Raw genomic sequence first — 57671 nt, forward strand, 5'->3', positions numbered from 1 at the left:
CGTTCTGCGTTCTGCGTTCCACGTTCTGCCTTCAGCGTTCCACGTTCCGCGCTATACTTTCCGCGTTCCACCCCAACTCTAAACACCCAACGTCTTTTTAACAAACGGAATGGTCAGTTTGCGTTGTTCGGCCAGTGAGGCGTGGTCGAGTTTGTGCAGACAGCAAAACAATTGATTCATATCGCGCGGTACGCGTTGCACGATATAGCTGGCCACCTCTTCCGATAACTCTAGCCCCCGTTCTTTGGCGCGTTTACTCAGCGCTAGCATTTTTTCTTCGTCGTTTAGGGTGTCGACCGCGTACACTACTCCCCACTGAAAGCGCGATTGCAAGTCGGCCAGCTGCACGCCCAAGGTGCGCGGGTTTTGCGTGGCGGCCACTAACAACAATTTACCCGAATCGCGCAGAGCGTTATACAGGTTAAACAAAGCCAACTCCCAATTGGCTAGCCCGGCAATATCGTCCAGGCCATCCAGGCACACTAAGTCCATATGCTCTAGCCCTTCGAGCAGTGCTTCCGGGGCAAAGCCCATCACATCGCTTAACGGCAAGTACTGAACATTTAACTGGCGCGACTCGGCGTAGTGACAACTCGCCTGTAATAAGTGTGTCAGGCCGGCCCCAGAGCTACCCCACAAGTAGACAAACTGCTCACCGCCGCCGTCGACTTGTTTTTTTAAACAGTCGACGATTTGCCGATTTACCGAGTGCTCAGGCGCAAAAAAGTTGGCAAAGGTGGAGTCGTCTTTAAGGCTAACTCCCAGGGATAATTGTTGCGGAGCACTACTCATTGCTCCCCCCCTTGGGTAAGCGATTGTTGTAAACGATAACGCAAAGGTCTTAACAATGAACCGCGCACTTGGTAGCGATTGCCGCTAAGACTGGTGCCGCTGACAGGCAATAACATTTTTTTCAGCGCCAAGGTGTTTTCCAATTGAGTTACATCACCATCGGTAAATAATTTAAGCGTAAGCCCCTGAGAGGAGACTTGATGCATTTCTACCCGCCGCACCACCGCGAGTGAATTTAAATAAGATTCAATTCGTTTAAAATCGGCAAAACTGTTGGCGTTGGCAATAAACATGGCAATACTTGCTGAGCCACTTTCGCTGGGGCGAATAGCGTAAATATTGGCAAAACGATCGGCGATGGTATCCACTGCTTGCTGCAATAAATCGCCAGGGGCATCGGCTTGCCCATCAAACATGACATCACCTTCGCCGTGCAGCAATTGCCAATTACCCCGGTAGCGGCCATCGGACAATTCACTGTAACGTAGGGCGATAATGGCATCAGCGCTATAGCGCTCAGAGGCTTGGCGAATTTGGCTGCTATCGAGCTGCCAAAGCGTTTGTTCTGACATAGCCAGGTGATCTTCCAAGTCAAACACCGGTGAGGTCACCGGTAGCCCACGCAACTGTGCTTGCTCACGCACCTGCTGCCAAGCGTCGGGATCGGTAACCAGCTGCAGTCCATCGCCCTCATTGGCAACAGCCCAGATCAACACATTAGGACGGTTGGCCGGCCAGTAAGGCAGCCCGGCTTCGCGCAATAGCTGTTCGATCAGTGCGGCGGAGAACTTAAGGTTTAACGCCGAAGCGGGGATGCTCTCACCACTGATCGACTCTAGGGTTTCATCACTGGCGGCGTAGCTGTACTCATAAACGTACTCTTGCGCGTTGGTTAATGCCGCTTTAATAGCCGGTGATTGCAAACTTTCTAAGGAGCCCGAAACTCGTACCACCACCCGCTCTAAGGCGTGCTTGGCGGCCGCCGCACGCTGCGCGGCTGATTGCGATTTAACCAGCTCTTGCGCGCGATACAATTCAACGGTTTGATCGGCGCCAGCGGGCGCAACGATAAGAAAGGTCAGTAAGGCCAGTGTCAAAAATCGGGGGTACAGTGTCACAGTGTGTCGACATCCAAAATGATGAAAGTGGCGCATTGTAACAGGCAAATATTGCCTTTGCGCCCTTTCCTGTTCCGACTCGGCCGCGTTTGGCCGAATTGAGAACCACCGCGCCGAAGTTGTCTTGCGTAAAACAATCAATCTGCCCAGCTTAATTATTAAAACCTATTCGATAATAATTATCATTTGCGTTAATGTTGTTTTCTCTTACCACCAAGGCGCGACTGACCCATGGATGCTCTAGCTGTGCAATTGCGACATTACGAACCCAAATTACAGAAGTATCTAACCCAGCGCTTTGGCTCGGTGCCACTAGCTCGCAAAGTCACCACCGAGACGCTCAACTCCATGCAAAACAGCGAGGTGTTGCCTTGCATTGGCAATCCTTATGAATACATTACCGGTTACGCCGTTTCTTTGGCCATTCGCTATGCAAAACACAATAACCCAAACTAAGCTTCCCGCCGACTTCACCTCCGCCCTGTACAGCCATGCCATGGCCGACCACCTGTGGCCCGAGTTGCGACTTTACGATAAGGCGGCGCGCGAGCTGTGGGAGCGCCTGCCGACAAGCACTCACCGAGTGCGCGCCCAGAAAACGCAAATTACCCGCAGCCTTTGGTACGACCAGCGCTGCCTAGAGTTTATCCGGCGCCACCCGAGCGCAACCTTTATTGCCCTTGAGGCCGGGTTGAACACACGGTTTCATCGCTTGAGCCAACAAGCCGAGTGGCCACGCTTTCAGTGGTGGGAGTTAGACCGGCCAGAACGGGCGGCCTGCAAGCAGCGATTACTGCCCAGAGTGGACAATTACCGCATCGAACCACTCTGCCCCAGAGATATAGCCGGGCAACTGCAAGCCATTTTATACACCCAAGCCCGGCCAGTGATGATTATCTGTGAAGCGGCCAATAGCCATTTTACCCAACCTCAGTGGTACAACTTGCTTAGTGCCCTGAAGCCTGCAACAACCTGCCAACCGATTGAACTGATTTTTGACTGCCCAAACCGAATATTTTTTCCATTCGGGCGCCGGCGGGCACTCACAGGCTCAATGACGCTACCTGCCCATGCTCGCGTACTGCGCCAGGACACTCTGCAACAGCCCTTGGCATCTTTAATGACCGGGCGGCAGCAGGGCTGGCATTTATCACTTGCCTCGGGGAGAGGCCGCAGACACGACACTAGTTCGCTCACTTGAATTGGACCACCCAACCTGCGCTCGCGCGCCTTGCCCAAGACGCTTGTGTGACGGCTGAGAGTGATAGAAATAACCGCCTAGACCACTCGGGTACCCACTCTTATAAGTGCCGTTGAATCTCGGCGTATTAACGGAAGTAATTGCCGCACTTTTCCGGTAGAATACGCGCCTTTGAGATCAACCCGCCCGAACCTGCGACCGGGCCCAGTACGGAATCTGTCAACGCATGAGCGAAAACACCCCTACCTCCCTCAGTTACAAAGATGCCGGTGTCGATATCGACGCGGGTAATGACTTAGTTGAACGTATCAAAGGTGTGGCCAAGCGCACCCGCCGGCCAGAAGTTATGGCGGGCCTCGGCGGCTTTGGCGCTCTGTGTGAACTGCCCGAAGGCTATCGCCAGCCGGTACTGGTCTCTGGCACCGACGGTGTCGGCACCAAACTTCGCTTAGCGATGGATCTGGGTAAACACGACACTATTGGTATCGACCTGGTTGGCATGTGCGTCAACGACCTGATCGTGGCCGGGGCCGAGCCGCTGTTTTTCCTCGACTACTACGCCACGGGCAAGCTCAATGTGGATGTGGCCGCCGATGTGGTCACCGGTATTGGCGAGGGCTGCGCACAGTCTGGCTGCGCGCTAGTCGGTGGGGAAACCGCCGAAATGCCCGGCATGTACGAAGGCGAAGATTACGACCTGGCCGGTTTTTGTGTCGGCGTGGTGGAAAAAAGCGAAATTATCGACGGCAGCAAAGTGGCCACAGGCGATGTGCTGATTGGCCTGACCTCTAACGGCCCGCACTCCAACGGCTACTCACTGATCCGTAAAATCATCGAAGTATCCAACGCCGACCTACAACAAGATTGCGGCGGTGTTACCCTGGCCGAAGCGCTTATGGCCCCTACCCGCATTTACGTTAAGCCCTTGCTGGAATTAATCAAAACTCTGCCGGTGCACGCCCTGTCACACATTACCGGCGGCGGGCTACTGGAAAATATACCCCGCGTATTACCCGATAACGCCAAAGCAGTGATTGACACTACGGCGTGGCAACTGCCACCGGTGTTTCAGTGGCTGCAAAAGGCTGGTAACGTCGAGCCTACCGAAATGTACCGCACCTTTAACTGTGGTGTAGGCATGATTCTAGCCGTGCCAGCTGAGCGCGCCGATGAAGCCATTACCCTGTTGACCAACGCCGGTGAAACCGCCTTAAAGGTCGGTGTGATCAGTGAGGCCAGCGACGGTGAAGAACAAGTCGAGCTGCAAGGTCTTAGCCTATGAGTTCGGCGTCACCCTTGCGTGTCGTGGTGCTCATTTCCGGCAGCGGCAGCAACTTGCAAGCGTTGATAGACGGACAAAAAGCAGGCGAGCTGCCCATCGAGATTGCCGCAGTTATCAGTAACCGCCCGGGCGTCAAAGGTTTGGAGCGCGCGACTAATGCCGGTATTGAGGCCATCACCCTGGATCACAAAGGCTTTGCCAGCCGCGAAGCCTTTGACAGCGCCCTGGCGCAACGCATCGACGGTTTTGAGCCACAGCTGGTGGTACTGGCAGGCTTTATGCGCATTCTCACCCCTGATTTTGCTCAGCATTATCTGGGGCGCATGTTAAACATTCACCCGTCCCTACTGCCTAAATACCAAGGTTTGAACACTCACCAGCGCGCCCTGGATGCGGGCGACAGTGAACACGGGGTAACGGTTCACTTTGTGACCGCCGAGCTCGACGGTGGACCGGCTGCCATTCAAGCCGTCGTTCCCGTATTAAAAGAAGATGATGCCAGTACTCTGGCGAGCCGTGTGCAAGCCCAAGAACACGTTATTTACCCCATGGCGGTTAAGTGGTTTGCTGAGGGCACACTTCGCATGCACAACAATGCCGCTGTACTTAAGGGTGAACCTTTGCCCGCAAGCGGGTACCAAGTAAGGACCAATAACGTTTAAATAGGGATGCTATGCGACTGATACCCACACTTTTTGTTCTGGGCCTGAGCCTATTGCCCGTCGCGGTGACCGCTAACGCCCCAGAACAAGAGCAGCCTGACACCGAAACTGCAAACCAAGCGACACCGCCCAAACAGTTTAAAAATATCTATCGGGCCCGTGCTTACGGCATTGGTATCACCGTTACCCACGAGCTGACCCCGACTGATTCTGGCCATAAGTTGCGCTTTTTTGCCGATTCATTCGTAGCCAGTATCGAAGAAATCAGCCATTTTGATTGGCCCACGCCCGAACGATTGCGCCCCACGAGTTACACCTATGAGCGCTCGGGGCTGGGCCGCGACCGCAGCGCCAAACTGGATTTTGACTGGGAGACAGGCAAAGTCACCAATAATGTTCAAGACAAACCTTGGAAAATGACTATAGAACCAGGGGTACTGGATAAACTCAGCTTTCAAATTCAGCTGCAACATGACCTGATTGCAGGAAAAACCGAGAATCTGGCCTACGATATTGCCGATGGCGGCCGCCTTAAGCACTACCAATTCGAGGTTGTGGCCGAGGAAACCCTTGAAACTCCGCTCGGCAAAGTAGACACTGTAAAAATCAAACGATCTCGCGAAGACGACGATCGCATCACTTACGCTTGGATGGCTCCCAAGTACGACTATCTTCTGGTAAGAATGCAGCAGGAAGAAGGGAGCAAGGTCTACACCATTTACATTCACGAATCCGAAGTTGACGGTGAAACAATTTCGGCCTTTGAGTGATACGCTCACTCTAATTCAACAGACATTCACCCAGCAAAGGCACACATTATGAATATTTCCGACAACTGCGTTGCCAGTTTTCACTACACGCTCACCGACAAAGAAGGCAAGGTACTTGATTCTTCTGACGGCCGCGAGCCTCTGGCTTACCTGCATGGTGCAAGCAACATCATTCCAGGTTTGGAAAAAGAACTGGTTGGCAAGCAAGTTGGCGACAAGTTAAAAGTAGACGTTCCAGCGGCTGAAGCCTACGGCGAGCGCAACGACGAAATGATGCAAGAGCTCCCCGCTAGCATGTTCACCGGCGTTGAGAAAATCGAAGTCGGCATGGAGTTCCACGCCCAAACTGAACAAGGCACTCAGGTTGTTAGCATCGCCGCCGTCGACGGCGACAATGTTACCGTTGATGCCAACCACCCACTGGCGGGCGTAGACCTGACCTTTGATGTGGAAATCACCGATGTGCGCGAAGCGACCTCTGAAGAGCAAGAGCACGGCCACGCCCACGGTGCCGGTGGTCACGAGCACTAATTGCGCTAAACAGTGGTCGCAGCGCGGCCACTGTCCCTTATTTTTGTTCCATATCTCACCGTTCACTACACACCTACATTGCCACCGCCACTCAACACTTCAACCGGTAAAAGCAAACACGAGCTTAAAGTCTCGTTCGTATACTCCGGGAACTCTACCTCAGCGTATGCCCCCACCTAATAGGTCGCCAGATCATTGACCGAAGACTTACAACAAAAAATTGCCGTATGTGCACGGCAACTGGCACTACAGCACCTAAATCAAACCCATCTATATTAGCCAATCAAAAAGGGTGCCCTGCACCCTTTTTGATTAATCGGCTGAACCTATCACTAGAGCGCAAACGCTGTCGTTTGTGTGTGCTGTCTCAGCATCCCACTCTCAGCGGCACCGCTACAATTTTGGTCGACGGTCACACGCACACGATACAGATTATTATTTTCTTTGATTTCAGATATCTGCTTTGTATGGTCTAAGCTGGCAACCAACACATGTTGGCCAGGCTTCAACAGGACATGACCGCTAACATTACGCGAGCTACCTTTGGAAACTGTAAAATTAGAGGCAGTATGCAAGGCTCCGCCTCCACTCAAGCGCTGAACTGAAGGTGCGCTATCGGCACTTCCTATATTTATTACATCGTATTTAAAACGAAACTTGCAACCACGCATACTGCTCTCAACTGCATCGTTCGCAGCGACCTTAATGTGTCCGCCCCAAGGTGCCGATACCGTACCCAAGGTAAATCCCACCCGTGAAGCGAGATCGGGCAATTGCGTGCTCGGGTTATAAGTCGCTTGAACCATCTTCGGCTCTGCGCAGGTAGCCTGAAACTGCTGAATATCAGACAGTTGTTGACCAGGCCTCTTGACCTCAATACTCACTGAGCGCAACGGTACTTGTTGCAGTGGTTGATTCACCTGTGACTGGCCGGGTTGCTGTATCTTTTTGTTTAAACTAGTGTTTGATTGTGCCGACTCTTGCTTAATACTTAAGCTGTGATTGAGATGTGCCTGCGTTTGATTTTTGGCTAGTGTATATTCCTTCCAATGGTGTTCAGGTTGTCCATTTTTAATAAAACGGTACTGAAATTTACCCCCCATGGGGTTTGCAGTCACAACCGCCTTTACTGGCAGTTCGGCCGGACACACCCCTTGGTAATTAGTTTTATTCATGGATATATCTACGCCCTTAAGAGCAAACTTGGGCATGGTTGCTGGATTGATCACAGCCGTTTTTGGTGTAAAGGACCCACAGCTCACACGGACAGGGTGACTATCATTGACGCTTTTCGGATGATTGGCTAACGGCGAAGGACCTCGGCAGGTAAAATTGAACTGGCTTACGGTTTTATGCATGAGTACCGAGAAACCCTGTTTCATAATCGTCAGTTTGTTGCCACCTTGCTGTATACGCTTATTCAACTCCTGATTGCAAGCTTCTGCCGCTTGTTGCTTTAAGACTGTATCGGGATTAAAGGTGAGACTCACTGTTTTCCAGGAGTTCGACCACGTCTTTTGATTTATGTTGGCGCTGGAGATCACCTCCTTACTATAGTGAATCTTATTGGAGGTCTTATTCTGTACCTGAAGTCGTCCCCACTTCACCCAGTGCAAATTCTCACACCGACCTTTGGCCTGCATCACAAAGTTCAGCGGTGAATTATCCACCTGATCGTAACTCTGGCCGTTACTGGATACGACTTTCATCACCGGCTCCGGTGAGACAGCCCGCTGATCCATCATACTGATCCCCCAGCCTTCAAAGCGGGCAGCCTGTGTACTCACGGTTAGCGTGACGAGCATCACTCCGAGCGCAATTGTACAAGTTGATTTCATGCTATTCCCCTAGTAAATAAGTATCGAACGTAAGTCGTACTCACCAAAGGAATAGTTCAAACAACTTGAATGTTTCAGAGCCTACAAAGACTAAAGCCAACCGTATTGCCACTGACTCATAACACAATCACAATGGCATCCACCCTAGCGACCTAGTGTGCCTCTACCTTTTCTTTACCGCAACGCTTGCACTGATAGCGAGTTACAAGCTTGCCCTGCTTCACATCAAACTGTTGGCCGGTCACCACTTCCCACTTATGAAAACCGCTGCGGCAGAGCGTTTTCCCTTTGTGCTTTTGTTTGGGGCTAGGCCGTTTAAACGGGACAACGTTAGACATAGATAAAACCGTATAAGCAAGACAACATAAAATAAAGAATACTGCCGCCAATTTCATGAGGCAAGCAACTTAACGCAATACAGCCTGATCGCACAATTTACAGTCGAGCTGAGTGCCCAACATGGCCGCTCGCCCCATTTCGGTGGTCACCCAGTGCCGCACTACCCAGGGCGGTTTATGGCGCACATGCTGGTTGTGACCACAGGCCAGTTCTGCGACCCAGTGGTTTTCTTCGTCTTGGTGATAACCAACAATAGACTGGTGCATAGTGCTCCCGTGGTAAACTACCCGCTTTTATGCGCAGGCCTACCAAGTATGATAATCCGTTTTCGACCATCGCCCATTGTGGTGCTGTGTATCGTCACTCTTATTTGGGCGTTTAGTTTTTCGCTAATTGGTGTCTATTTAAGCGGCCAGGTGGACAGTTACCTAGCGGTGTTTATTCGCGTGTTCTTGGCTTTTTTAGTGCTGCTACCATTTTTTAAGCCGCACCAACTTCCCGGCAAGCAACTTTTGGCATTGACCTTTATAGGTGCGGTACAGGTCGGCGTGACCTATCAGTTTCTCTATCACGCTTTTTCCTACCTGAGCGTAGCCGAAGTGCTCTTGTTTACCATTTTCACCCCGCTTTGGATTACCTTAATCGATGAGGTTCTACTGGGCAAACGCCATTTGCCAATGCGCTGGTGGTTGGGCTCGGCTCTGGCAGTAATGGGTGCGCTTATTATTCGTTATCAAAATATCAGCGCCGATGCCATTACCGGATTTTGCCTGATTCAAGCGGCCAATTTATGTTTTGCATTGGGCCAGGTGGCCTACCGAAGGCTGCCCATTGCCGACGCCAAACTGCAAGTACAAACCTTCGCCTGTTTCTTTTTGGGCGCGACCTTGGTGTCGGGCTTGGGCAGTGTATTGTTTGCCGACTGGCAAAAAGTGCCCAATAACCTTACCGAATGGCTGGTATTGATTTGGCTCGGTTTAGGCGCCTCGGGCTTTGGCTATTTGGCCTGGGCCATGGCCAGCAAACGTGTTAATACTGGTCAGCTGGCAAGTATGAACAACTTGCTAATACCCGCCGGTATTTTGGTCAATATATTGTTTTGGCAACAGAGTGCCGACTGGCCGCGCTTACTAATAGGCGGCGCTGTGATTGCATTGGCCGTTTGGGTCTGCCGGCCGCAAACGGCCTAATAACATTCAGTCAATGCGTTAGCCGGGTTGCCGCACCGTTTGCAGGTGCCGACACATAAGTTCAGCGCCGTCGAGTATGCGCAGAGTGTGGCGCTGAATAATATCGGGCGGCACAAAAAATAAGTGTTTATTTTGTACCGACTGCAACGTCGGGTAAAACCGCCACTCGTCCAACCACTCGGGCCTTTCCTCGCCCATGCCACTGGCTACAATCGCTTGCGGATCGCGTGCAATCACCGACTCGATATTAATTTTGGGGGCAATAGAAACCGCATCGGCAAAAGCGTTGCGACCACCACACAAACGAATAACATCGCTGACTAGGTGTTCGCCATTAAGGGTTTGTAGTGGGTCGTTCCACACTTGGTACAACACGCTAACCGGCTCGGTGGCGCGGTAGTTTTGTTCAAGTTGCGCCAAACGTTCTTGCCATTGATCCACCGTCTTGTTGGCCTGCTCGCGAGTACCCAATAGCTCACCTAAAACGCGTACCTCGCGGGCAATATCTTGCAAGCTGCGCAGCTCATCGACATACACGGTAACGCCCAAACGCTCTAACTGCGCCGCCACGGCCTCACCATTACCCGACGCCCAGCTAATCACCAAATCCGGTTTTAACGCCAAAATCTGTTCGTAATTGACCACTTTGTAACTGCCCACCTGGAGCAACTCGCTTGCCTCGGCGGGATAATCACTGTGACTGACCGCCGCCACTAGCTTGTCACCGCCGCCGGCGGCGTAAACGTTTTCCACAATATGCGGCGCCAGAGCCACCACGCGCTGCGCCGGGCGCTCGAGTGTCACCCATTGCCCGCGCGCATCTTGCACACTGATGCTGTTCTCTGTATTTTCCGGCGACGCCTCAGGGGTTTGGCCGAGGGCTTTAACAGGTAATAGCATGAGCACAAACCAAAGTGCACAGGTTTTTTTTGCGCTAATGTTTAGCATATTATTTATCACTCTCCACTTTGTAATTCTGGCGGTTGCCAGCTCATTGTATTTTTGCAATTTGGTGTTTCGCTTAAATAAAACACTCTAAAGCCAACTGCAAGCGCGCACCGTCATCCGCGGGTAGGCCGAGCCGCAACCAGGCCGGCAGCGCATCGTCCGACTCATACCCCCAGCGAGTAAAGATCCCCGCCTTTGCCAGATGCTCGTACAATGCCCGCAAAATCACTTTTGCCTGAGCATCCGTTGTGCATAAGGTGACAAACAGGCCGCCATTGTGCAACGTAATCGCACCGGGTAACGTCTGGCGCAGCAGTGTGTACAGTCTCTCACTGTTGTGTTTAATTCGCAGACGCTGAGCGTCTTGCCATTGGCTATCTTGCAGGGCTTGAGCGCCGGCCCAAAGCGCGGGCCCACTCACGGCCCAGGGGTCCAGTGCGCGCTGAATTTTCTCCGGCTGGGCACCGATTAAAAAACCGAGCCTGGCTCCGGCCAAGCCAAAAAATTTTCCCAGGGAGCGCAGTACCCAGACGTTAGTCTGCGAGGTAACAAACGGCACCATCGTGTGGAGGGTATCGCAGTCGGTAAAAGCTTCGTCCACCACCAGTGCACCGCTGAGCCACTCGGCCCAATTTTGCAATCGTTGCGCCGGAACTGATTCACCGCTGGGGTTGTTAGGGTTAATCACCACCACATGATTTACCTGACCGGTCAGTATCCAGTGTTCACACTCATCCAGGGTAGAGTACAGACGCACCTTGTGCCCCACCCGACACCACTGTATGTGGTGTTCTGAATAGCCGAGTGCAGGCACTGCCACCACGGCGGGTTGAAATAATTCAGGCAATTGAGCAATGGCCACCTGACTGCCGGGTAGCGGCGTTATAAATTGTGCCGCGATACCATAGTAACGCGCTGCTGCGGCCAAGAGGTCGCGATTATCCGTAGGCAAATGGTGCCAATACTGGGGCGGCAGTGCCGGCAAGGGATAGGGCCAGGGGCTGATACCGGTAGAAAGGTCCTGCCAACCGTCGCGAGGCTGGCCGAAGCGGTTGGTGGCGTATGCCAAATCACCACCGTGGCGCGGTGTCTGAATGGCTTGCTTCGGCTCTAGGCTTGCATCTGTAGAGTCTTCGGCCTGAGTTCTCATGAGCAACACCCGCGCCATAATAAGCTCGCCAACAATAACGCAAGCGCGCTGATAATAACCGCCCGGCGAGTTAATACGATCGCCCTTGGCAGATCGTTAAGTGTGGCCGCGTTGCCCGGCGTTGCCGGTTTATTTTGCCACACGCCGTGATACGAAGCGCCGCCACCGAGCACAATACCTAAACTGCCCGCACCTGCGGCCAGCACCGGCCCGGCGTTAGGGCTCGACCAGTAGCAGGCACATTGACGCCACACAGCAAAGCCGCGCAAAGAAAGCGCGCCTACTATTAATGCTAAAGCACTTATGCGCGCGGGAATAAAATTCAAACCATCGTCAAAACGAGCAGCGGCCCAACCGAAGTGAACAAATCGGGAATTGCGATAACCCCACATGGCATCGAGCGTATTGCTCAAACGATATAAAACAATGCCCGGCACACCGGCCACGGCAAACCAAAATAAAGGCGCAATAACCGCATCGGAAGTATTTTCCAGCAGTGATTCTGTCGCTGCGCGCACGACGCCCTCTTCGCTGAGGGACTCGCAGTCGCGACTGACAATCAGGCCGGTGGCCTTCTGCGCTTGCGGCAATTGACCTCGCTCTAACGCAGTGACTATCGCCTGCACGTGCAACTCCAACGATTGCCAGCCCACCGCTAAGTACACCGCAACACTGCCGATCAGACAGCGCCACAGCCAGTGTAAATCCAAGCCCCACCACAACCAACTGGCAAGCAATAACCACGGCACGGTGGCCAACAAAAACGCCAATAAACCAAGCGCTTTGACAGCGATAGTGGCGTTAAGTCTAGAACTGACTCTGGAATTAATCGGTTGATTGAGGCGGGTCTCCAACCACGTGGCAATACGGCCAAACCCCACTAATGGATGACCATATTTAGGCTCGCCCAGTAAACGATCGAGCAGCAAACCGGCCAGTACACACAAACAGAGCAACAAGCCACCGTTCATTAGTTCACTGATTGCGCGAAGGCTCGGCATTAAAAAATCGCCACCAGCAATATTAATAACAACAGTTCGCTTAACTCGACTAACGCGCCCAAACAATCTCCGGTGTAACCGCCTATTTGGGTAAACCAAAAGCGCCACCAATAAATCAGTAGCGCCGCCAGCGCGCCGAGCAATACGAAACTGGTGAACACAGAAAAGCCCATCACCATCGGCGCCAGATAACAAAGAGCCACCAACCACAAGATGCCAGTGCCGGGTTCGGTTGCAGGGCTGGATTGGTTTGAGTCCCGGGCGTAATCGGCCAGGGCCATAAAAGGTAAAATCGTCACTCGTGCCAGAAACGGCACCACCAGCAATAGGGCCAATGAAGTGCCCTGCTGCCATAAGCTGGCCAGGGCAACGACCTTGGTTAACAGTAGTAGCACTAACGCTACCAACGCCACCGCGCCGCAGGCTGGATCGTGCATCACTTGCAAAATACGCTCGCGCTTTTGGGTAGGGTCGATAATTTTATGGCCGGCGTAGTAGGCGTCCATGCAATCGGCCAAGCCATCCAGATGCAGTGCGCCGGTCAACACAACCCATGCCGCAATGGTCAGCGCTGCGGCCAACCACACACCCAAACCCGCAATGGCATAGGCAAACAACACGAGAAGAACCCCTAAGAGCACACCTACCAGTGGGTAAAAATACACAGCACGCGCGATAACTTGTGCATCGGGTTTTTGCAACCAACGGGCAACCGGCAAGCGCGTTAAAAAAACCACAGCATACAAAAATGCCTGCAACCAGGGGGCAAGCTTAGGCACGATAGACATAGCTTTCTTCCTCAGGGGCGATAATACGAACACTCTCGCGGTTAAATTCAGGCCCGTTCATACAGAGCGATGCACTAAAACCATAATCGATATTAAGTTGCATCATGTCGGCAGGCGCTTCTCCGCGTGCGACATTCAGTAAACTTTTAATCACCCCGCCGTGGGTCACTATTAACACCTTATCACTCGCACCATAGGTATCGCTGAGTCTGGCAATGGCCGTTAACACCCGCGCTTTAAATGCGCTGTAGGGCTCGCCGTTAGGCGGTGTTACTTGGTCAGGCGCACGCGACCAAGCCAGACACAAACTCTCTTGTTCGCGCCACACCTGCTCAACCGGTTGCCCCTCCCAATCGCCAAAATGTATTTCTCGCAATTGTTCATCCAACGTTAGCTCGCACCCATGTGCCTCTGCGACAGTGCGGGCGAAATTTTGGCAGCGAATCGATGGCGAGCTAATAATTGATTGCCAGGGCCCTTGCAGGCTCTGCAAGCCTGTGGACATTTGCTGCCAGCCCTGCTCGCTCAGCGGCACATCGATAGAGCCGCGGAAAATATGCCCACCGTTACAGGCACCGTGCCTTAAGAGGTCAATCTGCACCAGCAACACCCGCCTCGGCAAAAGTTGCCATAGAAGCGTGCAGCAACAATGCCTGGCGAATAACACCGGCGGCCAGTGCCGCGCCGCTACCTTCACCCAAGCGCATATCGAGCGATAAAATCGGTGTCGCATCGAGTGTAGCCAATACGGTTTGATGGCCAGACTCGTTAGATAGATGTGAATACACCAGCCAAGGTTGAATACTGGGGTTAATATTCAGTGCCACAGCAGCGGCGGCGGTGGTAATAAACCCATCGACCAAGACAGGTACACCGATCTGTGCACAACGAATGTAGGCACCGACTAAGGCGGCGATTTCGAACCCGCCCAGAGCCCCGAGTAACGCTAACGGGTCGTTGCATTTGCCTGAGTGTAAGGCAAGAGCACGATCGATAAGCTCGCATTTTTTCTGTAAGGCGGCATCGTCCACCCCGGTGCCGCGCCCGACAATCGATTCACTGGGCAATTCAAACAGCGCCGCCAATAACGCACTGGCCGCCGTGGTGTTGCCAATGCCCATTTCCCCACCAATAAAAAGATCGGCATCGCACACCACTTGCCCGCGACCGGCACTAAGCGCGGTGGCCAATTGGCTATCGCTCATGGCGCAGGTTTGACTAAAATCTTGTGTGGCCGGTGCAATAGGCGTATTGACCAAACCGACTCGGTCGTTAATTTCGCGCACGCAACCTAAGTTAACCACTTTAAAATCGGCCCCCAGCGATTGCGCCAACACGCAAATAGCCGCCCCACCCTGACAAAAATTTTCCACCATTTGCGCGGTAACCGACTGTGGAAACGCCGATACTCCTTGCGCCGCCACACCGTGGTCGGCGGCAAATACGCGCAAGGTTATCTGCTCCATGCGGGCAATCGCTCGGCCCTGCATACCGGCAAAGCGCACCGCTAAAGATTCCAATTGCCCTAGGGAACCGGGCGGCTTGGTAAGGCAAGCCTGACGCTTCAGCGCCGCTTGGGTGCTTTGTGCATCAATGGTTTGCGCGGCCTGATGGAGCCAATCGGTGTTCATAACTCACCCTTTAAACTTAATGGCAGACCCGCCACTACCAAAGTGACCTGTTGGCAGCGCTCGGCCAGAGCTTGGTGCAACCAGCCACTGGCATCGACAAAATCACGCGACAATTGCCCCAACGGTACAATGCCAGAGCCCACTTCGTTGCTAACAAAGGTCCAATTCGGACTGCGCCCTTGGGCAAGCTGCCTGTCGATTTCTTGCAAGAGTAAATCCCGCTCTTGTGGCCAACATCCAGCGTGTAAACAATTACTGATCCAAAGGGTTAGGCAGTCCACCAGTACTTGATTATTGGTATCGCCGATGCCAGATAAAGTGGCCGCCAACGCCGTGGACACTTCCCGTGTGTGCCAACTCGGGCCACGATCTTGCTGATGCTGGGTAATACGCGCTTGCATTTCTTTGTCGCCAGCGGCGGCGGTGGCCACATAATAGAGATTTGAAGGCTCTTGCACCTGCGCCATTATCGATTGCTCGGCGAAGCGACTTTTACCGCTGCGCGCGCCACCTAAAATTAATCGCATGGGGGCTCTTCTGACGCAGTCTTGCCCACCACAATGGGAGCCCCGGTTTGCGGATGCGGCAGTATATACACCGGCATGGCAAACACCTCCTCCACCAAGGCTTGAGTTAACACCATTTGCGGGGCTCCGCAGGCGACATTGTGACCGTTATTCAGCACCAGAATACGATCGCTGTATGCTGCGGCGAGAGTAATGTCATGCACGGTCATCAGCACGCTAACCCCGGTAGCGGCAAAGCGGCGTATGGCAGCCATAAGCTGATGTTGATGGCCGAGGTCGAGACTGGTAACCGGCTCATCCAGTAAGAGCAAACGTTGGCCGGCGTCCTCTTCGCGCCATATTTGCGCCAGTACTCGCGCCAGATGCAGGCGCTGTTGTTCACCACCGGATAAGGTGGGGTACAAACGCTCGGCAAGATGAGTCACATCCATTGCCGCCATAGCAGCGTGACAAATTTCTAAGTCCAACACCGAACCGGTACTGTGAGGGCTGCGCGACATGGCGACAACCTCAAACCCGGTAAACGCAAACTCTAACGCATTATGTTGAGACAGTACCGCCATTTGACGTGCTCTCGTACGCGGAGCAATTTGCTGCAGCGGTGTTTGCTCCAGATAAACACTGCCACTCGTCGCCGCAATATCGCCGCTAATTGCACGCAAAAAAGTGGTTTTTCCCGCACCATTGGGGCCAATAATAGAGACGACCTCGCCTGCGGTTACGGTTAGACTTAAAGGCTGCAACAATGGCTTGTGGTTAATTTCCACACTGAGGTTTGTTATTCGAAGCAGGCTCATCGAATTAACTCCCGGTGGCGCAACAGTAAAAACACAAAAAACGGTGCACCAATTAACGCCGTTACCAAGCCGACCGGCAACTCAGTTGGAGACAATACAACCCGAGCCAATGTATCGGCCAGCAGAAGTAAACTGGCCCCACCCAGTGCCGACATAGGCACCAGCGTACGGTGATCAGGCCCCACGCACAGACGTAACATATGCGGCACCACCAGCCCCACAAATCCAATACTACCGGCCACGGCCACAGAGACGCCCACACCCAACGCAACCCAGACAATCAATTGGTTTTTTAAACGCCCGACATGAACGCCCAAGTGCCGCGCTTGCGACTCGCCCAGCAGTAATGTATTTAATGCGTGACTGGTACGCGACATAGCCACCAACATAAGCGCCAGAATAAACAGCATAACCAATGCGCGCGAGCCATTGGCGCCGTCCAGTCCGCCCATGCGCCACAAGCTCATGCGGCGCAAACTTTCGTTGTCCGCTAAATAATCCATTAACCCCGTCATGCTGGCTGCCAGTGCGCTCACGGCAATACCCATTAATAACATGGTAGCGACCGAGGTCCCGTTCACCCCGGTGGCCACTCGATAGACCAACCACACCGATACCAAGCCTCCGACAAAAGCGCCCAGAGATACCAGTGACAGCCCACCGGCAATAGCACCGCCGCCCAAAATAATCGCCACACTAGCACCAACCGAGGCACCAGCGGTCACGCCAATGAGCGACGGGTCGGCCAATGGGTTGCGAAACATACCTTGTAAATAGGTGCCACACACGGCCAATACAGCCCCTACCGTGGCCGCTAAAATAGCGCGTGGTAAGCGGATATTCAGCACAATATCGCGGGCGAATCCGGTGCGATCCAGACCGAGAAGCGCGGAGGTAATATCGGTAACTGACAGTGCCACCGAGCCCAAGGCGATAGCCGCTATAAAGCTGGTACCGAACAGCAGATTCAATACAATCCAGGTGATATGCCGGCGCCGTTTTCGAGGATCAGACATCTTCGTTTTCTCCCAACTGCGCCAGCCACTGCTCATTAAGATGCACCTCTAAGGTATCAGCCAGGCGCTCTAATTGTGTATGCCGGTGTGCGGCCAAATCGAATGCGCGCCACTCACAAGACGTATCCCCGGCCCATAACAGAAGTTGCTGCAAAGCTTGCGGGTGATCAAACAAGCCGTGAATATAGGTCGCTAATATTTGACCGTCGGCACTCAGTGCACCCTCGTGGCGAGTGGCTATATCGGAGCCCAAGGCGGCATCCTCAACTGTGAAAGGGCCTTGCGCTAATGCGGCGCCCATAGAAACTCCACAATGAATTTCATAGCCTGTGTACGCTGCGCTTGCGCCGGCCAAGGTAAATTGGCCACGTACATTTTTCAGTATTTTTTCAGATTGCAATACAGTGGTGAACTCTAAAAAGCCCAAGCCTTCAACCTGCCCAGGTGTATCTTCTACACCCTCGGGGTCGTTAATCGTCTTACCCAACATTTGCAAACCGCCACAGATACCCAACAGCTTGCCCCCGTAGCGCAGATGGCGTTGTAACTTAGTTTGCCAGTTCTGTTCGAACAGCGCTTGCATGTCTGCGCGCACGTTTTTGCTGCCGGGCAGAATAACCAAATCACATGGCGGCAATGCCTCACTAACACTGACATATTGTAAGTTGACCTGCGGGTGCAATCGTAAAGCATCGAAATCGGTATGGTTACTAATGCGGGGCAGTACCGGCACCACCACATTTAATAGCGCCGATTGATTTTGTTGTTGCGAATGGATGGCGTCTTCCGCATCTAAATACAAATCGTGCAAATACGGTACGACGCCCAGCACCGGTTTGCCGGTGTAGTTTTCGAGCCAGTCGAGACCGGACTGCAACAGGGCGATATCACCGCGAAAACGGTTAATCACAAACCCTTGCACACGCGCCCGTTCGCTGGGCGACAGTAATTCCAGCGTTCCCACCAAATGCGCGAAGACACCACCTTTATCGATATCGGCGATGATGATCACCGGGCAATCAGCCGCTTCGGCAAAACCCATATTGGCAATGTCGTTCTCGCGCAAGTTAACCTCGGCCGGGCTGCCCGCGCCTTCAACCAAGACACACTGATGCTGACTTTGCAGGCGCGCAAAAGACTCCAGCACCGCTTCGCGCGCAGTACTTTTGTAGGCGTGATAATCCAACGCTTGCATATTGCCGATGGCCTGGCCGTGAATAATAACCTGAGCCCCGACATCAGAGGATGGTTTTAGCAAGACGGGGTTCATATCGGTATGCGCCGCCACGCCGGCGGCAATGGCTTGCAACGCTTGAGCACGGCCAATTTCACCACCGCCTTCGGTAACGGCACTGTTAAGCGCCATATTTTGCGGTTTAAAAGGCGCAACATTGACCCCGCGCCGTTTTAACAGGCGTGCCAAACCTGCCACCAAAGTGCTCTTGCCAGCGTCGGAGGTTGTACCCTGCACCATCAAGCATGTCATGACGAGGGCCCCATGGTCAGCATCTGGCGGACATCAGTAATCGACGCCCTGACGCGCTTTAATACCGGCTTTAAACGCGTGTTTAATATCTTTAACTTCCGACACCGTGTCGACCAGCTCTTGCAGGGCGCTGCCGCCACCGCGGCCGGTAACCACCACGCTCTGTTCGCGCGGCCGGTTTTTGATTGCCGTCAGTATCCGCGCTTCGTCCAGATACTTGTAGGCAATCATGTAGGTCAGCTCATCCAGTATGACCAGATCAACCGACTCGTCGTTTAACAATTTCTCGGCTTCTCGCCAGGTGTTTTCCGCCTCGCGAATATCGCCACTGCGATCTTGCGTATTCCAGGTAAAGCCGGTGCCCATTTGATATAAAAAGACTTGTGGGCACTGGTTTTTCACATACAATTCTTCGCCCGAAAGCTGCGCGCCTTTAATAAACTGGACCACACCCACCTTGTGACCATAGCCCAGCGCGCGCATTACCATACCGAAAGCCGAGCTGGACTTTCCTTTGCCGTTGCCCGTCAACAAAATAGCCACACCGCGCTCGGTATCGGCCTGCTCGATGCGGGCATCGACCTTGGCTTTTTGTTTTTCCATGGCTTTTTTATGACGTTCGTTTTTGCTCTGCTCTTCGGTCATGGTGATTCCTAACAGTTATATTTTTCGTTTAAAAGCTGACCTCGACACCCGCATACGCCGAGGCACCGGCGGTGCGATAATCGGGCACCTCAACATAGTCTTGATCGGTAATATTCTCGCCGCGCACATACACACTCAAACCGGCACTTACCGCATAGCGAATGCTGGCATCCAATACTTGGTAGCTGGCAATGGGATTGCCAAAGCGATCTTGCGTGCCCTCGGCGTTGCGCAGATTGAACGATGCAGTCAGCCCTTGTAGTGGCTGTAGTGTCAGTCCCACGTTGGCCATATTTTCGGGCTGGCGTGCGCGCACAGAACCCTCGGCGGTTTTGGCGTCGGTATAGGTATAGTTCGCATTGACGACCGCCCAGTCAGCCAAAGGGAAATCCAATGCGACTTCAACCCCTTGTGAGGTGCTTTCGCCCACGCTTTGCACGTAACCACCGTTCCATTCAATTTCACGCTCGATGGTTTGATCAAAATACACCACTTCCAGGTGCAAACCGCTATTGGCGTAGTACTCAACACCAGCATCCCAGCCTGCACTTTCCTCTGGGGTAAGCGGCACTAAGTCAGGGTTGCTTTGCTGGCGATTATAGTCAATTTCAAACAAACTCGGCGCTCTAAAGCCGGTGCCATAACTGGTTTTAAATTTTAGTGAACCGGCAGCGAGATCCAACACGTAGGCACCGCTAATGCGATAGGTATCGTAGTCGCCAAAGTCATCGCTATCGTCGCGCCGTACCCCGGCGGTTAAGTACACATTGTTGGCAAACTTGCCCTGATACTCGGCAAATGCGCCCCATTGGTCTCGGTTTAATTCCAGCACGGTGTCTTCGCGCTGCTCAAGGCCATAGGCCAGGGTGTGCGCTTCATTAAGCTTGGCACTACCCAACCACTCCAGCTTTTCGATTTCGCCTTGTGTATCGTAAGAAACCACACCTTCGGCGTGATTGATTCGCGCGACATCGGTATTGGAATAAGCCAGCTCGTTGCTGAAACGATCGGTTTGGTACGTAGCACTAACTCTTGTATTAGTTTGCTCGAAATCGCCCACACAATCGTCCTGATAGGGCCAGCTACAGCGATCGAATTCATTGGTCGCATCGGTGTCGCGCACAACAGCCTCTACACGCAGCGCTTGACTGATATCCCAACCCACTCGGGCGTGCAGCGTGGTGTTCTCGTAGCCGTCGTTATCTAACAGAATTTCATCGTTAGTACTGGCGCTAAAGCCATCGGTGTCCACATAAGAGGCACCGATAAAATAATCTAATGTCTCACCTTGACCACCGACACTGGCATTGTAGCGCTGGCTGTCGTAACTACCGCCCTCGGCAGAGACTTTTATCTGCATATCCTCTTGCGCGGAAGTGGTTGCGACATTGAGTACACCACCGGCATCGGCGCCGTACATAAGCCCCTGTGGGCCGCGCAACAATTCTACCCGTGCCACATCGGCACTCATAATATGTTGCAGCTGAGCGCTGGCTTGCGGTCCGGTTGGGTCGGTTACATCCACCCCATCGATTCGCACCATGGTGCGGTAGCCGGACTCACCGCGAACCCGAATGGAGGTAGGACTTCCCATCCCTCCGGTATTGGTAATGGAAACCGACGGCATGGCGCGCAGTGCATCGGCCAGAGCGGTAAAACCGCGCGCTTTAATTTGACTCTCGTCCAATACGGCGATCGAAGTGGCTACTTCGCGCATTGGTTGCTCTTGACGCGAGCTAATCACCACCATGGTTTCCAGGCTGGGTAGTAAGGCGTGAATATCAGCACTATTGTCGGATGTTTGGGCAGCTGTCGCCCCGGAAGCGGCCAAAATGGCGGCCGTTAAAATGGTTTTTTTCAAGGTTCAACCCCTAAGCAAATTGGACTTGGGATCGAGGGAGGAATAGCAATGCGGCGCTTGGCGCTTGGCCGATAGACGTGCGTATTGCCAGATGGTAGCCCTCCGCTCCATCACGGTTCGGATACAGGCCGGTATCGGGCTTACAAGCGTGGCTTGATCACCGTTGCGGGGGCAGCGCCGGATTGTCCGGTCTTCCCGTTTACCCTACTCAACTCTGGCAACGCCAGGCAGCAGGCACCTATATCGTGGCGCGCAATGTAAGGGGATAGGAGGCGTTTGTCAATTGAGCCAACAATCGAGTGCGGCAATCCTTGGGCGCTAACTCAGTGAATAGCTGCCCATGGTGCCGCACGCGATTGATTGCCAATAAGCGCTGTTGCGTATCAGTGAGGGGGGTCGCGGTAAAAGCTGCCAGCTCCGGCATGGGCTTCGTCACCCCCCCAAGCGGGCAGCCATTGAAGCATATTTGTGTGTCCATCGGCGTCGACATCGTGCATTTGAATATTGATTCGCACCCCATCCCAACGACTGCCGTGGTCTTGATTTAACAGAGCAAATGGAATGGCTATCTCAGCGCTGTAACCGCCCTCGGTCGTACGGACTTTTTGCCAAACCGTATCTGACAATTCGGGCTTGCCAATAAGCTTGGCGCGGTGACCGGGTGCGGGCGGCTGCAAGATAATTTGGCGATCTCCGGGCACGCGGTTATCGTAGGTAGGCTTTAACAAACGGCGCGATTTAGGGCGGGCATCGAGAGAGATTAACAGCTTGTCTTGTCCGCGGTGTTGATCGCTCTCGAACCGAACAATTTCGTCGTCTTTCACATCGAGCGCGATGACTAAATGTTGGTCACTCTGTCCGAGCGACCAAGAGAAGTCCGCATCCGCCGGGCTCACGAGTGAATCAGTATTGTGCGGTTTTAACGATGAGAAAAATGCTGCATTGCGCCACTCGCTGAGCGAGCCATCCAGGGTCAGATCTTTCAGTGGGTTAATCGGGTATTCGCGGCTAATCGCCAGTGTGCGCTCGCCGCTATAGCTAACTTGTTCACCATGATGGTCATATTCAAGTTGCCAGCGAATATCCAGGGCATTGCTATTGTCCTGCGCCAGCTGCACAGCGCTTACCGGCAGCTCAATATGACGCACCTCGTTAGGCGGCACCGTGATGTTTTGCGGCGAGAGCCCCGTAAAGGCAAAACCTGAGCGGCCCAAAATATCAGCCGTTAAAGTGTAGGGAATATCCGCATCGTTGGTCAGACGCAAAGCCGCTGTGCCTTGCTTAAAATCACCTCGGTGCAATAGAGCCGGCACCGATAACCGACCGCGATCAATCATATTATGTTGTAACCCACGCATATGAGCGGTGCGCACGTCTTCATCCAAAATACCATCCAACATTAAATTGGCGATAATGGGGCCATCGTCACTCATGGTGATCCACACCACATGATCAAATTCGCCAAAGCGCGTGCCGCGCATGCTACTGATACCGCCGGTTGTGGCCAAGGTAAAATAGTTGCGGCCGTGGCGCTGCTCTTTGACATAGCGATGATGATGCCCGGCAAATACGGTAAAAGGACGCTCGTCTAACACGGCTTCAATCTCACCCCACCGGTCCTGCTCGTCTCTATCCCACATGGGGGCATGGGTAAACACTAAAGTCCATTTGGGCTCTGGGTTGTCTTGCAACGTTTGTTTCAACCACTGCACCTGCTCATCGGAAAAGCTGTGCGTCGAGCCACCATCATTGGAGTTGAGCATAACGAACAACACATCGCGATAGACAAAATGGTAGTAACTTTTGCCATAGCGTTCGCGCCACACATCAGCCATGACATCATTGGTGTAATCGTGATTACCTGCCAGATAAAAAAACGGCATGTCGAGACGCTCAACCATATTGTCAAACGCATTCCACTCCGCCGCCAGCTGCGCGCGATCCTCGGTATAGCCTTCAATTAAATCGCCCACACTGACGACGAATTCCGGCTGCAGCAAATTGAGCTTGTCTACCGCCTGGGAAAACACCCCGGGGCGAAGCCCACCGGTGCGATCTGTCACCACCGCAAATTGAAAGGCATCGGGATGATTGTTGAGCTGTAAGTGAGTCCAGGGCACCACTGGCAAAGAATGATCAATCACAAGCCCATTGGCTGGCGATGATTCGCCGTGGGTATGTTCGGCGCCACTGTGAGCCTGAACGTAACCGGCGATACTGGCGACAGCAATAAAAGACAGCCAAAAGCGCGAAATAAACATCATTGTACAATCCTGGAAAATAGTATTTTTCCCAGTCTAGACAAATATAAATGACATTGTCTATCGCACAATTAAGTTAACTCATACTTTATGTGAGTCGATATAATCTCAATAGTTTACAACGCTGGCCCGCCACCACGCAGTTAGCACTTCGATATTTTTTAACCAGCCACTTCGACTCAACAGTTAGCAGCATTAACCACCACACTGGGAGCGGCATTGATACCACCGGCAGCGCTATAGGTTACCCGGCAGTTTGCATCAATAGCACCGTCATCGTCGATATCGTAACCGATCACACCATCATTCGTTGTCGCCTTCTCGGCCAGGTCATCGCTTTGAATATTGAGCAGGCTTTCAATGGCTGCGGCTACAGGATAACCATAAGCCACGTCGATATGACTGCCATTGCCGTTACCACAGATTGTACTCGCTGCCTGTTCGCTGCCTTCAATCACACAGCGCGCATAAAGCAAGTTGGCCGCGCCAATCATTGACCCCTGCACCCCTTCCAGCACTGCCCTGCGCGCGTCTCCTTGCAGTTGAATAAATCTGGGCACCGCAATGGCGGCCAAAATTCCGACAATGGTGATGACCACCACTAACTCAATTAAGGTGAAGCCTAGGCCTGCTGGTCGCATAATCGTTTCCTGTACAGATATTGGCGGGCACTGCTGCGCGAGTGCACGCGCGCGCTACCAATATCTAGTATTGACTACTCAGGTCGAATTTGCTGTAAAACTTCCTCGCATAATCGGTGAGTGTGCAAAACACCCTGTAAATACTCACGATCTGCCCGGCCGGACTTAACTTGTTGCATAAACGCCTCGAGCATCGTGTAAAACCCTCTTTTGTACAGGGTTTCCTGCCAATCTCCAAAGCCTATGGGCGAGGCTTGATTATTTTCCATCTGCAACCCTTGGCTTAAGTTATCCACCTGCCAGCTAATATTGTCACCACTGCATTCCAGTCGCTCTCGGGTTTGACCACTGATCCGATTCATACTGGCGATACACGAGGTGCCGGAGTGTTGCCAAGCCACTGTTACGTTAGCCAGTCGCCCCGCTCGATGGCAGGCGTGAACCTGAATATTTTGCACCGATTTAGCCGAACAGAAGCGAACAAAATCTAAGACATGGATAAAATCATCGTACACGTAATGCCGTGCCTCATCCGCCAGATTATGCCGATGTTTTTGATACACAATGCTCACGGAAGGTACGGCTAGAGCTTTTTGGTAAAGCGGTGCGTAACGACGGTTAAAGCCACAAAACAGCGGCGTATCTTCGGCTTGCGCCAATGCAATAAGATGCTCGGCCTCCTCCAGTCGGTAGCTCAGAGGCTTGTCGACAAAAGTGGGGATGCCCGCCGCAAGAGCAGCCTGAGCCAATGCGTAATGACTTTCTGTGCTGGAGTGAATCATAACGGCATCGGGCCGACTGCGTAGCAGTTCTGCAAAGTCAGTATAGCACTCGCTGATTCGGTAACGTTCCGCTAACTGGTGTAATGTTGAGTGGTTACGGGTGCACAACACCGGAGTTACGGGTAGGTGCTGAATAACGGCCGGCAAATATGCTTTTTGTGCAATATCCCCCAAGCCGACTAATGCCAAGCGCATACAGGTTCCTTATCATTCAAGTGTGAATAAGTTCGCCCTAGTATACGCCTTTTAATGTGTTAAGCCCGAGCGACTAACCCATCAGCGCGCTTCCCAACATACCCAACATAAACCCCAACACCGCGCCCAAAGGTGGCATCCAGTGCGTGCGCATTACTGCCTGTGGTGCGATATCCTGAAAAATAAGGTATAGAATACCGCCAGAAGCGAAACTCATAATGGCTGCAGTGAGTACTTCTTGCTCTTGCAACCAAGTATAGCCTAACCACGCTGCAATTGGCCCGAACACGGTGGCGATAAAAATAGCCCAAAGAATTTTTTTGCCCGCCAGGTGATTACTGCGCATTTCGCGAAACGCATTAAAACCCTCTGGCAAATTTTGCAGGCCAATAAAGCCCGCCAACAACCAGCCCATTTTACGGTTTTGACTAAATACGGCTCCCAGTGACATAGCCTCCGGCAAATAGTCCATCATCATTGCCAGGAACTGGGCGATACTACCTTTGCGCTTTGCTAAAAACGCATCGATAACACAAAAAACCAAACCGCCAGCAAGAAACGTTAAAGACAAACTAACCAAACTCAACGTCTTCATCGCGTGCGGGGCTAAAGAAAAAGCCACCGCCGCCAATAAGGCACCACCACCAAAGGCGGTGATACCGTGTAGCAACTCTTGCTTACGCTCAGTTTCACGACTGGACTCAAAGCAAGCCAAAAAGGCACCAACTAGTGCGCTGGCACCCGATGCCCAAGTAATAATGACAATTAACAATAACTCAGGCAAAGCCAATCAACCCCTAGTTAACGCACCGCGTTTAAAAAATGCATGTGCTTTTCGTACTGGTCAAGTACATCGGCAATCACTTGTTCCTCACTCCAACCCATCACATCGTAATCCTGACCGCCTTCTTTTAAATAGACCTCGGCGCGATAATAGCGCAGCGTTTCACCACGTTTTTTACTGGTGTCGCGCATCACAAAAGTGGGGGGCGTATAAGGCCGAACGTGTACGGAATAGAAAAAATCGGTCTCTTCGCCGTGATTAACCTCAAGCCACAATCGGTCTTGTTCGTCTTGCTCCACTTTCGCCATCAAGCCTTGACTATGGAGCTCATCGGCCACTTTACGCAGGGCGCTATGAACTGCTCCCTGTAAAAAAGTAAGGACATCGTCACGCTTGGGCTGGTGAACAATTCGCGCCAAACGGTTCTGCCAAGTTACCGGATTTTTTGCCACCCGCGGCGCCAGCATGGCATCGCGTAAACTGACTCTTTTAACGATTTCCAGCCTGAGCGCCTTAAATAGGCCCCAACACATCAGTAGCATCACCACGGTAAATGGCAGTGCACTGGCAATGGTTGCTGTTTGCAAGGCAGCCAGCCCGCCGGCAACCAATAGTGACGCGGCAATAACGCCTTCAGACACCGACCAAAAAATTCTCTGCCAAACCGGCGTATCTTCTTCCGTACCCCCCGAGGTCAACATATCGACAACCAGCGAGCCCGAATCCGACGAGGTCACAAAAAAGGTAATGACCAATACAGTTGCCACTAACGAGGCAATGGTCGTCATGGGTAGATATTCAAAAAATTGAAACAAGGCTACTGAGGAATCCGCCGCTACCGCGTCGGCAAGCTGAGTGATACCCTGCTCCAAAATCATATTAACCGCAGTATTACCAAAAAAAGTCATCCACATAAAAGTAAAACCCACCGGCACCATCAAGACACCGACGACAAATTCGCGAATACTGCGTCCGCGTGACACCCGCGCGATAAACATCCCTACAAAAGGCGACCAGGCAATCCACCACCCCCAATAAAACAGCGTCCAACCGCCGATCCAACCGGTGGGTTCGTAGGCATAAAGGTTAAAAGTCGTTTCCACCAATCCCGACAGATAATAACCAACATTTTGTACGTAGGTTTGCAATAAATGCACAGTTGGCCCGGCAATCAACACAAACAGCAATAACGCCACGGCGAGAAAAAGGTTAAGCTCTGACACCCGGCGTATACCGCCATCTAAACCCAGCACAACAGACACCGTTGCCAACAGGGTAATACCGGCAATCAGTGCAATTTGCACTCCGGTACTTATTTCGACATCAAATAGATAATTAAGGCCCGCATTAACTTGCATCACCCCCAGCCCGAGCGAAGTAGCTACCCCGAACAAAGTCCCCAATACCGCAAAAATATCCACCGCATGCCCAATGGGGCCGTAAATACGTTCACCAATAAGCGGGTAGAACGCCGAGCGAATGGTTAAAGGCAAATTGTGACGAAATGCAAAGTAAGCGAGCGATAGCGCCACCACCGCGTAAATGGCCCAAGCGTGAACGCCCCAGTGAAAAAATGTAATTTTCATGGCCTCGCGCGCGGCATCTGCCGTGGCGGGATCCCCCACAGGAGGCGTCATGGTGTGCATTACTGGCTCTGCCACACCGAAAAACATTAAACCAATGCCCATACCGGCCGAGAACAGCATCGCGAACCACGAAAAATAACTGTAATCCGGCTCGCTGTGATCGGGGCCTAGTTTAATGCGCCCATAATCCGATAGCGCCAGCACCACCACAAAAATAAAGAACAGCGCAACTGCCAGCACATAAAACCAGCCGGCCGAATGAACCACCCAGCCCTGCATTGCCGAAAAAACCACCTCGGCATGAGCGGGCCAAATAACGGCGTACAAGACAAACAGCAGACACAAACCACCGGCACCGAAAAACACCGGCGGGTTTACCTTGATATTAATTTTTGAGCCTTGCTCCTGATTGTTTGCGTTAGCGTCACTCATGTTATCTCCGTGTTATAGGTAAAAATCGAGCGATAAGTAAACAGCCTCAAAGTCCCCTTCTCCGACCCAGCCATTGCGATCAACGTAACCATCCTGATTTAAGTATTCAAGATAAATCCAGCCGGGGCCGTAGTTATAACTCATGCCGGGTGCGACCGCGACCACGTCATCGGCATTGTTGCCGGTGGTTTGAGGCCGAGCAGCTGATGCATCCAAATAGAACGACCAGGGCCCACTGTTGTAGCCAACCTCAGCGGCAAAACGCTGATTCTTAACGTTTGTTTGCAGGCCAGTTTGCACACCGTACTCATCAGGCAAGTCGCGCTCCTGCGTGATCCAAGAAGCTTTGGAGAAAAAATTTCCCACCGAGCCCTCATAGTAGAGTACCGCGGCCTGATGATCGCCCGAAACCGGCCGGTCCGGGTTGCCACTCAAGTCTTGCAAACCACCACTTTGCACCGACACACCCAACTTATGATCAGTCGCGACCTCCCACGTGGCATTGCCAACCAGAGTCTGCACCTTGCGATAGGTGACAGAGCTGCCCCAATGGCCATTATCATCGACGGTATCGGTACTGCTATCACCCCAATCATCGGCGTGGTAGTAGGCAAGGTCATAACCGAGTTTTGCGTGTTCACCGCTAAGCTTTAACCCGACATCCATCTGATCACCATAGCCTGCCAACAGAATATCTCCCGGCCAAAAATTACTCGTCTTCCAGCCAAAAGGAACCTGAGATTTACCGACCCGCAAGGTATTGCTGTCATTAAACTGCCAGCCGACCCAGGCTTTGTGTAAGGTGTATTGATCACCGGTTGAATTATTAGCCGTGTCGGTAAAGCTGCCGGGGCCCACCCGAAACTCCGCGGAATAAAGCCAGCGCCCTTCGCTTTCAGCGTGACCGTCCAGGTAGAGAATCAACGCTTCGCCGGTAAACTCGCCGCCGCTGTTGCTATTGGCTTTATCGTCAGGCAAATATTGATAGGTACCCCAAACACCAGCAGACAGCTGTGTCTCGCCGTGAACAGCACCCGCTGTTACACCACCCAAAAGCATTAATAAGGCTTGTTTCAATTTAGTCATGGGTTTCCCTGTGTAGTTATTGTAAAAAGCTGACAATGCCAACCGGAGAGTTGCCCGTCGTTAAACCTTGGGGCAGTAGAGAACGTGACCGTGCGGGTCATGTCAGACGATAGCGAGCACCCGCCAGCGGTATGTGAACAGCAAGAGAGGAACGCAGCAAACCCGTAAAAGAGCGTTGAGCGTTCTTAGCGCAACGATTTCTCACCAGTATAGACCATGGAGGTGACCGCTTTCGAATCCAGCCGTGCAAACACATCACCATTCTATTAAACAAGCCCCCCCAGCGCCTAACCGGGACCTTCCCATGGCGTTAGCCGCTCGCTTTGGGTAAAATGCCGCCTTTTCCCGTTGTGAGCTCTATTTCATGGAAACACTGACGCTAAAGCCCATTCGCTCTGCCCGGGGTGAAGTCACCCTGCCCGGTTCGAAAAGTTTGTCTAATCGCATCCTCCTATTGGCAGCGCTGGCACAAGGCGAAACCACTATTACCAACTTGTTGGACAGTGACGATGTCAGCCATATGCTGACCGCACTCAAGGCACTGGGCGTCGATTACACTCTGTCAGAAGACAAAAAAACTTGTCGCTTGACGGGACTGGCAGGCGTTTTTCAAGCGGGTCAATCCGTTGAGCTGTTTTTGGGTAACGCAGGTACCGCAGTTCGCCCCCTGACCGCCGCACTGGCGATTAGCGAAGGCACTTTCACCATTACCGGTGAACCGCGTATGTACGAGCGCCCTATCGGCGACTTAATCGATGCCTTACGTCAGCTGGGCGCCGAGGTTACTTATCTTAAAGACGATGGCTTCCCGCCCCTGACCCTGCAAGGTAAACCACTCAACGGTGGCGAAGTCAGTATTAAAGGCAATATATCCAGCCAGTACCTCACCGCCTTACTTATGATTGCACCTCTGCTGCAAAGCACTACCTGCATCAAGGTGGATGGCGAACTGGTCTCCAAGCCTTATATTGATATTACACTGGACACCATGGCCAAGTTCGGGGTGCAGGTGACCAATAACGACTACCAATCGTTCGAAATTCAAGGCCAACAAACCTACCAATCACCGGGTGAGATTATGGTGGAGGGCGATGCGTCTTCTGCCTCTTACTTTTTAGCCGCCGCAGCCATTGGCGGCGGGCCGGTAAAAGTACACGGCACTGGCAGCGCTAGTATTCAGGGCGACGCTAAATTTGCCGATGTACTACAACAGATGGGGGCCAAAGTCACCTACGCCGATATGTGGATCGAAGTGGAAGCCGGCAGCGAGCTGAACGGTGTGGACGTGGACTTGAACCACATCCCCGATGCGGCCATGACCATTGCCACCACGGCTCTGTTTGCCAAAGGCCCGACTCGTATTCGCAACATCTACAACTGGCGAGTTAAAGAAACCGACCGCTTAGCGGCTATGGCGACTGAGTTACGCAAAGTTGGCGCGAGGGTTGAGGAAGGTGAGGATTATATTTACATTGAGCCGCCCACAAGTCTAACTTCAGCGGCCATTGATACCTACAACGATCACCGCATGGCGATGTGCTTTTCGCTGGCAAGCTTTGGGGATGTGGATATTGTAATCAATGACCCCAAATGCACCTCGAAAACTTTCCCCACGTATTTTGCCGAGTTCAACCGTATTACCAAGGCGTAATGCACTTAGGCTTACACACAAGCCGAATACCAAAAAAGCCCTTAACCCTGTGCAGGGTTAAGGGCTTTTTAATGCGCGACCATTCAGCCGAAGAGATTAGGTTTTCGGCAAGGTTACCCCGCGCTGGCCCTGATACTTCCCGCCGCGGTCTTTGTAACTGGTGTCACACACCTCATCCGATTCAAAAAACAGCATCTGCGCCACGCCTTCGTTGGCGTAAATTTTAGCCGGTAATGGTGTGGTATTGCTAAATTCCAGCGTCACATGACCTTCCCACTCGGGCTCCAGTGGCGTGACATTAACAATAATGCCGCAGCGGGCGTAAGTGGACTTACCCAAGCACACCGTCAATACAGAGCGCGGGATACGGAAATACTCGACAGTGCGCGCCAGCGCAAAGGAGTTGGGGGGAATCACGCAGACATCACTTTTAACATCGACAAAGCTGTTTTCATCAAAGTTTTTAGGGTCTACTACCGATGAATACACGTTAGTGAAGATCTTAAACTCATCCGCACAACGCACATCATAGCCGTAACTTGAGGTGCCGTAGGAGATTATACGCTGCTGATCGGCCCCGTGGCGTACCTGACCTGGCTCAAACGGCTCGATCATGCCTTGCTCGGCAGCCATGCGGCGCATCCACTTATCGGATTTGATACTCATTGTGACCCCTTAGATTACGATGTAATTGCGGCGCGTATGATAGCGGTTTTTGGCCTATATTGGGAGCACCCTACACGCTCAGCTGATTTCCCCATTCAACCGTCTCCCGCGCTGCTTTGTCGCACTCAACCATTTGGCCCAGCCTAGCCTCTGTTTTAACAGTCTTGAATTCAATCGGTCACTGCGGCAAGACCGACGCGGACACCGAGCCAAACTGCATTTCAACGTCGGGGCTGTCTAATACAAAACGACTACCGTCATCCAGTTCGACGGTAATGGTAAATGTGTGCCGAGCATACTGAGGCGGCTCGGTGAAAAACAGCGAGAGCCGCTCTGGCGCACCGGGTTGTTGTACAAAATAATCGTTAAGGTCTTCGGCATCCACCCAAACGAGCATGCCATATGGAGCCACGATGCCCGACAAGTCCGATCCCGCAGGATAATCGTCGGTGTAGGCATTATCGCTTACAACCGAAATAGACACGACGGTTTGTGCCGGCTGCGACGGGGCAGGACTACAGGCTAGCGCAAGTGGCCACAAGCTCCAGCGAGTTGGCGCAGCCTGCACCTGATAGTGCTGAACGTCTGCCGTCAACACAACACCAAGCTGGCTCCAGGATACCGGCTCACCGTTCACGGGCTCACCATAGTCATAGGTATTGGCGGTAATAGGTTCCGCGTGCTGTATGACCGACACTTGGTAATCGTTCACGGTGTATTCAGATGGAGGTGGCAAACTCCCGCCACAAGGATCGGTACCACTCCCCCCGCAAGCACTGAGTAATATTGCCGTAAAGCTAGCACAGGAGGTTAACAGCGGTGCTTTCATAATTAGTCCTTTAAAATATGTTACAGAGCTCGAATAATAGCATGTTGTCTCTCGACTTAAGCTCGTTTGTCGCTAAAAACCAACCTAAAAAACAGTGCCCCCATAGACAAAAAAGCCGCACCCCAAAGGCACGGCTTTACTGAAAAGTTACTGCAACTAACGGTCAGTCACCAACCGTCTCAAATATAGGCCCGGGGGCGGCTTGGGTGTTTTCTCGCCACAGATTGGCGGCCATTTTTAAGGCGATGGCACGGTAGGCTTGTGCGGCTTCGCCGTGGGGCTCAGCGGCGACCGAGGGCGTGCCGCTATCGGCCTGTTCGCGCACAGCAAGTGATAACGGCAGCGCGCCCAGTAGCTCGGTGTTGTAGTCTTGGGCGATACGATCGCCACCACCGGCACCAAATATAGCCTCTTCATGACCGCAATTACTGCACACATGAGTGGCCATGTTTTCGACTACGCCCAGCACTGGCACATTCACTTTGCGAAACATTTCGATGCCTTTAACGGCATCGAGCAGAGCAATATCCTGTGGGGTGGTGACAATCACAGCGCCGGTTACCGGCACACTTTGCGACAGGGTTAAGGCGATATCGCCAGTGCCGGGTGGCATATCGATGATTAAGTAGTCGACATCGTCCCAGCAGGTTTGGCCCAGTAGCTGTTTCAGCGCGCCGCTTACCATAGGCCCTCGCCAAACCATCGGGGTTTGCTCGGTAACCAGATACCCCATCGAGATTGTCTGCAAACCGTGAGCTTCTATCGGCACCATTTGCTGCGATTTACCCTCACCGACAATTTGCGGGCGGCGTTGGCCCACACCCAGCATTTGCGGCTGGCTGGGGCCGTAGATGTCGGCATCTAGCACCCCTACCCGAGCGCCCTCGGCCGCCAGTGCCAAGGCTAGGTTAGCGGCGGTGGTGGATTTCCCTACCCCGCCCTTGCCCGAGGCAACTGCAATAATATTTTTAACCCCAGGCACGGCCTGTGCGCTGTTGGCGGCGGGGTGCGCGGTGACAGTCCAACTTAAATCGAGATCTACCGCCTCCACCCCATCCAGCGCCATAAGCGCCTGCTGGACTTGCTCGGCAAGGCGCTCGTCGGTTGCTGCGGGATACCCCAGCGCAAGGCTCACCTGAACCTTGCCCCCCTCGATGGACAGCGACTGAATCGCCCCTAGGCTTTCAAGGCTAGTGCCATTGTATGGATCGGCTAAAGCGCCGAGGACTCGGGCAATTTCGGTTTGATCAATCATGACGTTGGAACCCTCTAGCAAGTGATCTGACAAGCGCGCTAATCAATAACAGTGGCCTATTGGTGGGGGCACAGTTGCAAAATCCAACCACAGACCTCGTAAACCCCTGAATTACCGCGCAAAAAGGGCGCGAAAATGGTATAGTGCCGCTCCATTTTTGCCCCCGCCGTCTATGGATGGCGAGGCTCATGACCACGGACTATTTGCTACGGACTACGCGGCCCACACGCAGCGAGCTTTAGCTACTAACGAGAGTAAACGTCGAGATATGACCACACAGAGCACACGCCGCAAGATCATGGTAACCAGCGCGCTGCCCTACGCCAATGGTGAGCTGCATCTGGGCCATATTATGGAGCAAATCCAAACCGACATCTGGGTCAGGTTTCAAAACCTTCGCGGTCATGAGTGCTACTACTTTTGCGCCGACGATGCCCACGGCACCGCCATCACCCTCAAGGCGGAAGAGCAAGGCATTAGCCCCGAACAGCATATCGACAATATGCACGCCGTCCACAAAGCGGTGGCCGAAGGCTTTGGCGTCAGGCACGACAACTTTTACACCACCCACTCGCCTGAGAATCGCGAGTTGTCGGAAATGATTTATAAGCGTTTGGAAGCCAAAGGGCATATTGCGCGCCGTTCTATTACTCAGGCGTTCGACCCAGAAAAACAACTGTTTTTGGCGGATCGCTATATCAAGGGTAGCTGCCCCAAGTGTAAAACCGAGGACCAGTACGGCGATAACTGCGAGGCTTGCGGCGCAACCTACAGCCCGATGGAGCTGATCAACCCCGTCTCTGTTTTGACTGGTGCCACACCAGTGCCGAAAGAGTCCGAGCACTTTTTCTTTAAGTTGCCAGAGTTTGCCGGCTTCCTGAAACAGTGGACTCGCGCCGGTCACCTGCAAGATGAAGTGGCCAACAAAGTGGCCGAGTGGCTGGACGCCGACTTACAAGAGTGGGACATCTCCCGCGATGCGCCCTACTTCGGTTTTGAAATCCCAGGCCACCCGGGCAAATATTTCTACGTTTGGCTGGACGCCCCTATCGGCTATATCGCCAGCTTGAAAAACTTTGCCGATCAAAACGGTTTTGATTGGCAAGAGTTCTGGCGCCCGGACAGCGAGTGCGAAGTACACCACTTTATCGGCAAGGATATTGTCAACTTTCACGCTCTGTTCTGGCCTGCCATGCTGCATTCAGCTGAGCTGCGCACACCGACTAAAGTTAATGTGCACGGCTTTGTCACCGTCAATGGCAAAAAAATGTCGAAATCGCGCGGCACCTTTATTAACGGGCAAACCTACTTGCAGCATCTGGACCCCGAGTACCTGCGCTATTACTTTGCCGCCAAGCTCACCAGCGCGGTGGATGACCTCGATTTAAATCTGGACGATTTTATCGCCCGGGTAAACTCCGACTTGGTGGGCAAGGTGGTCAATATTGCCAGCCGCACCGCTAAATTTATCGCCAAAGCCGGTGGCAACATGAGCGCCGAGCCGGTGGACGCCGAGCTGTGGCAGCGCTTTATCGACGCCGAAGCGGTGATTGCCGAGCACTACGAGCAGCGCAATTTCAGTAAAGCCATGCGCGATATTATGGCGCTGGCCGATGCCGCCAACGAATATATCGCCGCCGCCGAGCCATGGAAAATGGCTAAAGAAGAAGGCCGCGAGCAAGAAGTGGTCGAGGTCTGCTCCCTGGGCGTCAATATGTTCCGCGCCATTATGATTTTCTTAAAGCCCGTGGCACCGCAACTGGCCGAGCGCGCCGAAGCTTTCTTGGGCGAGACTCTGAGCTGGGCCGAGGGCATCGCCTACCGCGGTGGCGAGATCAATAAATTTAAGCCGCTGCTCCAGCGCATTGAAAAAGACAAGGTAGACGCCATGATTGAGGCGAGCAAAGAAGAGGCGGCCCCCAAGGCCACCGGCCCACTGGCCGACGAGCCACTGTGCGAAGAAATTGAATTTGGCGACTTTGCCAAAGTCGACCTGCGGGTCGCTAAAATTGTTCAAGCCAGCCACGTCGAAGGGGCGGATAAGCTCCTGCAATTAACCCTGGATATCGGCGGCGAAACCCGCAATGTATTCTCGGGCATTAAATCGGCCTATCAACCAGAAGCGCTGGAAGGCCGCCTAACAGTGATGGTCGCCAACCTAAAACCGCGCAAAATGAAATTCGGCTTATCCGAAGGGATGGTCTTAGCCGCCGGCCCAGGCGACAAAGAGATATACCTGCTAGAGCCCGACAGCGGCGCACTACCAGGGCAGAGGGTGATGTAAGAGCGTAAAACGCGGAAGGCAAAATGCAGGAGGATTGATTGCGTTGCGCGTACCGCGTTCTGCTTTTTATAAGCATATACCCAAACAACCTAAATGAGATTCGTTTTTATATTGAACCGCGCCGGGTGCATCCGGGATAATGCGCTCTTAGCGCTATAGTCCCTGCGGACTGACTTCGAGGTGAACAGCATGACCGATTTAGCGGTTATCTTGCTCAGCACAATATTAGTGAACAACTTTGTACTGGTTCAGTTTTTGGGCCTGTGCCCGTTTATGGGCGTCTCCAATAAGCTTGAGACGGCTATTGGTATGGCCAGTGCCACCACTTTTGTGCTGACTTTGGCCTCGATTTGCAGCTATCTCGTGGCCACCTGGGTATTGCAGCCGCTGGGCCTCGAGTATATGCGCACCATCAGTTTTATTCTGGTGATTGCCGTGGTGGTGCAGTTGGCGAAGATGTTTATCGAAAAAACCAGCCCTCTTCTGTACCGGGTACTGGGGGTATTTTTGCCACTGATTACCACCAACTGCGCCGTATTGGGCGTGGCTTTGCAAAACACCCAAAAAGCCCACAGCTTTGTCGAATCCACCATTTTTGGCTTCGGTGCCGCGCTCGGGTTTTCGTTAGTTCTGATTTTATTTTCGGCCATGCGCGAACGCCTGGCTGTAGCCGATGTGCCTACGCCTTTTAAAGGAGCTGCTATCGGCATGATTACCGCCGGCCTGATGTCTCTGGCGTTTATGGGCTTTGGCGGTTTGGTGTAACGAAACAATTATGTTGGAAACCATTGCTCAACACCCTATTGCCGCCGCACTGATCGCTCTGATCGGTTTGGCACTGCTATTCGGCGCACTGCTGGGATTCGCCGCTGTCCGCTTTAAAGTGGAGGGCGACCCGATTGTCGAGCAAATCGACAACCTATTACCGCAAACTCAGTGCGGCCAGTGCGGCTACCCTGGTTGCCGCCCCTACGCGCAGGCCATCGCCAATGGCGACTCAATCAATAAGTGCCCACCCGGCGGCCAAACCACTATCAATGAGTTGGCCGACCTGCTGGATGTAGAAGCCCCGACACTGGACGAAGAGCACGGCGAAGAAGCGGACGTGGCCACCGTCGCGGTGATTCGCGAAGACGAGTGCATTGGCTGCACCAAATGTATTCAGGCTTGCCCAATGGACGCAATCTTAGGCGCGGCCAAGCAAATGCACACGGTTATTGCCGATGAATGTACCGGCTGCGACCTCTGTGTTGAGCCCTGCCCGGTGGACTGCATTGATATGATTCCACTGGCAACCAGTATTAAAGAGTGGCGTTGGGAGCTGCCTGCAGCCAGCCACGAACAAGCCGACAATCTAATTGCTACCGACCAAGGTCGCGGCTCTGAACAAAACTCCGGCGAAGCGGCGTGATGGAATTAATTAAAGTGTGGGACATTCCCGGCGGAGTACACCCGCCGGAAAACAAAACGCAATCCTTGCTCGAGCCCCTCGGCCCGCTGGCCATTGCCCCTCAGTTAATTCTGCCGGTCAGTCAGCACATTGGCGCGCCCGCTAAACCCATTGTCGAGGTTGGCGATCAGGTATTGGGCGGACAAGTGATCGCTGAGGCAGACGGTGTGTTCAGTGCTAATGTTCACGCCCCCACCTCGGGCCGTATTGCCGCCATTGTGGAGCACACCGTGCCCCACCCCTCCGGCATGACCGACCTATGTATCATTTTGGATACCGACGGCAAAGACGACTGGACACCTTTGTCTCCCTGGGAGGATTACGCCGAACGCAATAAGGATGACTTACTCGCACGCATTCGCGAATCGGGTATTGCCGGTTTGGGCGGTGCGGGTTTTCCTGCGGCCGTTAAACTGAATCCGCGTGCTAATCACCCGATTGACACCCTCATTATTAACGGCACTGAGTGTGAGCCCTACATCACCGCCGATGATGTGTTGATGCGCGAGCGTGCCCAAGAGGTCATCGCGGGCACTCAAATCTTGGCCCAGCTGCTCAACCAACCCGAGCGCGTGGTGATAGGTGTTGAAGACAACAAGCCCGAGGCCATTGCCGCTCTGCGCAAAGCCGCCGAAGGCAGTGCAATACAAGTGGTGAGTTTTCCCACCAAGTACCCATCCGGGGGCGAAAAACAGCTGATTCAAATTCTCACCGGGCGCGAGGTGCCCGCGGGGCAAATTCCCGCGGCCATTGGCGTGGTTTGCCAAAACGTTGGTACCACCGCCGCCATTTACCGCGCGGTGCGATTCGGTGAACCACTGGTGAAACGCATCACCACCGTCGTGGGCGAGGCCTTACAAACCCAGCGCAATATCGAGGTGCTGTTTGGCACCCCGGTAAACTTTGTGCTGGAGCAGCACGGCTACCAACACAAGAAAGCCTCGCGCCTAGTGATGGGCGGCCCGATGATGGGCTTTAGCTTGCCGGATTTATCCGTACCCGTGGTAAAAACCACCAACTGTTTATTGGCGCCCAGCAAAAAAGAACTGCCACCGCCCGAGCCTGCCATGGCCTGTATTCGCTGCGGTATGTGCGCCGAGGCTTGCCCGGTAGAATTGCTGCCGCAGCAGTTGTTTTGGTACGCCCAGGCGGAAGACCTGGAAAAGTTGGAGACTCACAACTTATTTGACTGCATTGAATGCGGCGCCTGCTCTTATGTCTGCCCCAGCCATATTCCGCTGGTGCAGTACTACCGCGCTGCCAAAGGCGAGATTCGTCAGCACCGCATCGACAAAGAAAAATCAGACCGCTCGCGCCGGCGCTTTGAATTCCGTCAGGACCGTATCGCCAAAGAGGAGGCGGAAAAAGAAGCCAAGCGTCTAGCCCGCAAAAAGGCCGCCGAAGAGGCCAAGAAAAAACTGGCCGAACAGAAGGCCAATACTCCGGCCGAGCCCAAACCGGCAGCGGTATCGACACAAGATACCGACAAGCAGCGCGCCAAGCTTGAGCGCCTGCTCGCCTCGGCGCATGAGCGCTTGAAAAAAGCCGAGCAACCATTGGCTGAAGAGGCCACCGACGAACAAGCTGAAAAACAAGCCGCGAGTATCAAGCAGGCACAATTAAAAGTCAGCGATGCACAAAAGAAGCTGGACGCCTTTATTGCCTCTCAAGGAGAAAACAACCGTCAGGCGAGCTCAACAGAGGCGAATGATCCGGTTGCGGCTGCGATCGAACGGGCCAAAGCCAAGCAGACCATGAGCCCGGAAGAGAAGCTGCGCAACAGCGTCGAATCCCTGCAAAAACGCCTACAAAAAGCCGAACAAAAAGTGATTGAGGCGAAAGACAACAAGCCCGATATGGTTGAAGCTTTGCAGCAAGGGGTCGACAAACTTAAAGATAAGTTGAGTGCAGCGCAGAATGAGTTGGCTGAGTTAACGCCAGCTGCAGCAGCGCCAGCAACACCTGCCAACGCCACACCGGATGTTGCGCAGGCAGCCATCGAGCGGGCTAAAGCCAAACTTGCCATGTCGCCAGAAGAAAAACTGCGCTCATCGCTCGAGTCACTATACAAGCGTCTGGAAAAAGCCGAACAAAAAGCCGCCGGTGCCAAGCAAGAAGACTCCGACAAGGCCGAAGCCTTGCAGCAGGGTGTCGAGCGTTTAAAGGAAAAAATCGCCAGCACCCAAAAAGAGTTGGCCGAGGCAACGCTGTCAACGGTGGCAGAGGAAACACCGCAAGATCCGGCCACCTCAGATGCTGCCAGCCTGGCCATCGAAAAAGCCAAAGCTAAAGCTGCCGCTATGGCCACCATGAGCGCTTCGGATAAGCTGCGCAATCAAGTCGACTCACTGCAAGCGCGGCTGGAAAAAGCTCAGGCGCGGCTGGAAAAAGCCGAGCAAGAAAACGATGACAATATCGACGCCTTTAGAACTGGCGTCAGCAAGTTAGAAGAAAAGCTCGCAACGGCCCGCGATCAACTGGCCGAGCTGACTTAATTCAACGACGGACACTGCAATGGCTCTTTTGCGCATATCTTCACCTCATACACACCGCGCGCTCGGCACTGGCGCGGTTATGCGCACCGTCGTGCTTGCAACTCTGCCCGGCCTCGCCGTACTGACTTACTTTTTTGGCGTGGGTAGCCTGCACAATGTTCTGCTCGCCAGTATTACCGCCATGGGCTTTGAAGCGGCGGTAATGAAACTGCGCGGTCGCCCCGTTTGGTTTTACCTGCGCGACTGCAGTGCTCTGGTCACCGGCGTTCTATTAGGCCTTGCCTTACCGCCCTACTGCCCCTGGTGGCTGGTAGTGCTCGGCAGTGGCGTGGCCATTGTGCTCGCCAAACAGCTGTACGGTGGTATGGGCTTCAACCCATTTAACCCCGCCATGGTGGCTTATGTTGTCCTGCTGATTTCCTTTCCCCTACACATGAGCCAGTGGGCGGCACCACTAGACATTGGCGGTCAAACGCCCGGTGTGGTGCAAGCGCTGCAACAGATTTGGTTGGGCACGAGCATTGATGGTTATACCGCCGCCACACCTTTGGATACGGTTAAACAAAATAGCGGCTTAATGCTGAACGACCTGTATTTACAAGACCCTGTTTTAAGCGCGGGGCAATTTGTCGGTGCCGGCTGGGAATGGGCCAACCTCGCCTTTTTAGTCGGTGGCGCTTACCTGCTTTATCGGCGCATTTTCACCTGGCACGCCCCCGTGGCGATGTTGGCCAGCTTATCGATAATGGCCTTTTTATTTTACGACGGCGGCAGCTCCACCAGCGGCGGTTCCGTGCTGTTCCATTTATTTTCCGGCGCCACTATGCTCGGAGCTTTCTTTATTGTCACCGACCCGGTCAGCTCGGCGGTCAGCACACGTGGACGATTAATCTACGGGGCTGCGATTGGTGTGTTGATCTACGTGATCCGTATTTGGGGTAACTACCCAGACGGCATTGCCTTTGCAGTACTGCTAATGAATTTTGCCGCGCCTTTTATTGACTATTACACGTTGCCACGCACTTACGGGCATAAAAAAAGTGAGCGGGCTACTCGCAAGGTGGATCAATAATGCTAGGCGCATCTATCAGTAAAAATTCTCTGTTGCTGGGCTTATTTGCACTGGTCACCGCAGGCATCTTGGCGTTAACCAACGTGAATACCCGCGATCGTATCGCTGAGGCTGAGCGGCAGGCCGCCGAGAAAGCACTGTACGAACTGGTACTGGCCGAGCGGGTCGACAACGATTTATTGAGCGACACCCTCCCTACGCCCCCTTCTATGCTGGCGGCGCTGGGGTTGGATACGCCCGAGGCTATTCACCGCGCCCGCAAAGACGGCCAGGTTATTGCGGTGATTGTGCCCGCCGTCGCCCCCGATGGTTACAGCGGTGATATACGAATAATCGTCGGGGTAAATCGCGACGGCTCGGTCGCAGGCGTGCGCGCACTGTCTCACAAAGAAACCCCCGGCCTCGGCGATAAGGTCGATACCGCCAAAAGTGATTGGGTTTACGGCTTTAACGGCAAAAGCCTCAACGATCCTAGCGTGCAGCAATGGGCGGTGAAAAAAGACGGCGGTGTGTTCGACCAATTTACCGGTGCCACCATTACCCCGCGCGCCGTCACCGCACAGGTGAAACGCGTTTTACAACAAGTGGACGCCCAGCGCGCGCTTTTGTTTGAACTTCCAGCCGAAGCAGGAGAGAAACATGGCGGACAATAACCAGTGGCAAGAAATCAGCGAAAAAGGTTTATGGAGTAATAACCCAGCACTGGTACAACTGCTGGGGCTCTGTCCACTGTTGGCAGTATCCGGCTCGGTGGTCAACGCCCTCGGACTGGGATTAGCGACCATGTTGGTTCTGGTTAGTTCTAATATTGCTGTGTCACTGATTCGTAAAACCGTGAGCGACGCGGTTCGATTGCCCGCATTTGTGATGATTATTGCCTCATTAACCACCTGTATCGAACTGGTCATGCAGGCATTCACCTACGAGCTTTACACGATACTCGGTATTTTTATTCCGCTGATCGTCACCAACTGCGCTATTTTAGGTCGGGCCGATGCCTTTGCCAGTAAAAATCCGGTGCTGCCCGCCGCCTGGGACGGCTTAATGATGGGCCTGGGCTTTATGCTAGTACTTGTCACACTCGGTGCAATTCGGGAGATCTTGGGCTCGGGCACGTTGTTTGCCAACATGCAATTATTGTTTGGCGAGAGTGCTCGCAGTTGGCAACTAACCCTATTTACCGACTACCCGGGCTTTTTGGTCGCTATCTTGCCGCCAGGTGCATTTATTATTACCGGATTTTTAATCGCTCTCAAAAATGGCGTAGATAGCCATTTACAAGCCCGTGCCGCAGCGAAGAAAGAAAAGCCGGTAAAAGGCAGCAAGCGCGTTCGCACCACGGGCAAAATCGCTTAACTCACAATTCTATTCTAGACTCACTCTGAGGTATAAGTGCTTGCGCTTGCCTCAGATAGCGTCAATAATCATCTATTGAGAGTGTGTCTACACACACGATTCACGCTGCCACCACCCGGTGGCCATATTACTTCTATAGAGGGATGCAAAATGTTCAACTTCGGCCAAGATGATATGAATGAGTTTGTTCAAACTCATGTCATTCCTTGGGGGATCAGCTTAGTCACCGCACTGCTGATCTTCATCATCGGTAAAATTGTAGTAAAAATTCTGGTAGGTGTTATTGGCAAGCTCCTGCGCCGCACTAACCTCGACAATATCTTGGTTGAGTTTATCCAGGCAATTGCCAACGCACTGCTGCTGATCGTCGTCATCATTGCGGCTCTTGATCAGCTAGGTGTAGATACCACCTCTCTGATTGCTCTTATTGGTGCTGCCGGTTTGGCGATTGGTTTGGCTTTGCAGGGCTCACTGCAAAACTTTGCTGCGGGCTTCTTGCTATTGGTATTTCGCCCCTTTACGGCAGGCGATTACATTGAGGCAGGTGGTACAGCAGGTGTGGTTAAAACCATTGGCATCTTCACCACTACGCTAAACAGCCCTGACAATAAAGAGATTGTGGTACCTAATGGAGCTATCTACTCGGGCAACATTACCAATTACTCTGCCTTGCCTACGCGCCGCGTAGACTTAGTATTTGGTATTGGTTACGGCGACGACATCAAAAAAGCCAAAGAGATCATGGACAGTGTTGTCAAAGCCGACGAGCGTGTACTGGCCGATCCTGCGCCACAAATTGCAGTCAGTGAATTGGCTGACTCCAGTGTTAACTTCGTGGTTCGCCCGTGGGTCAACAGCGCCGATTACTGGGGCGTGAAGTTTGATTTAACTGAGAACATCAAACTTGCCTTTGACGAAAATGGCATCAGCATCCCTTTCCCTCAAATGGATGTACACCTGCAAAAAGAAGAAGACGCCGCTTAATTCTTCACTTTCTCGGCGGCCTCACGGCCGCCGTCTCCCGTAAAATAACGTAAATCACCGTGCGACTGCCCCCCTAGCCCGCAATAATTGCCCTATGAGCCGATTACTGATAATTGATGACGACCAAGACCTGTGCGCCATGCTCAGTGAATATTTAAATGCCCATGAGCACGAGGTTAGCTGTCGCCATACCGGCACCAGTGGGCTTGAGGCCGCCCTAAACTTGCAGCCCGATATGGTATTGCTAGATGTTATGCTGCCGGAATTAAACGGTTTTGATGTTCTGCGGCAATTGCGCTCCAAGTCGCGAGTACCGGTATTAATGCTTACCGCTCGCGGGGATGAAATCGACCGGGTTCTCGGCCTTGAGCTCGGCGCTGATGACTATTTGGCAAAACCTTTTTCTCATCGAGAATTAGTCGCCCGAATTCAGGCTATTCTTAGGCGTATTAGTCCCGCACAAGAACCGACCGGGGCGTTAGTTTTGCACGCAGGCAGTATGCAGGCGGAATTTTACAACACCGCCGTCGACCTCACTGCAGCCGAGTTTCGTGTACTGAATGTACTTTACGGTAACGCTGGTGAAGTGGTGGACAAAAACGCTATTTGTGAGCAGGCATTCGGGCGCAAGCTACATCCATACGATCGACATATTGATATTCATGTCTCCCATATTCGAAAAAAACTGGCCGATATTAATCCTATCGAAAGCATCAAAACCATTCGCGGTAGTGGTTATCAATTATTGGTCCACCACGCATCATGAAACTCGGCATCGCCGGTTTTACCGGCCGTTTATTTTTATGGTTTTGGCTGTCGTTTACTTTGTTAATCGTCGCTAATTTTTATCTTACTCGCTATCTAGATCACAACACCGAGCCTAGCCCTCCCTCCGCCCAGGACCTCAAAAAACTCGAACACATCAGTGAACGTTTTGCCAAGAGCGACATTCGCCCTATAGACCGCCTATTGCGCAGCCATCTCAGTCGCAATCTGATTATTATCGACCCGCAAACAGGCGCTCCACTGCGCACCCAACGCGGCCACTGGCGACTTGCCCCTCTATTTGAGTCCAATCAGGTTCAAGTTATGGAATTGCGCCCGGGTCACAAAATCATTGGCCCCTTTACAATCTCGACTCTGGAGCGGGACTACCGGGCTTTTTGGGCTATGCCGCCCGAGCACATACCCGCCTGGAGAGCGCAGCTGCAAAGCAACTCGCAATGGCGTCTGGCCATTTCCGCTGTACTGGTACTGATACTGTCGCTAGTACTGGCGCGCTGGTTGAGCCGCCCGGTAAAAACACTGGCTCAGGCCGTCAGACAATTTGGCAACGGCAAACTCGACACTCGGGTAAGCGAAGGCAGGGGGGAGTTTGGCCAGCTGGCGCGTGAGTTTAATAACATGGCGACCAAGTTGCAGGCGTCGATGGACAGTCAGCAGAGACTGGTTGCCGATGTTTCCCATGAGTTGCGCTCGCCCTTAACTCGGTTAAAGCTGGCTGCCGGTATATTGTCTGAACAAGTACAGAGCACTTATGTGCAACGCATTGAAAAAGAGTGCGATACACTCGACCATTTAATTGAACAGGTGTTAACCCTTGCCCGGCTGGAAGGCTCGATCTACCAGGAGCAGTCTGCGGCCGTTAACCTAACGAATATAGTATCCACCAGCGTTGAAGACTGGCGCTTCCAAATGCCGGATACCACTATTGTATACGAGCCCCGAAAAGCACTATTCGCCCAGTGTAAGCCACATCTAATGCAACGCATTTTGGATAATTTATTGGGCAATGCCAGCCGCTACTCAGAAAAAGTTTGGGTAGAGCTGGATAGTAACACCGAGCACTGGACTCTCGTCATTGCCGATAACGGCCCCGGAGTTGATGAGGCCCAAATAGAACACCTATTCGAGCCTTTTTACCGAGCCGACTCGGCCCGAGCTCACGATGGAAACTTTGGTCTGGGTCTGGCCATCACTCAAGCGGCAGCAGCTGCTCAAGGCATTGATATATGCGCCAGCAAGTCTCCTGAGGGCGGGCTTAACGTAGTATTAACCGGTGCCATAAAAAAAGCCCCCGCAGAATAATTCAGCGAGGGCTTTTTTATAAGTGTGTTTAACGCGCGTTTTCAGTGACTGCGATCACCTCGCTCACGCTTGTCACGCCCACCTTTACCACGATCTTTCATCTTCTCCTGCATTGCTTTTACTTCTTCACGCTGCTCTTCGGACAGTACCTTACCGAGGTCAAAGCGCAGCTGCATCATGGCCAGCTCGCGTTCATCTTTTGCATCAATCAGAGTTTGAGCGACTACCGGATCAAAAGTTTCCGCTTGCATTAGCGCTTGCATTTGTTCGCGATGTTGCTCACGGGCAGAATCGTCGCGTGGATAGGCGGACTTAAAATTCTCCGTCAATAACTGGATCTGACTCACCTGCTCATCACTGAGTTCTAATTTTTCGATTACGCGCTCGCGCAGCAATAACTCACCTTCGCCACCGCGTGGACCGGGCTGGGCAGAGGCCAATGAACTTATGGTCAAGGCACCGGCAATCATTAATGTAGGCAGTAATTTAGTCATCATTTTTTCTCCTAAGAAATTATTAACCACACAGACAGAATACTCCGTCGAGTGAAAACCACTGTCGCGCTACGTAAACTTATGAAAACCTAGCATTCTCATGATACTGCCTTTAGTCAGAGGTTTATCTGGTGTTGTCGCCAATATGGGCAAAACTGCCAAATTCTGCCTCACTCGCCCAGTTATGGTATTTTAACGACCTGAAACACGGAAAAGTCATTGTTGGCATTTTAAAAATCACTTCAAATGGGAAGCCACTCTATGTCATCCATACCCCGCCTTACACTATTGACCAGTACCCTATTGGCCATGACAGCCTGCTCAACCCTCAGTAAAGACGAGTGTCTAAACGCAGACTGGCACTTGATTGGACTGGAAGATGGCTCCCGTGGCTACGAGGTCAGCCGTATTGGATCGCACCGAGAGGCTTGCGCCAAAGTGGGTGTTGTGCCTAATTTAACCCATTACCGGGCCGGTCTAAATGAAGGCTATCAATCCTACTGCGCTGCGGCCAATGGCTACGCCGTCGGGCTGGCCGGAGGACAATACAAAAATGTCTGCCAAAACAAAGATGCTCAAGACTTTGTCAGTGCCTATCAGCACGGTCGCGATCTCTACCGTCTGCAACAATCCCTGCAGAACTTGAATCAATTGATTGCCGACTACAACAACACCATCGATAGTCTACTGAATGATAATGCTGTGCTTGAGGAGCAACTGGTGCATCGCGCACGCACACCGACCGAGCGTCAACAGTTGTTAAACTCCATCAAGAATAATGAACAAGAAGCCGCCGAACTGGCGCAAAGTATTATTTATTCGGAGCGCGAACGCGCGGTTTTAGCGCAAGACTTGGCTGATCTGGAAGCCTACCACCGCCAACTGGGTTATCAATAGATAGCCCGTATGAGAAAGGCTGTGGTCACACTGGTAAACCAGTTTTATCACGTCACCATTAAAAGTGGCGTTTAGCTTTTATCAATATCTGATAATCGTCGATGCCGTCTCTTTCTGTGATTGGGGTGGCGATATCGAGATGAACAACATTGCCCACCCGTACTTTACTGGAGCTCAATCTAAGCCCTAGACCAAAATTAGCCAGCATATGGTTATTGTTATTATCCGGTCCTTCCCAAGCCTTTCCCGCCTCCAAAAATGCCACCGCGCCCACCCGTATTAAATTAAACCAGTGCCAGTCGGAGTAATAGCGACGCTCCAGGGTTGCCAGCATTCGCTTTTTACCGCGCTGAAAAGAGGTGGGGTAACCACGCATGCCCTCTATGCCGCCCAAGGTCAGCTCTTCATGCTGCGCCAAGTCTTGCCCAACATCGTAAGATATACTGGTGTACCAGCGGTTTTTGGAGCTCTGCATATAATTATAGGAGACTTCACTGGACCAGACCGAACTGTCGTAATCTTCGCTGTTCATATGGTCACGCCCATTCACCCCTAGATACACTCGCAATAGGTGAGCATCGTCGACACTAAAGATATGCTGATAATTACCTAAATAACGCACCACATCGCCGTGGCGACCGGGTTCAGCCTCGCCATAGCCCATACGGAAACCAAATGTGATACCGAGAGGGACATCTTCGGTGCGCTGTATTTGATTTAAATTACGATAAACCGCGTAGCGATCTTCTAAGTACTGATATTCCAGCCAGGGATAACTCGCTTTCCGGTCTTCGGGGATACCCAAATCGGTGGTGTCTTTATTAGGGAAAAAATGATCTTCTTCGATGCTATAACCGACCAGCAGTCGCTGTGTTGAGCGTTTCGTCGTGAAAATCGAGTGGCCATAAAACACCTGTTGCAGGCCACGCTCGTGCTGATAACTGTTTACCTCATCGCCTTTAGAGCGAATAATCTCGGCCTCGGTGACGTCACTGTAGAGAATGCCAGCAGACCAAGGCGTATGGCGCGAAAAAAATGGACGCTCCAACTGCACAATAGCGTTTTTGCCATCGGAGTTATCGGAATAAGATAATTGTGTTGACCAACGCGAGCTCAATATATGATCGGTCTGCAATGAATAGCGAACACCGGTGCGATCGGCTTCTTGATCGTAGCCAATCGAAAAGCTGGTACCGCTGCCCATGATATTGTCATCACTGATGCCGATACCAGTGGTCGCGTCGCCCCCGCTGTGACTAAAAGAGGCGTCTATCTCTAACGACCAACTATCGCGGGTCACCACCACCAAATCCACCGTTCCCTGACACACCCGCTCTGGCAGGATAAACGCACCAGTTAAATATTCACGGCGACGCAATAAACGCTCGCTTTCCTGAATCACATCGGGGTCTAGGGTGTCGCCTTCGGCGAACAATATCTGGCTGGAGACAACATACTCTTTGGTATTAATATGCAGGTTGTTCAGAAATCGATAAATACTCTTATTTTCATCCGGGTCGTTTTCATCGAACACCCCTACCCGCTTATAGCGAATACTGCGGATGATCCGACCCTTTAACGCTTCGATATCGGTGGTATCGAGGCGGCTGCCGCCTTTAAAGCGATCCATGGCTCGACTGGCGAAATCGACGTTATAACAGCTCTCCTCCTGTGCGCCAGCCTGGGCCATGGGTAGACAAAGCAATATGCCAAAGATGAGGCGCACCAGCGGCGCAAGTGTCAATGTACAGCGCATAAATTCCATGCATAGCAGCCAGCGAACGGCCTAGCATTACTCCCAACCAATTACTTCCCAATTACTCACCGGGGCCCAGAAATTCAAGATTAACACGGTGAAACATCCGCGCCATATAAAAATGTAAAATCTCTGTCTTCGGCAGGAACTTTATAGGCTTAGTGATGGTGGTGATGTGAGTGAGGCTCGTGCGAGCTGGCAGACGAGGCCTGCTCACTGGATGAGGTGTGCTCAGGGCCCGATTCTTCAGTACTATGCTGGTGTTGGTGGTGCGCATGATCGCCACCCAGAGTGCCGTAAACCGTCCAGGCTGCAAAAAGCAATAATAGCAAGGCTGCGCCTCCGCGCACCCAGCGCGAGCGAATAGCGCGCAGTACAGGCTCAGCTAGGGTAGCCGCCAAAGCTACGGCCGGCAAAGTGCCCAAACCAAAGCCCAACATAAACAGAGCGCCCGAGCCCGGTCCCGGCTGGGTCAAGGCATAACTGAGCGCGGTGTATACCAAACCACAGGGCAACCAACCCCACAAGCCACCTAATGCCAGCGCCGCCGGCACACTGCGCACAGGCATAAAACGTTTACCGAAAGGTTGCACCCAACGCCAAAGCCACTGACCTGCTCGCTCCAAACGGGTTAACCCGCGCCAAAGATCGGTTATATACAACGCCATTGCCACCAGTAAAACGGCCGCCAATAATCGCAGGGCTGGGCCAGCCCCCATAGCAATTAGCCCCTCAGCAAACAACCCCGCCAGAGCACCCATAAGGCAATAACTTGCGATACGCCCCAGATTGTAGGCGAGAATAATTCGCAAGCGTTTAGTGGCTGAGGCCTTTTCGATGGCCATGGTAAGCGCGCCCATAATGCCACCACACATGGCCAGACAGTGACTGCTGCTAAAAAAGCCCAGGCTGAGGGCAACCAAAAAACTGGCAAAGTCCGTAGGCATGAAGATCACTTAGGTGTCTTGTTGTTGTCAGTGGCTGACTTTTTAACGGCGGGCTTACGATCATCATCGAACAGGATTCGGTGAGCTTCGGTATCAAGATTGTCGTACTGACCCGATTGAATCGCCCAGAGCAACACGCGAATCGCGATGGCGACAAAAACTAAAGCAATAGGGATAAGAAAAAACAGACTATTCACACTAACACCTGTGTTTCAGACGGTTACCTGTGATTCAAACAATGCAGCGCTATTAGGACCAGCGCGCTAATCGCATAGCGTTGAGCACAACAATCAAAGAGCTTGCCGTCATACCAATGGCGGCCGCCCAAGGGGTGACTAGACCACAAGCGGCTAAGGGCAACGCTATGGCATTGTACAACAATGACAACGTCAGATTTTGCCGAATCACTTTTCGAGTTTGAGCCGCTTTTTCAAAGGTATCACTGATCGGATCAAGACTATCAGCCAACAGCAACACATCGGCGTGGGTGGCCGCTAGCTCTGAGGCTTGCGCCATAGCAAAGGACACGTCCGCCTTTGCCAATACTGGCACATCATTTATGCCGTCACCAATCATGGCCACTGTATCACCTCGGTCTTGGCAAGTGGCTAAATGCGACAATTTGTCCTCCGGCGTGGCGCTGCTGCGGTAGGTGTTTATGTTCAGCTGTGTCGCTACCCGTTCAACGTTGGCCGGGGCATCGCCACTGAGCAATTCGGTCTGTAAATCGAGGCTCGAAAGGCGATGCAACAGTGTTGACGCTTCATCACGAATTGGATCATTTAGCGTTACCTTGGCCAGCTGCCCCACCTCGTCACTTAATGACAACTGCAGCCCCTGTGTGGAGGTTGGCTGCGCACCGCTTACGGCGGCAAAATCAAAACGGCCAAATCGGTAGTGCTTGCCGTCTATTACCCCTTCCACACCTGCGCCCAAATGCTGCTGAATATCAGTGGCTTTCAGCTGGTGACGCCACGTATTAAAAGCATTGGCAATCGGGTGACGACTCCCCTCTTCCAGTGCGGCTATTACCGCTAACAAATACTCTTTATTTTCGCCCTGTCGTACCACTTCAAGCTGATCCAAGGACATTCGCCCGGTGGTCAGAGTGCCGGTTTTATCGAGCAACACCCGGTCGATATGGGGCAGGGTTTCCAACACATGACCGCGAGTAATCAAAACGCCCCGCTTGCGCAAGGCCTCGGTGGCGGTGGTTAACGCAGTGGGCATGGCTAAAGCTAAGGCGCAGGGGCAAGTAACAACCAATACCGATAGCGCCACCCAGAGCGCTCGGCTGCTATCGAGCCAAGACCAAACCGCAAACACCGCCAGACAAACCAACAACACCCCAGCGACAAAATAGCGCGCCACCCGGTCGGCCAAAGCCAGTTGCTGAGGTTTATCCGCCTCGGCCTGTTGGATCAGGCGCTCCACCGCAGACAATCGAGTGCCACTGCCCACTGATTCCACTGTTATTTCAATAGGTGAGTCTATATTTTCGCTACCAGCGATTACTGTCGACCCAGCCGCCTTAGCCACTGGGGTCGATTCGCCGGTGATAAACGCCTCATTGACGCTGGTGCTGCCACTGAGTACGACCCCATCGGCGCAAATATTTTGTCCGGCATCTATACGAACCCTGTCACCACAACTAATCTGACGCACCGCAACTTGTACCCACGCCCCCTCTTGCCAGCGAGTAGCCACAGCGGGGATCAACTGCGCCACATTGCTGCGTCCGATACGACTGCGTGCCCGCGAGCGCATTTCTAAATAGCGCCCCACCAATAATAAAAAAACAAACATGGCGATGGATTCAAAATAGACATCGCCCTGTTTGGTTACGGTGGCCCAAAGGCTGGCTCCAAACCCAAGGATTATCGCTAATGATACCGGAACATCCATCACCAATTGCCCCGCGCGCAAGCTGCGCCAAGCTGCGCGAAAAAAAGGCTGTGCACTGAATAAAACCACGGGAGTAGATAACAACAAGCTTAACCAGCGCAATACGATTTGCCACTGATCAGCTGCACCGGTATACAGCCCCACTGCGACCATGCCGGCCTGCATCATGCCAAAGCCGGCCACGCCTAAACGCATTAAGGCGAGGCGGTTTTCACGCTGTTCCAGTTTCACTTGCGCTTCATCGGTAGCCGGGTGCGGCTGATAACCGATTAAAGCCAGCTGCTGCATAATATCGCTCAGTTCTACCACATCTGGCTCAAAAACTATTTGCGCCCTAAAACTGGTGACATTAATCCGCACCGACTCCACGCCATCAATGGCCAGTAAATGTTTTTCAATCAGCCAGGTGCACGCAGCGCAGGTAATACCCTGTAACAGTAAATTGGCTTGGTTTTGCTGACGAGAAAGTGGCAACACAAACTCAGATTGAACATCGGGGTCGTTATAAATTTGGTAGTCTGAACTGGTCGATTGATCCGTAGGCTTTTGGCTGCTGGCCTGGCGATATTGGTAAAATCGACTGAGGCCGCCATCGGCAATAGCCGTAGCCACCGCCTGGCAGCCTGGGCAGCACATTAATCGCTCTACCCCATCTATCTCCACGGGGTAATGCTCAAGGCGAGGCAACGGTAAACCGCAGTGGTAACAATCGTTTGGGGTTACTGTACTGGCTTCAGGCATAACGCCGCTTACTCATTCCGCGCTTATTCGAGTGCACAAAATTACGGCTGTGCGGCTGAAGATGACGCCGTAACCGAAGGGCTAAATGTCCAGCGCTGATCGCGCGTAAAATTCATCTCACCTTTAAGGCGCCATGGCGCTTCGTTGCGATTTTGTTCACCAACCGGCACCAATGTTAAGTACCAGTGCTGATCACTATTGGGAACGCTGGCGGTATACTGGTTGGCACCTGTTTTGGTGGCTGTTACGGATAAGTCTTGAGTTTCATCCACCGGATGATCAAGCCACAAGACCAGTGCTTCTGGGTGTGGAATCATCGGTGAATGCAACACCAGCTGTAGCTGTTCATTGTTACTTTGCCAAACAATATCAACACTTAATTGCCAGTTGGCCGCGCGCTTATCTTGGGCGAGAGACTGATTAATCATTCGCCCTTCTTTGTAATAATTATCGATAACCGTATCATCAGCCATTTTTACAGCGACAGTGACAAAAGAAAGCGTCACTATCACCACCACGATTAATGGCGTAAGTACAAACCAAGCCCAAGGTTCTTTATACCAGGGTTGTCCTTCTTTCACATCGTTTGACATCAATACTCTCTTAAAGGTGGCCCAATAAAGCTGGTGGTGTGCTGGGTAGTTAAGTTTTGATCATCTAGAGAGGTGACCGTTAGCGTTATTTGCGTTTCTACATCTTGTAGTGCTTTGCGCTCAACGGCCACTCGCATAGGAAAGGTGAAGACCTCGCCAGATTCGACTTCTAACGCCTTGTAACCCTGTACCCGGAAAGGGTAATCCCCGCTCACTTCGACAGCATAACGATGCGCCTGACCATCCATGTTATTAATTTTTAAGGTATAAACGTTTTGTACGTCCTTACCACTGATGCGGTACATTCTTACCCCGCGGTCACGCAGTAATTCCATTCCCAGTGGCGTGCGGGTAGAAATGTTGTACACAAATACGCTGACCATCACCAACAGCACCAAAAGATAACCAATAAAACGTGGCCGTAATACATGGGTTTTACCGTTTTCCACGGCATCTTCTGTGGTAAAGCTGATCAAGCCGCGAGGATAATCCATTTTATCCATCACGGTGTTACAGGCATCGACACATAACCCGCAATCAATACATTCAGACTGCATACCTTCTCGGATATCGATATCCACTGGGCAAACCTGTACGCACCACGAGCAATCAATGCAGTCCCCCAACCCTTGGGCTTTATAATCATCCCCAGGCTTGCGAGGGCCTCGTTTCTCACCGCGCACATAATTGTAAAATACCGTGAGCGTATCCGTATCGTACATAACTGCCTGAAATCGAGCGTAAGGGCACATATATTTGCACACCTGTTCACGCAAAAAACCGGCATTAATAAACGTTGCTGCGGTAAAGAAAAACACCCAAAAAGCGGCCGCTGGGTGTGCATCCAAGGTGACCAACCCAACAATTAACTCGCGAATAGGAACGAAATACCCAATAAAAGTAAGGGCCGTTATCAATGCGATGAGAAACCAAAGGCCAAAGGTCGCTCCCTTTTTCAACACCTTTTCAAGCGACCAAGGCGCAGCATCCAATTTTATCCGTTTGTTGCGATCCCCTTGGCAAAAGTACTCGACAAAAATGAACATTTGCGTCCAGACTGTTTGCGGGCAAGTAAATCCGCACCAAACCCGCCCCACCAAGACCGTTACCGTGAACAATAAAAATGCACTGATAATCAGCAACCAGGCCAAATACATGCCATCGTGCGGCCAAAAAGTTGTCCACAAGACATGGAATTTTCGTTCGGGCAAATCAAAGAGAATGGCCGGTCGGCTATCGATCATTAACCACGGCAGAAGGATAAAACCGGCAATCAACGGTAGGCCTGTATAACGGCGGAGCTTTTGGTAAAAACCAGTTATACGACGAGTGTAGATTTTGTCTTCCGCTTCGTACAAATTAACGTAACGAATACCACTGTCATCGGAAGACTCATCACTGGGGGTATTGCGGGGGGTATCTTGATTCACACAGACTCCTCGAACGATCGGGGTCAAATCTCCGGAAAATTCTGCGACTGTGTCGCAAAATTTTCCGGACTAATGGCATAATCAATCGGCCACTACGCTTTTAGTCTTGATCCTCATAGGGCAGCGACAAGCTGTATACATAAGCCGCCAATAGATGGATGCGACTTTCTTTTAACAACTCTTGTTGTGCGGGCATAACGCCGTTACGACCTTCGCGTAAAGTCTGGCGAATACCGCTGGGCTCACCACTGTACAGCCAAATATCATCGGTCAGATTAGGTGCACCTAACATTGGATTGCCGGTAGCATCTGCTCCGTGGCAAGCAACGCAATTGCGCTTAAAGTGCTCAGCACCAACGAGAGCCATTTGTTCATCGTGCTCACGCCCAGATAAACTCAGAACATACTCAGTAGTTTGTGCAATACCTTCATCACCCAAGATCGCAGCCCAGGGTGGCATTGCGGCTTTACGCCCCTGTACGATGGTTTCTTTAATTTTCTCTGGGCTACCGCCCCAAATCCAATCGTTATCAGTCAAGTTGGGGAAGCCATGATTACCACCGCCATCGGCGCCATGACACACGGCGCAGTTATTGGCAAAAAGACGCAAACCCATTTTCATAGCGTCTTGATCTTGCGCTAGCGTTTCAATCGGCATGGCATTGTATTTACCAAATTGCTCGGCGTAGCGTGCATCAGCTTTTTGCTGATGTCTTTTCAGCTCTAACTCTTGGGTCCAGCCACCGGGGTAGAAGCCTTTAAAGCTACCTAAACCCGGATAAATCATTAGGTAGACACCGGCAAAGATAAAAGTGGCGATAAACATTTTAAACCACCAGCGCGGCAACGGATTGTCGTATTCTTCAATGCCGTCATACACATGACCGGTGGTTCGATTCTCCGGCGTTTCATCATCTCGCACAGCTACCTTGCGATTGGCCAACAAAACCCATAACACCAACACTAAATTGGTCAGGGTTAGGCCGATAATCCAAAGGCTCCAAAAAGTACTCATAATCAATCCCGCCTAGCTACATCATCGGTCGATGAATCGGTTTCATCTACTTCATTGTCATCGTTGTTAGTGACGTCATCGCCTTCATCAGCAAAGGGTAAGTTCGCAGCATCATCGAAACGCTTACGCCGTTTTGGGGCAAACGCCCACCAGCAAACACCGGCGAAAGCGATGGCCATCAGTACCGTGCTAATGGCCCCCAACATCCCTTTATCCATGCTAACGCTTCTCCTGCAAAAGCGTACCAAGCTGCTGCAGATAAGCGACTACCGCATCCATTTCCGTCACACCTTTAACCTGCTCTCCTGCCCCTTCGATATCTTCATCGGTATAGGGAACACCAACTTTGCGCAAACCGCGCATTTTGGCCTCGGTGAGTTTGCCATCCAAGGTCTGATCATAGAGCCATGGAAAGGAAGGCATATTGGATTCGGGCACAACAATCCGTGGATTAAACAAATGAACTTTGTGCCAGTCATCGGAGTAGCGTCCGCCTACACGTGCCAAATCTGGCCCGGTGCGCTTTGAACCCCATAAAAATGGATGTTCATACACACTTTCACCGGCTACCGAATAGTGGCCGTAGCGCTCGACTTCCGCTCGCAGTGGACGCACCATTTGCGTATGACAGACATGGCAGCCTTCGCGTATGTAGATGTCGCGCCCTTCCAGTTCCAGTGGACCTAAGGGCTTTAATCCGGCGATCGGTTCGGTGGTTTCTTTTAAGAAAAATTGCGGGACAATTTCTACCAGGCCGCCAAAACTAATGGCGACAATCACCAACACGGTCATTAAACCGATGTTTTTTTCGACGATATCGTGACCTTTCATGCGTCTTCTCCCTTATACCGTCTGTGGTTTAGCGTCGGCTTTGGCATCCACCGAGTCGGGTGTTTGCGCTGTGCGATAGGCGTTATAAGCCATCAGCACCATACCGGACAAGAAGAATACACCACCCAAAAAGCGTACAAAATAACCTGGATAGCTGGCTTGAACTGCTTCGACAAAGCTGTAGGTCAAGGTGCCATCATCGTTAAAGGCACGCCACATCAAGCCTTGCATAATGCCATTGACCCACATGGAGGCGATGTACAATACAGTACCAATGGTCGCCAACCAAAAGTGGATATTGATCCACTTAACGCTGTACATTTCTTTGCGACCAAACAAGATTGGCAGCAAGTGATAGATAGCGCCAATGGAAATCATCGCTACCCAGCCTAAAGCGCCGGCATGCACATGGCCGATGGTCCAATCGGTGTTGTGACTCAAAGCGTTAACAGTTTTGATCGACATCATCGGGCCTTCAAAGGTCGACATCCCGTAGAACGACAGTGAGACCACTAAAAAACGCAGAGTCGGGTCGGTGCGCAGCTTATGCCAGGCGCCAGACAGTGTCATAATACCGTTGATCATACCGCCCCAAGACGGTGCCAACAGAATCAAAGACATCACCATGCCTAAACTCTGAGCCCAATCTGGCAGCGCTGAGTAGTGCAAATGGTGCGCGCCGGCCCAGATATAAATAGAGATAAGCGCCCAGAAGTGGACAATAGATAACTGATAAGAGTAAACCGGACGGTCGGCCTGCTTGGGTACAAAGTAGTACATCATGCCAAGGAAACCTGCGGTCAGAAAGAAACCCACGGCATTGTGCCCATACCACCACTGCACCATAGCATCGGCGGCGCCGGCGTAGGCCGAATATGACTTCATCCAGGAAATAGGAATGGCGGCACTATTGACGATGTGCAGCACGGCCACGGTCAAAATAAAACCGCCATAAAACCAGTTGGCCACATAAATGTGTGAGGTTTTACGCTTGACAATCGTGCCAAAAAACACCAGCGCGTAGGACACCCAAACAATAGCGATCAATATATCGATAGGCCACTCGAGCTCAGCGTACTCTTTAGTGGTGGTATACCCTAGCGGTAGGGTAATAGCCGCCAATACAATCACCAATTGCCAGCCCCAAAACGTAAAGGGCACTAACCACCCCCCCCACAGTTTTGCCTGACAGGTGCGCTGTACCACATAGTACGAAGTACCAAATAAGGCACAACCGCCAAAAGCAAATATAACGGCATTGGTATGTAATGGACGCAAGCGGCCAAAATGGGTATACGGCTGAAAAATGTCATTTAACTGGGGCCAAACTAGCTGGGCGGCAATCAGTACACCGACACCCATACCAACAATACCCCAAACAATGGTCATAATTGCGAACTGGCGAACGACTTTGTAGTCATACACCGGGTGATCTCCCGCCGCAACAAGGTTACTACTCATAGGACCTTCCCTACTCTCTTTGGCAAAACACAAATTGTATGAATATTGTTATTTGAAGTGGCGCACAGAGCGCTACCCGCCCTAGGTGCGATTATCCAACACCTAGGACTGATAAGATTTGATTTTCATCA

General features: G+C 52.4%; 56 protein-coding genes and 1 riboswitch. Of the genes, 19 read left to right on the forward strand and 37 right to left on the reverse strand.

Translation table 11 applies throughout. The features are described from left to right. Positions 1–78: 78 nt before the first annotated feature. Positions 79–792 carry a DnaA regulatory inactivator Hda gene (hda, locus tag Q4526_RS11235; protein ID WP_215977176.1) on the reverse strand — a complete coding sequence of 238 codons (714 nt, stop codon included), beginning with the start codon at positions 790–792 and terminating at the stop codon, positions 79–81. Then, on the reverse strand, positions 789–1910 hold the full coding sequence (locus Q4526_RS11240; RefSeq protein WP_215977177.1) for a DUF2066 domain-containing protein: 1122 nt from the start codon (positions 1908–1910) through the stop codon (positions 789–791). The genes hda and Q4526_RS11240 overlap by 4 nt, the downstream gene beginning before the upstream one ends. Positions 1911–2141: 231 nt before the next feature. Between Q4526_RS11240 and Q4526_RS11245 the strand changes: the two genes are divergently transcribed. From Q4526_RS11245 to Q4526_RS11270, 6 genes are all read left to right on the forward strand, one after another. Next, entirely contained in the window at positions 2142–2366 is a 225-nt protein-coding gene (locus Q4526_RS11245) for a hypothetical protein (RefSeq protein WP_215977178.1), read from the forward strand. Continuing rightward, a complete protein-coding gene (locus Q4526_RS11250) occupies positions 2341–3111 on the forward strand; it encodes a class I SAM-dependent methyltransferase (protein ID WP_215977179.1) in 771 nt (256 codons plus the stop codon). The genes Q4526_RS11245 and Q4526_RS11250 overlap by 26 nt, the downstream gene beginning before the upstream one ends. Positions 3112–3337: 226 nt before the next feature. Then, on the forward strand, positions 3338–4393 hold the full coding sequence (gene purM, locus Q4526_RS11255; RefSeq protein WP_215977180.1) for a phosphoribosylformylglycinamidine cyclo-ligase: 1056 nt from the start codon (positions 3338–3340) through the stop codon (positions 4391–4393). Beyond that, a complete protein-coding gene (gene purN, locus Q4526_RS11260; RefSeq protein WP_215977181.1) occupies positions 4390–5055 on the forward strand; it encodes a phosphoribosylglycinamide formyltransferase in 666 nt (221 codons plus the stop codon). The genes purM and purN overlap by 4 nt, the downstream gene beginning before the upstream one ends. Positions 5056–5066: 11 nt before the next feature. Beyond that, the gene (locus tag Q4526_RS11265; protein ID WP_215977182.1) at positions 5067–5825 is read left to right on the forward strand and encodes a DUF3108 domain-containing protein; all 759 of its coding nucleotides are present in this window, start codon (positions 5067–5069) and stop codon (positions 5823–5825) included. Between the two features lie 48 nt (positions 5826–5873). Then, on the forward strand, positions 5874–6356 hold the full coding sequence (locus Q4526_RS11270; protein ID WP_303604644.1) for a peptidylprolyl isomerase: 483 nt from the start codon (positions 5874–5876) through the stop codon (positions 6354–6356). 332 nt (positions 6357–6688) lie between these two features. Here Q4526_RS11270 and Q4526_RS11275 read toward each other — a convergent pair whose 3' ends face one another. From Q4526_RS11275 to Q4526_RS11285, 3 genes are all read right to left on the reverse strand, one after another. Beyond that, positions 6689–8101 carry a CARDB domain-containing protein gene (locus Q4526_RS11275; RefSeq protein WP_303609637.1) on the reverse strand — a complete coding sequence of 471 codons (1413 nt, stop codon included), beginning with the start codon at positions 8099–8101 and terminating at the stop codon, positions 6689–6691. Between the two features lie 245 nt (positions 8102–8346). Then, positions 8347–8532, reverse strand: a complete 186-nt coding sequence (locus tag Q4526_RS11280) for a hypothetical protein (protein ID WP_215977184.1) — start codon at positions 8530–8532, stop codon at positions 8347–8349. 69 nt (positions 8533–8601) lie between these two features. Further along, positions 8602–8799, reverse strand: a complete 198-nt coding sequence (locus Q4526_RS11285) for a DUF3565 domain-containing protein (RefSeq protein ID WP_215977185.1) — start codon at positions 8797–8799, stop codon at positions 8602–8604. A gap of 48 nt (positions 8800–8847) precedes the next feature. Here Q4526_RS11285 and Q4526_RS11290 point away from each other — a divergent pair, with 48 nt between their 5' ends. Beyond that, positions 8848–9723 carry an EamA family transporter gene (locus Q4526_RS11290; RefSeq protein ID WP_215977186.1) on the forward strand — a complete coding sequence of 292 codons (876 nt, stop codon included), beginning with the start codon at positions 8848–8850 and terminating at the stop codon, positions 9721–9723. Positions 9724–9741: 18 nt separating this feature from the next. On the opposite strand, the gene Q4526_RS11295 is transcribed toward Q4526_RS11290, so the two are convergent. The 18 genes from Q4526_RS11295 to Q4526_RS11380 form a co-directional block, all read right to left on the reverse strand. Continuing rightward, positions 9742–10623 (reverse strand): cobalamin-binding protein, encoded by an 882-nt coding sequence (locus Q4526_RS11295; protein WP_215977187.1) that lies wholly within the window; start codon positions 10621–10623, stop codon positions 9742–9744. Positions 10624–10744: 121 nt separating this feature from the next. Beyond that, positions 10745–11821 carry a threonine-phosphate decarboxylase gene (locus tag Q4526_RS11300; RefSeq protein WP_215977188.1) on the reverse strand — a complete coding sequence of 359 codons (1077 nt, stop codon included), beginning with the start codon at positions 11819–11821 and terminating at the stop codon, positions 10745–10747. After that, a complete protein-coding gene (gene cbiB, locus Q4526_RS11305; protein WP_303609638.1) occupies positions 11818–12822 on the reverse strand; it encodes an adenosylcobinamide-phosphate synthase CbiB in 1005 nt (334 codons plus the stop codon). Before cbiB ends, Q4526_RS11300 begins: the two co-directional genes overlap by 4 nt. Continuing rightward, positions 12822–13610 (reverse strand): adenosylcobinamide-GDP ribazoletransferase, encoded by a 789-nt coding sequence (locus Q4526_RS11310; RefSeq protein ID WP_215977189.1) that lies wholly within the window; start codon positions 13608–13610, stop codon positions 12822–12824. Before Q4526_RS11310 ends, cbiB begins: the two co-directional genes overlap by 1 nt. Next, entirely contained in the window at positions 13594–14211 is a 618-nt protein-coding gene (locus Q4526_RS11315; protein ID WP_215977190.1) for a histidine phosphatase family protein, read from the reverse strand. Before Q4526_RS11315 ends, Q4526_RS11310 begins: the two co-directional genes overlap by 17 nt. Then, on the reverse strand, positions 14201–15241 hold the full coding sequence (cobT, locus tag Q4526_RS11320) for a nicotinate-nucleotide--dimethylbenzimidazole phosphoribosyltransferase (RefSeq protein ID WP_215977191.1): 1041 nt from the start codon (positions 15239–15241) through the stop codon (positions 14201–14203). The genes Q4526_RS11315 and cobT overlap by 11 nt, the downstream gene beginning before the upstream one ends. Continuing rightward, a complete protein-coding gene (gene cobU / locus Q4526_RS11325; protein WP_215977192.1) occupies positions 15238–15768 on the reverse strand; it encodes a bifunctional adenosylcobinamide kinase/adenosylcobinamide-phosphate guanylyltransferase in 531 nt (176 codons plus the stop codon). The genes cobT and cobU overlap by 4 nt, the downstream gene beginning before the upstream one ends. Continuing rightward, on the reverse strand, positions 15759–16565 hold the full coding sequence (locus Q4526_RS11330) for a heme ABC transporter ATP-binding protein (protein WP_215977193.1): 807 nt from the start codon (positions 16563–16565) through the stop codon (positions 15759–15761). Before Q4526_RS11330 ends, cobU begins: the two co-directional genes overlap by 10 nt. Next, positions 16562–17581: an iron ABC transporter permease gene (locus Q4526_RS11335; protein WP_215977194.1), complete on the reverse strand. Its 1020-nt coding sequence runs from the start codon at positions 17579–17581 to the stop codon at positions 16562–16564. Before Q4526_RS11335 ends, Q4526_RS11330 begins: the two co-directional genes overlap by 4 nt. Continuing rightward, complete coding sequence (locus tag Q4526_RS11340) at positions 17574–19067, reverse strand: cobyric acid synthase (protein WP_215977195.1); 1494 nt, start codon at positions 19065–19067, stop codon at positions 17574–17576. Before Q4526_RS11340 ends, Q4526_RS11335 begins: the two co-directional genes overlap by 8 nt. Positions 19068–19100: 33 nt before the next feature. Then, entirely contained in the window at positions 19101–19712 is a 612-nt protein-coding gene (gene cobO, locus Q4526_RS11345; protein WP_215977196.1) for a cob(I)yrinic acid a,c-diamide adenosyltransferase, read from the reverse strand. Positions 19713–19740: 28 nt separating this feature from the next. Next, positions 19741–21573: a TonB-dependent siderophore receptor gene (locus Q4526_RS11350; protein ID WP_215977197.1), complete on the reverse strand. Its 1833-nt coding sequence runs from the start codon at positions 21571–21573 to the stop codon at positions 19741–19743. A gap of 108 nt (positions 21574–21681) precedes the next feature. After that, positions 21682–21830: riboswitch (cobalamin riboswitch) on the reverse strand. Positions 21831–21956: 126 nt separating this feature from the next. After that, positions 21957–23837 carry a metallophosphoesterase gene (locus tag Q4526_RS11355; protein ID WP_215977198.1) on the reverse strand — a complete coding sequence of 627 codons (1881 nt, stop codon included), beginning with the start codon at positions 23835–23837 and terminating at the stop codon, positions 21957–21959. 176 nt (positions 23838–24013) lie between these two features. Next, positions 24014–24475, reverse strand: a complete 462-nt coding sequence (locus Q4526_RS11360; protein WP_215977199.1) for a type II secretion system protein — start codon at positions 24473–24475, stop codon at positions 24014–24016. Positions 24476–24549: 74 nt separating this feature from the next. Continuing rightward, positions 24550–25452 (reverse strand): Gfo/Idh/MocA family protein, encoded by a 903-nt coding sequence (locus tag Q4526_RS11365; RefSeq protein ID WP_215977200.1) that lies wholly within the window; start codon positions 25450–25452, stop codon positions 24550–24552. Between the two features lie 73 nt (positions 25453–25525). Beyond that, positions 25526–26236 (reverse strand): ZIP family metal transporter, encoded by a 711-nt coding sequence (locus tag Q4526_RS11370; RefSeq protein WP_215977201.1) that lies wholly within the window; start codon positions 26234–26236, stop codon positions 25526–25528. A gap of 17 nt (positions 26237–26253) precedes the next feature. After that, complete coding sequence (locus Q4526_RS11375) at positions 26254–28254, reverse strand: choline BCCT transporter BetT (RefSeq protein WP_215977202.1); 2001 nt, start codon at positions 28252–28254, stop codon at positions 26254–26256. Between the two features lie 12 nt (positions 28255–28266). Further along, positions 28267–29340 carry a porin gene (locus tag Q4526_RS11380; protein WP_215977203.1) on the reverse strand — a complete coding sequence of 358 codons (1074 nt, stop codon included), beginning with the start codon at positions 29338–29340 and terminating at the stop codon, positions 28267–28269. 364 nt (positions 29341–29704) lie between these two features. Here Q4526_RS11380 and aroA point away from each other — a divergent pair, with 364 nt between their 5' ends. Next, the gene (aroA, locus tag Q4526_RS11385; protein ID WP_215977204.1) at positions 29705–30991 is read left to right on the forward strand and encodes a 3-phosphoshikimate 1-carboxyvinyltransferase; all 1287 of its coding nucleotides are present in this window, start codon (positions 29705–29707) and stop codon (positions 30989–30991) included. A 96-nt stretch (positions 30992–31087) separates the two neighbouring features. Here the strand turns inward: aroA and dcd are convergent, their stop codons facing one another. From dcd to apbC, 3 genes are all read right to left on the reverse strand, one after another. Next, positions 31088–31657, reverse strand: a complete 570-nt coding sequence (gene dcd, locus Q4526_RS11390) for a dCTP deaminase (RefSeq protein ID WP_215977205.1) — start codon at positions 31655–31657, stop codon at positions 31088–31090. Between the two features lie 178 nt (positions 31658–31835). Beyond that, a complete protein-coding gene (locus tag Q4526_RS11395; RefSeq protein WP_215977206.1) occupies positions 31836–32486 on the reverse strand; it encodes a DUF5034 domain-containing protein in 651 nt (216 codons plus the stop codon). A 163-nt stretch (positions 32487–32649) separates the two neighbouring features. After that, a complete protein-coding gene (gene apbC, locus Q4526_RS11400; protein WP_215977207.1) occupies positions 32650–33741 on the reverse strand; it encodes an iron-sulfur cluster carrier protein ApbC in 1092 nt (363 codons plus the stop codon). A 268-nt stretch (positions 33742–34009) separates the two neighbouring features. Here apbC and metG point away from each other — a divergent pair, with 268 nt between their 5' ends. The 10 genes from metG (at position 34010) to Q4526_RS11450 (ending at position 45470) form a co-directional block, all read left to right on the forward strand. Further along, a complete protein-coding gene (metG, locus tag Q4526_RS11405; RefSeq protein WP_215977208.1) occupies positions 34010–36025 on the forward strand; it encodes a methionine--tRNA ligase in 2016 nt (671 codons plus the stop codon). 189 nt (positions 36026–36214) lie between these two features. Next, a complete protein-coding gene (gene rsxA, locus Q4526_RS11410) occupies positions 36215–36790 on the forward strand; it encodes an electron transport complex subunit RsxA (protein WP_215977209.1) in 576 nt (191 codons plus the stop codon). 10 nt (positions 36791–36800) lie between these two features. Beyond that, a complete protein-coding gene (gene rsxB / locus Q4526_RS11415) occupies positions 36801–37436 on the forward strand; it encodes an electron transport complex subunit RsxB (RefSeq protein WP_215977210.1) in 636 nt (211 codons plus the stop codon). Beyond that, entirely contained in the window at positions 37436–39970 is a 2535-nt protein-coding gene (rsxC, locus tag Q4526_RS11420) for an electron transport complex subunit RsxC (RefSeq protein ID WP_215977211.1), read from the forward strand. Before rsxB ends, rsxC begins: the two co-directional genes overlap by 1 nt. A gap of 19 nt (positions 39971–39989) precedes the next feature. Continuing rightward, on the forward strand, positions 39990–41042 hold the full coding sequence (gene rsxD / locus Q4526_RS11425) for an electron transport complex subunit RsxD (RefSeq protein WP_215977212.1): 1053 nt from the start codon (positions 39990–39992) through the stop codon (positions 41040–41042). Further along, entirely contained in the window at positions 41042–41695 is a 654-nt protein-coding gene (gene rsxG, locus Q4526_RS11430) for an electron transport complex subunit RsxG (RefSeq protein ID WP_215977213.1), read from the forward strand. The genes rsxD and rsxG overlap by 1 nt, the downstream gene beginning before the upstream one ends. After that, entirely contained in the window at positions 41682–42398 is a 717-nt protein-coding gene (locus Q4526_RS11435) for an electron transport complex subunit E (protein WP_215977214.1), read from the forward strand. The genes rsxG and Q4526_RS11435 overlap by 14 nt, the downstream gene beginning before the upstream one ends. A 150-nt stretch (positions 42399–42548) precedes the next feature. After that, positions 42549–43382, forward strand: coding sequence for a mechanosensitive ion channel family protein (locus tag Q4526_RS11440; RefSeq protein ID WP_215977215.1), 834 nt, complete (start codon positions 42549–42551; stop codon positions 43380–43382). Positions 43383–43476: 94 nt separating this feature from the next. Further along, positions 43477–44148 carry a response regulator transcription factor gene (locus Q4526_RS11445; protein ID WP_215977216.1) on the forward strand — a complete coding sequence of 224 codons (672 nt, stop codon included), beginning with the start codon at positions 43477–43479 and terminating at the stop codon, positions 44146–44148. Continuing rightward, complete coding sequence (locus tag Q4526_RS11450; protein WP_215977217.1) at positions 44145–45470, forward strand: HAMP domain-containing sensor histidine kinase; 1326 nt, start codon at positions 44145–44147, stop codon at positions 45468–45470. Before Q4526_RS11445 ends, Q4526_RS11450 begins: the two co-directional genes overlap by 4 nt. A gap of 41 nt (positions 45471–45511) precedes the next feature. Here the strand turns inward: Q4526_RS11450 and Q4526_RS11455 are convergent, their stop codons facing one another. After that, complete coding sequence (locus Q4526_RS11455; protein WP_215977218.1) at positions 45512–45967, reverse strand: Spy/CpxP family protein refolding chaperone; 456 nt, start codon at positions 45965–45967, stop codon at positions 45512–45514. 258 nt (positions 45968–46225) lie between these two features. Between Q4526_RS11455 and Q4526_RS11460 the strand changes: the two genes are divergently transcribed. After that, entirely contained in the window at positions 46226–46861 is a 636-nt protein-coding gene (locus Q4526_RS11460; protein ID WP_215977219.1) for a DUF2799 domain-containing protein, read from the forward strand. 58 nt (positions 46862–46919) lie between these two features. On the opposite strand, the gene Q4526_RS11465 is transcribed toward Q4526_RS11460, so the two are convergent. The 10 genes from Q4526_RS11465 to ccoN all read right to left on the reverse strand — a co-directional run bounded on the left by Q4526_RS11465 (position 46920) and on the right by ccoN (position 57540). Next, entirely contained in the window at positions 46920–48626 is a 1707-nt protein-coding gene (locus tag Q4526_RS11465; RefSeq protein WP_303609639.1) for a hypothetical protein, read from the reverse strand. A 149-nt stretch (positions 48627–48775) separates the two neighbouring features. Then, positions 48776–49564, reverse strand: coding sequence for a sulfite exporter TauE/SafE family protein (locus Q4526_RS11470; protein WP_215977221.1), 789 nt, complete (start codon positions 49562–49564; stop codon positions 48776–48778). Between the two features lie 5 nt (positions 49565–49569). Beyond that, positions 49570–49761 (reverse strand): cbb3-type cytochrome oxidase assembly protein CcoS, encoded by a 192-nt coding sequence (ccoS, locus tag Q4526_RS11475; protein ID WP_215977222.1) that lies wholly within the window; start codon positions 49759–49761, stop codon positions 49570–49572. A gap of 52 nt (positions 49762–49813) precedes the next feature. After that, a complete protein-coding gene (locus Q4526_RS11480) occupies positions 49814–52210 on the reverse strand; it encodes a heavy metal translocating P-type ATPase (protein ID WP_215977223.1) in 2397 nt (798 codons plus the stop codon). Between the two features lie 41 nt (positions 52211–52251). Beyond that, positions 52252–52803, reverse strand: coding sequence for a FixH family protein (locus tag Q4526_RS11485; protein WP_215977224.1), 552 nt, complete (start codon positions 52801–52803; stop codon positions 52252–52254). Next, the gene (gene ccoG / locus Q4526_RS11490) at positions 52803–54233 is read right to left on the reverse strand and encodes a cytochrome c oxidase accessory protein CcoG (RefSeq protein ID WP_215977225.1); all 1431 of its coding nucleotides are present in this window, start codon (positions 54231–54233) and stop codon (positions 52803–52805) included. The genes Q4526_RS11485 and ccoG overlap by 1 nt, the downstream gene beginning before the upstream one ends. A 100-nt stretch (positions 54234–54333) precedes the next feature. Next, a complete protein-coding gene (ccoP, locus tag Q4526_RS11495) occupies positions 54334–55248 on the reverse strand; it encodes a cytochrome-c oxidase, cbb3-type subunit III (protein ID WP_215977226.1) in 915 nt (304 codons plus the stop codon). Positions 55249–55250: 2 nt separating this feature from the next. Further along, complete coding sequence (locus tag Q4526_RS11500; RefSeq protein WP_215977227.1) at positions 55251–55466, reverse strand: cbb3-type cytochrome c oxidase subunit 3; 216 nt, start codon at positions 55464–55466, stop codon at positions 55251–55253. Position 55467: 1 nt separating this feature from the next. Beyond that, positions 55468–56079 (reverse strand): cytochrome-c oxidase, cbb3-type subunit II, encoded by a 612-nt coding sequence (gene ccoO, locus Q4526_RS11505; protein ID WP_215977228.1) that lies wholly within the window; start codon positions 56077–56079, stop codon positions 55468–55470. A gap of 12 nt (positions 56080–56091) precedes the next feature. Next, complete coding sequence (ccoN, locus tag Q4526_RS11510) at positions 56092–57540, reverse strand: cytochrome-c oxidase, cbb3-type subunit I (RefSeq protein WP_215977229.1); 1449 nt, start codon at positions 57538–57540, stop codon at positions 56092–56094. Between the last annotated feature and the right edge of the window lie 131 nt (positions 57541–57671).

It is taken from the genome of Gilvimarinus sp. 2_MG-2023 (assembly GCF_030547685.1).
Lineage (GTDB): Bacteria > Pseudomonadota > Gammaproteobacteria > Pseudomonadales > Cellvibrionaceae > Gilvimarinus.

What these genes read in the sequence shown, in the direction of transcription:
- Q4526_RS11365 (WP_215977200.1), bottom strand. Translation starts at nt 25,452, where the DNA reads ATGCGCTTGGCATTAGTCGGCTTGGGGGATATTGCACAAAAAGCATAT.
- rsxG (WP_215977213.1), top strand. Translation starts at nt 41,042, where the DNA reads ATGCTAGGCGCATCTATCAGTAAAAATTCTCTGTTGCTGGGCTTATTT.
- ccoP (WP_215977226.1), bottom strand. Translation starts at nt 55,248, where the DNA reads ATGAGTACTTTTTGGAGCCTTTGGATTATCGGCCTAACCCTGACCAAT.
- metG (WP_215977208.1), top strand. Translation starts at nt 34,010, where the DNA reads ATGACCACACAGAGCACACGCCGCAAGATCATGGTAACCAGCGCGCTG.
- Q4526_RS11295 (WP_215977187.1), bottom strand. Translation starts at nt 10,623, where the DNA reads ATGCTATTACCTGTTAAAGCCCTCGGCCAAACCCCTGAGGCGTCGCCG.
- Q4526_RS11275 (WP_303609637.1), bottom strand. Translation starts at nt 8,101, where the DNA reads ATGATGGATCAGCGGGCTGTCTCACCGGAGCCGGTGATGAAAGTCGTA.
- Q4526_RS11250 (WP_215977179.1), top strand. Translation starts at nt 2,341, where the DNA reads ATGCAAAACACAATAACCCAAACTAAGCTTCCCGCCGACTTCACCTCC.
- purN (WP_215977181.1), top strand. Translation starts at nt 4,390, where the DNA reads ATGAGTTCGGCGTCACCCTTGCGTGTCGTGGTGCTCATTTCCGGCAGC.
- rsxA (WP_215977209.1), top strand. Translation starts at nt 36,215, where the DNA reads ATGACCGATTTAGCGGTTATCTTGCTCAGCACAATATTAGTGAACAAC.
- aroA (WP_215977204.1), top strand. Translation starts at nt 29,705, where the DNA reads ATGGAAACACTGACGCTAAAGCCCATTCGCTCTGCCCGGGGTGAAGTC.
- Q4526_RS11300 (WP_215977188.1), bottom strand. Translation starts at nt 11,821, where the DNA reads ATGAGAACTCAGGCCGAAGACTCTACAGATGCAAGCCTAGAGCCGAAG.
- rsxC (WP_215977211.1), top strand. Translation starts at nt 37,436, where the DNA reads ATGGAATTAATTAAAGTGTGGGACATTCCCGGCGGAGTACACCCGCCG.
- Q4526_RS11290 (WP_215977186.1), top strand. Translation starts at nt 8,848, where the DNA reads ATGATAATCCGTTTTCGACCATCGCCCATTGTGGTGCTGTGTATCGTC.
- rsxB (WP_215977210.1), top strand. Translation starts at nt 36,801, where the DNA reads ATGTTGGAAACCATTGCTCAACACCCTATTGCCGCCGCACTGATCGCT.
- hda (WP_215977176.1), bottom strand. Translation starts at nt 792, where the DNA reads ATGAGTAGTGCTCCGCAACAATTATCCCTGGGAGTTAGCCTTAAAGAC.
- Q4526_RS11435 (WP_215977214.1), top strand. Translation starts at nt 41,682, where the DNA reads ATGGCGGACAATAACCAGTGGCAAGAAATCAGCGAAAAAGGTTTATGG.
- dcd (WP_215977205.1), bottom strand. Translation starts at nt 31,657, where the DNA reads ATGAGTATCAAATCCGATAAGTGGATGCGCCGCATGGCTGCCGAGCAA.
- cobU (WP_215977192.1), bottom strand. Translation starts at nt 15,768, where the DNA reads ATGCGATTAATTTTAGGTGGCGCGCGCAGCGGTAAAAGTCGCTTCGCC.
- Q4526_RS11280 (WP_215977184.1), bottom strand. Translation starts at nt 8,532, where the DNA reads ATGTCTAACGTTGTCCCGTTTAAACGGCCTAGCCCCAAACAAAAGCAC.
- Q4526_RS11270 (WP_303604644.1), top strand. Translation starts at nt 5,874, where the DNA reads ATGAATATTTCCGACAACTGCGTTGCCAGTTTTCACTACACGCTCACC.
- Q4526_RS11395 (WP_215977206.1), bottom strand. Translation starts at nt 32,486, where the DNA reads ATGAAAGCACCGCTGTTAACCTCCTGTGCTAGCTTTACGGCAATATTA.
- Q4526_RS11245 (WP_215977178.1), top strand. Translation starts at nt 2,142, where the DNA reads ATGGATGCTCTAGCTGTGCAATTGCGACATTACGAACCCAAATTACAG.
- Q4526_RS11330 (WP_215977193.1), bottom strand. Translation starts at nt 16,565, where the DNA reads ATGAGCCTGCTTCGAATAACAAACCTCAGTGTGGAAATTAACCACAAG.
- Q4526_RS11480 (WP_215977223.1), bottom strand. Translation starts at nt 52,210, where the DNA reads ATGCCTGAAGCCAGTACAGTAACCCCAAACGATTGTTACCACTGCGGT.
- Q4526_RS11465 (WP_303609639.1), bottom strand. Translation starts at nt 48,626, where the DNA reads ATGGAATTTATGCGCTGTACATTGACACTTGCGCCGCTGGTGCGCCTC.
- Q4526_RS11310 (WP_215977189.1), bottom strand. Translation starts at nt 13,610, where the DNA reads ATGTCTATCGTGCCTAAGCTTGCCCCCTGGTTGCAGGCATTTTTGTAT.
- cobO (WP_215977196.1), bottom strand. Translation starts at nt 19,712, where the DNA reads ATGACCGAAGAGCAGAGCAAAAACGAACGTCATAAAAAAGCCATGGAA.
- ccoO (WP_215977228.1), bottom strand. Translation starts at nt 56,079, where the DNA reads ATGAAAGGTCACGATATCGTCGAAAAAAACATCGGTTTAATGACCGTG.
- cobT (WP_215977191.1), bottom strand. Translation starts at nt 15,241, where the DNA reads ATGAACACCGATTGGCTCCATCAGGCCGCGCAAACCATTGATGCACAA.
- Q4526_RS11360 (WP_215977199.1), bottom strand. Translation starts at nt 24,475, where the DNA reads ATGCGACCAGCAGGCCTAGGCTTCACCTTAATTGAGTTAGTGGTGGTC.
- Q4526_RS11470 (WP_215977221.1), bottom strand. Translation starts at nt 49,564, where the DNA reads ATGCCTACGGACTTTGCCAGTTTTTTGGTTGCCCTCAGCCTGGGCTTT.
- Q4526_RS11335 (WP_215977194.1), bottom strand. Translation starts at nt 17,581, where the DNA reads ATGTCTGATCCTCGAAAACGGCGCCGGCATATCACCTGGATTGTATTG.
- Q4526_RS11440 (WP_215977215.1), top strand. Translation starts at nt 42,549, where the DNA reads ATGTTCAACTTCGGCCAAGATGATATGAATGAGTTTGTTCAAACTCAT.
- apbC (WP_215977207.1), bottom strand. Translation starts at nt 33,741, where the DNA reads ATGATTGATCAAACCGAAATTGCCCGAGTCCTCGGCGCTTTAGCCGAT.
- rsxD (WP_215977212.1), top strand. Translation starts at nt 39,990, where the DNA reads ATGGCTCTTTTGCGCATATCTTCACCTCATACACACCGCGCGCTCGGC.
- Q4526_RS11375 (WP_215977202.1), bottom strand. Translation starts at nt 28,254, where the DNA reads ATGAGTGACGCTAACGCAAACAATCAGGAGCAAGGCTCAAAAATTAAT.
- Q4526_RS11450 (WP_215977217.1), top strand. Translation starts at nt 44,145, where the DNA reads ATGAAACTCGGCATCGCCGGTTTTACCGGCCGTTTATTTTTATGGTTT.
- Q4526_RS11265 (WP_215977182.1), top strand. Translation starts at nt 5,067, where the DNA reads ATGCGACTGATACCCACACTTTTTGTTCTGGGCCTGAGCCTATTGCCC.
- ccoN (WP_215977229.1), bottom strand. Translation starts at nt 57,540, where the DNA reads ATGAGTAGTAACCTTGTTGCGGCGGGAGATCACCCGGTGTATGACTAC.
- Q4526_RS11340 (WP_215977195.1), bottom strand. Translation starts at nt 19,067, where the DNA reads ATGACATGCTTGATGGTGCAGGGTACAACCTCCGACGCTGGCAAGAGC.
- Q4526_RS11445 (WP_215977216.1), top strand. Translation starts at nt 43,477, where the DNA reads ATGAGCCGATTACTGATAATTGATGACGACCAAGACCTGTGCGCCATG.
- Q4526_RS11485 (WP_215977224.1), bottom strand. Translation starts at nt 52,803, where the DNA reads ATGTCAAACGATGTGAAAGAAGGACAACCCTGGTATAAAGAACCTTGG.
- Q4526_RS11500 (WP_215977227.1), bottom strand. Translation starts at nt 55,466, where the DNA reads ATGGATAAAGGGATGTTGGGGGCCATTAGCACGGTACTGATGGCCATC.
- Q4526_RS11285 (WP_215977185.1), bottom strand. Translation starts at nt 8,799, where the DNA reads ATGCACCAGTCTATTGTTGGTTATCACCAAGACGAAGAAAACCACTGG.
- Q4526_RS11460 (WP_215977219.1), top strand. Translation starts at nt 46,226, where the DNA reads ATGTCATCCATACCCCGCCTTACACTATTGACCAGTACCCTATTGGCC.
- Q4526_RS11455 (WP_215977218.1), bottom strand. Translation starts at nt 45,967, where the DNA reads ATGATGACTAAATTACTGCCTACATTAATGATTGCCGGTGCCTTGACC.
- Q4526_RS11355 (WP_215977198.1), bottom strand. Translation starts at nt 23,837, where the DNA reads ATGATGTTTATTTCGCGCTTTTGGCTGTCTTTTATTGCTGTCGCCAGT.
- purM (WP_215977180.1), top strand. Translation starts at nt 3,338, where the DNA reads ATGAGCGAAAACACCCCTACCTCCCTCAGTTACAAAGATGCCGGTGTC.
- cbiB (WP_303609638.1), bottom strand. Translation starts at nt 12,822, where the DNA reads ATGCCGAGCCTTCGCGCAATCAGTGAACTAATGAACGGTGGCTTGTTG.
- Q4526_RS11380 (WP_215977203.1), bottom strand. Translation starts at nt 29,340, where the DNA reads ATGACTAAATTGAAACAAGCCTTATTAATGCTTTTGGGTGGTGTAACA.